Source organism: Spirosoma sp. KUDC1026 (genome assembly GCF_013375035.1).
Classification (GTDB): Bacteria; Bacteroidota; Bacteroidia; order Cytophagales; family Spirosomataceae; genus Spirosoma.
In genome coordinates this window covers 1,820,759-1,878,429 of record NZ_CP056032.1, presented here as the reverse complement: position 1 = coordinate 1,878,429, position 57,671 = coordinate 1,820,759, and the positions used below count along the sequence as shown (strand labels likewise).

Annotated in this window: 49 protein-coding genes and 1 pseudogene (2 of these 50 running past the window's edge); 24 read left to right on the top strand and 26 right to left on the bottom strand. The window is 51.5% G+C overall.

All coding sequences use genetic code 11. The features are described 5' to 3' along the window. Positions 1 to 436, top strand: a pseudogene (locus tag HU175_RS08010) (helix-turn-helix domain-containing protein); it begins 482 nt to the left of the window's first position. Positions 437 to 853: 417 nt separating this feature from the next. On the opposite strand, the gene HU175_RS08005 reads toward HU175_RS08010, so the two are convergent. Further along, complete coding sequence (locus HU175_RS08005) at positions 854 to 1,279, bottom strand: YybH family protein (RefSeq protein ID WP_176566094.1); 426 nt, start codon at positions 1,277 to 1,279, stop codon at positions 854 to 856. Between the two features lie 445 nt (positions 1,280 to 1,724). On the opposite strand from HU175_RS08005, the gene HU175_RS08000 reads away from it, so the two are divergent. From HU175_RS08000 to HU175_RS07980, 6 genes are all read left to right on the top strand, one after another. Then, a complete protein-coding gene (locus HU175_RS08000) occupies positions 1,725 to 2,543 on the top strand; it encodes a GIY-YIG nuclease family protein (protein ID WP_176566093.1) in 819 nt (272 codons plus the stop codon). Between the two features lie 123 nt (positions 2,544 to 2,666). Next, positions 2,667 to 2,801: a hypothetical protein gene (locus HU175_RS24950; RefSeq protein WP_255433121.1), complete on the top strand. Its 135-nt coding sequence runs from the start codon at positions 2,667 to 2,669 to the stop codon at positions 2,799 to 2,801. Positions 2,802 to 2,953: 152 nt separating this feature from the next. Continuing rightward, positions 2,954 to 4,066 carry an acyltransferase family protein gene (locus tag HU175_RS07995; RefSeq protein ID WP_176566092.1) on the top strand — a complete coding sequence of 371 codons (1,113 nt, stop codon included), beginning with the start codon at positions 2,954 to 2,956 and terminating at the stop codon, positions 4,064 to 4,066. 160 nt (positions 4,067 to 4,226) lie between these two features. Then, the gene (locus HU175_RS07990; protein ID WP_176566091.1) at positions 4,227 to 5,024 is read left to right on the top strand and encodes an SDR family oxidoreductase; all 798 of its coding nucleotides are present in this window, start codon (positions 4,227 to 4,229) and stop codon (positions 5,022 to 5,024) included. Position 5,025: 1 nt separating this feature from the next. Further along, positions 5,026 to 5,379 carry a hypothetical protein gene (locus HU175_RS07985; protein WP_176566090.1) on the top strand — a complete coding sequence of 118 codons (354 nt, stop codon included), beginning with the start codon at positions 5,026 to 5,028 and terminating at the stop codon, positions 5,377 to 5,379. An 8-nt stretch (positions 5,380 to 5,387) separates the two neighbouring features. Then, positions 5,388 to 6,302 carry a helix-turn-helix domain-containing protein gene (locus tag HU175_RS07980; RefSeq protein WP_176566089.1) on the top strand — a complete coding sequence of 305 codons (915 nt, stop codon included), beginning with the start codon at positions 5,388 to 5,390 and terminating at the stop codon, positions 6,300 to 6,302. Positions 6,303 to 6,320: 18 nt separating this feature from the next. On the opposite strand, the gene HU175_RS07975 is transcribed toward HU175_RS07980, so the two are convergent. Continuing rightward, positions 6,321 to 7,517, bottom strand: a complete 1,197-nt coding sequence (locus HU175_RS07975) for an FAD-dependent monooxygenase (RefSeq protein WP_176566088.1) — start codon at positions 7,515 to 7,517, stop codon at positions 6,321 to 6,323. Between the two features lie 127 nt (positions 7,518 to 7,644). Further along, on the bottom strand, positions 7,645 to 8,631 hold the full coding sequence (locus tag HU175_RS07970) for an FAD:protein FMN transferase (RefSeq protein WP_176566087.1): 987 nt from the start codon (positions 8,629 to 8,631) through the stop codon (positions 7,645 to 7,647). 436 nt (positions 8,632 to 9,067) lie between these two features. Between HU175_RS07970 and HU175_RS07965 the strand changes: the two genes are divergently transcribed. Continuing rightward, positions 9,068 to 9,277 carry a hypothetical protein gene (locus HU175_RS07965; RefSeq protein WP_176566086.1) on the top strand — a complete coding sequence of 70 codons (210 nt, stop codon included), beginning with the start codon at positions 9,068 to 9,070 and terminating at the stop codon, positions 9,275 to 9,277. A gap of 5 nt (positions 9,278 to 9,282) precedes the next feature. Here HU175_RS07965 and HU175_RS07960 read toward each other — a convergent pair whose 3' ends face one another. The 3 genes from HU175_RS07960 to HU175_RS07950 all read right to left on the bottom strand — a co-directional run bounded on the left by HU175_RS07960 (position 9,283) and on the right by HU175_RS07950 (position 11,982). Further along, positions 9,283 to 10,119: a sugar phosphate isomerase/epimerase family protein gene (locus tag HU175_RS07960; RefSeq protein WP_176566085.1), complete on the bottom strand. Its 837-nt coding sequence runs from the start codon at positions 10,117 to 10,119 to the stop codon at positions 9,283 to 9,285. A gap of 156 nt (positions 10,120 to 10,275) precedes the next feature. Then, the gene (locus tag HU175_RS07955; protein ID WP_176566084.1) at positions 10,276 to 11,196 is read right to left on the bottom strand and encodes a DUF1338 domain-containing protein; all 921 of its coding nucleotides are present in this window, start codon (positions 11,194 to 11,196) and stop codon (positions 10,276 to 10,278) included. Positions 11,197 to 11,217: 21 nt separating this feature from the next. Continuing rightward, positions 11,218 to 11,982, bottom strand: coding sequence for an acyl-[acyl-carrier-protein] thioesterase (locus HU175_RS07950; RefSeq protein WP_176566083.1), 765 nt, complete (start codon positions 11,980 to 11,982; stop codon positions 11,218 to 11,220). A 60-nt stretch (positions 11,983 to 12,042) separates the two neighbouring features. Here HU175_RS07950 and HU175_RS07945 point away from each other — a divergent pair, with 60 nt between their 5' ends. Both HU175_RS07945 and HU175_RS07940 read left to right on the top strand, forming a co-directional pair. Continuing rightward, entirely contained in the window at positions 12,043 to 13,383 is a 1,341-nt protein-coding gene (locus HU175_RS07945; RefSeq protein ID WP_176566082.1) for a D-arabinono-1,4-lactone oxidase, read from the top strand. Positions 13,384 to 13,449: 66 nt separating this feature from the next. After that, a complete protein-coding gene (locus HU175_RS07940) occupies positions 13,450 to 14,499 on the top strand; it encodes a methyltransferase (protein ID WP_176566081.1) in 1,050 nt (349 codons plus the stop codon). Between the two features lie 97 nt (positions 14,500 to 14,596). On the opposite strand, the gene HU175_RS07935 is transcribed toward HU175_RS07940, so the two are convergent. Beyond that, a complete protein-coding gene (locus HU175_RS07935; protein ID WP_176566080.1) occupies positions 14,597 to 15,505 on the bottom strand; it encodes an SDR family oxidoreductase in 909 nt (302 codons plus the stop codon). A 107-nt stretch (positions 15,506 to 15,612) separates the two neighbouring features. Between HU175_RS07935 and HU175_RS07930 the strand changes: the two genes are divergently transcribed. Continuing rightward, positions 15,613 to 16,449 (top strand): helix-turn-helix domain-containing protein, encoded by an 837-nt coding sequence (locus HU175_RS07930; protein WP_176566079.1) that lies wholly within the window; start codon positions 15,613 to 15,615, stop codon positions 16,447 to 16,449. Positions 16,450 to 16,848: 399 nt separating this feature from the next. Here HU175_RS07930 and HU175_RS07925 read toward each other — a convergent pair whose 3' ends face one another. Beyond that, positions 16,849 to 18,648 carry a thiamine pyrophosphate-dependent enzyme gene (locus HU175_RS07925; protein ID WP_176566078.1) on the bottom strand — a complete coding sequence of 600 codons (1,800 nt, stop codon included), beginning with the start codon at positions 18,646 to 18,648 and terminating at the stop codon, positions 16,849 to 16,851. 329 nt (positions 18,649 to 18,977) lie between these two features. Here HU175_RS07925 and HU175_RS07920 point away from each other — a divergent pair, with 329 nt between their 5' ends. Next, positions 18,978 to 20,165, top strand: a complete 1,188-nt coding sequence (locus HU175_RS07920) for a cation:proton antiporter (RefSeq protein ID WP_176566077.1) — start codon at positions 18,978 to 18,980, stop codon at positions 20,163 to 20,165. Between the two features lie 20 nt (positions 20,166 to 20,185). On the opposite strand, the gene HU175_RS07915 is transcribed toward HU175_RS07920, so the two are convergent. The 4 genes from HU175_RS07915 to rsfS all read right to left on the bottom strand — a co-directional run bounded on the left by HU175_RS07915 (position 20,186) and on the right by rsfS (position 25,693). Further along, positions 20,186 to 21,397 (bottom strand): DUF1501 domain-containing protein, encoded by a 1,212-nt coding sequence (locus tag HU175_RS07915; RefSeq protein ID WP_176566076.1) that lies wholly within the window; start codon positions 21,395 to 21,397, stop codon positions 20,186 to 20,188. A 23-nt stretch (positions 21,398 to 21,420) separates the two neighbouring features. Further along, positions 21,421 to 22,860 carry a DUF1800 family protein gene (locus HU175_RS07910; RefSeq protein ID WP_176566075.1) on the bottom strand — a complete coding sequence of 480 codons (1,440 nt, stop codon included), beginning with the start codon at positions 22,858 to 22,860 and terminating at the stop codon, positions 21,421 to 21,423. 286 nt (positions 22,861 to 23,146) lie between these two features. Beyond that, positions 23,147 to 25,174 (bottom strand): ATP-dependent zinc metalloprotease FtsH, encoded by a 2,028-nt coding sequence (gene ftsH / locus HU175_RS07905; protein WP_176566074.1) that lies wholly within the window; start codon positions 25,172 to 25,174, stop codon positions 23,147 to 23,149. 123 nt (positions 25,175 to 25,297) lie between these two features. Continuing rightward, positions 25,298 to 25,693, bottom strand: a complete 396-nt coding sequence (gene rsfS, locus HU175_RS07900; protein WP_176566073.1) for a ribosome silencing factor — start codon at positions 25,691 to 25,693, stop codon at positions 25,298 to 25,300. 110 nt (positions 25,694 to 25,803) lie between these two features. Here rsfS and HU175_RS07895 point away from each other — a divergent pair, with 110 nt between their 5' ends. Then, positions 25,804 to 26,583 (top strand): biotin--[acetyl-CoA-carboxylase] ligase, encoded by a 780-nt coding sequence (locus HU175_RS07895; protein ID WP_176566072.1) that lies wholly within the window; start codon positions 25,804 to 25,806, stop codon positions 26,581 to 26,583. 47 nt (positions 26,584 to 26,630) lie between these two features. Here HU175_RS07895 and pafA read toward each other — a convergent pair whose 3' ends face one another. The 3 genes from pafA to HU175_RS07880 form a co-directional block, all read right to left on the bottom strand. Continuing rightward, a complete protein-coding gene (pafA, locus tag HU175_RS07890) occupies positions 26,631 to 28,301 on the bottom strand; it encodes an alkaline phosphatase PafA (protein WP_176566071.1) in 1,671 nt (556 codons plus the stop codon). A 114-nt stretch (positions 28,302 to 28,415) separates the two neighbouring features. Then, a complete protein-coding gene (locus HU175_RS07885) occupies positions 28,416 to 28,805 on the bottom strand; it encodes a hypothetical protein (RefSeq protein WP_176569160.1) in 390 nt (129 codons plus the stop codon). A gap of 156 nt (positions 28,806 to 28,961) precedes the next feature. Continuing rightward, a complete protein-coding gene (locus HU175_RS07880) occupies positions 28,962 to 29,936 on the bottom strand; it encodes a polyprenyl synthetase family protein (RefSeq protein ID WP_176566070.1) in 975 nt (324 codons plus the stop codon). Between the two features lie 223 nt (positions 29,937 to 30,159). Between HU175_RS07880 and HU175_RS07875 the strand changes: the two genes are divergently transcribed. Then, complete coding sequence (locus HU175_RS07875; RefSeq protein WP_176566069.1) at positions 30,160 to 31,158, top strand: patatin-like phospholipase family protein; 999 nt, start codon at positions 30,160 to 30,162, stop codon at positions 31,156 to 31,158. A 7-nt stretch (positions 31,159 to 31,165) separates the two neighbouring features. Here HU175_RS07875 and HU175_RS07870 read toward each other — a convergent pair whose 3' ends face one another. Both HU175_RS07870 and HU175_RS07865 read right to left on the bottom strand, forming a co-directional pair. Beyond that, positions 31,166 to 32,023 (bottom strand): glycerophosphodiester phosphodiesterase family protein, encoded by an 858-nt coding sequence (locus HU175_RS07870; protein ID WP_176566068.1) that lies wholly within the window; start codon positions 32,021 to 32,023, stop codon positions 31,166 to 31,168. Positions 32,024 to 32,089: 66 nt separating this feature from the next. Then, positions 32,090 to 35,482 (bottom strand): carboxypeptidase regulatory-like domain-containing protein, encoded by a 3,393-nt coding sequence (locus HU175_RS07865; protein WP_176566067.1) that lies wholly within the window; start codon positions 35,480 to 35,482, stop codon positions 32,090 to 32,092. A gap of 432 nt (positions 35,483 to 35,914) precedes the next feature. Between HU175_RS07865 and HU175_RS07860 the strand changes: the two genes are divergently transcribed. The 5 genes from HU175_RS07860 (at position 35,915) to HU175_RS07840 (ending at position 39,899) form a co-directional block, all read left to right on the top strand. Continuing rightward, complete coding sequence (locus HU175_RS07860; protein WP_176566066.1) at positions 35,915 to 36,682, top strand: alpha/beta fold hydrolase; 768 nt, start codon at positions 35,915 to 35,917, stop codon at positions 36,680 to 36,682. After that, positions 36,682 to 37,383 (top strand): SAM-dependent methyltransferase, encoded by a 702-nt coding sequence (locus HU175_RS07855; protein WP_176566065.1) that lies wholly within the window; start codon positions 36,682 to 36,684, stop codon positions 37,381 to 37,383. Before HU175_RS07860 ends, HU175_RS07855 begins: the two co-directional genes overlap by 1 nt. A gap of 27 nt (positions 37,384 to 37,410) precedes the next feature. Then, a complete protein-coding gene (locus HU175_RS07850) occupies positions 37,411 to 38,052 on the top strand; it encodes an MBL fold metallo-hydrolase (RefSeq protein WP_176566064.1) in 642 nt (213 codons plus the stop codon). Between the two features lie 6 nt (positions 38,053 to 38,058). After that, positions 38,059 to 38,763 carry a CDP-diacylglycerol--serine O-phosphatidyltransferase gene (gene pssA / locus HU175_RS07845; protein ID WP_176566063.1) on the top strand — a complete coding sequence of 235 codons (705 nt, stop codon included), beginning with the start codon at positions 38,059 to 38,061 and terminating at the stop codon, positions 38,761 to 38,763. A 137-nt stretch (positions 38,764 to 38,900) separates the two neighbouring features. Beyond that, the gene (locus HU175_RS07840; RefSeq protein WP_176566062.1) at positions 38,901 to 39,899 is read left to right on the top strand and encodes a 3-oxoacyl-ACP synthase III family protein; all 999 of its coding nucleotides are present in this window, start codon (positions 38,901 to 38,903) and stop codon (positions 39,897 to 39,899) included. Positions 39,900 to 40,019: 120 nt separating this feature from the next. Here HU175_RS07840 and HU175_RS07835 read toward each other — a convergent pair whose 3' ends face one another. Next, positions 40,020 to 40,391: a CoA-binding protein gene (locus HU175_RS07835; RefSeq protein WP_176566061.1), complete on the bottom strand. Its 372-nt coding sequence runs from the start codon at positions 40,389 to 40,391 to the stop codon at positions 40,020 to 40,022. A 307-nt stretch (positions 40,392 to 40,698) separates the two neighbouring features. Between HU175_RS07835 and HU175_RS07830 the strand changes: the two genes are divergently transcribed. Beyond that, on the top strand, positions 40,699 to 41,292 hold the full coding sequence (locus HU175_RS07830) for an NUMOD4 domain-containing protein (RefSeq protein WP_176566060.1): 594 nt from the start codon (positions 40,699 to 40,701) through the stop codon (positions 41,290 to 41,292). Between the two features lie 8 nt (positions 41,293 to 41,300). Here the strand turns inward: HU175_RS07830 and HU175_RS07825 are convergent, their stop codons facing one another. Together HU175_RS07825 and HU175_RS07820 are read right to left on the bottom strand one after the other, a co-directional pair. Then, positions 41,301 to 45,182, bottom strand: coding sequence for a sensor histidine kinase (locus HU175_RS07825; RefSeq protein ID WP_176566059.1), 3,882 nt, complete (start codon positions 45,180 to 45,182; stop codon positions 41,301 to 41,303). An 82-nt stretch (positions 45,183 to 45,264) separates the two neighbouring features. After that, positions 45,265 to 45,576, bottom strand: a complete 312-nt coding sequence (locus HU175_RS07820; protein WP_176566058.1) for a HesB/IscA family protein — start codon at positions 45,574 to 45,576, stop codon at positions 45,265 to 45,267. Positions 45,577 to 45,710: 134 nt separating this feature from the next. Here HU175_RS07820 and HU175_RS07815 point away from each other — a divergent pair, with 134 nt between their 5' ends. After that, positions 45,711 to 46,235 carry a hypothetical protein gene (locus HU175_RS07815; RefSeq protein WP_176566057.1) on the top strand — a complete coding sequence of 175 codons (525 nt, stop codon included), beginning with the start codon at positions 45,711 to 45,713 and terminating at the stop codon, positions 46,233 to 46,235. 54 nt (positions 46,236 to 46,289) lie between these two features. Here the strand turns inward: HU175_RS07815 and HU175_RS07810 are convergent, their stop codons facing one another. Both HU175_RS07810 and HU175_RS07805 read right to left on the bottom strand, forming a co-directional pair. After that, positions 46,290 to 46,631 carry a transmembrane 220 family protein gene (locus HU175_RS07810; RefSeq protein WP_176566056.1) on the bottom strand — a complete coding sequence of 114 codons (342 nt, stop codon included), beginning with the start codon at positions 46,629 to 46,631 and terminating at the stop codon, positions 46,290 to 46,292. A gap of 29 nt (positions 46,632 to 46,660) precedes the next feature. Then, positions 46,661 to 47,380, bottom strand: coding sequence for a tetratricopeptide repeat protein (locus tag HU175_RS07805; protein WP_176566055.1), 720 nt, complete (start codon positions 47,378 to 47,380; stop codon positions 46,661 to 46,663). 257 nt (positions 47,381 to 47,637) lie between these two features. Here HU175_RS07805 and galK point away from each other — a divergent pair, with 257 nt between their 5' ends. The 3 genes from galK to HU175_RS07790 all read left to right on the top strand — a co-directional run bounded on the left by galK (position 47,638) and on the right by HU175_RS07790 (position 50,257). Further along, on the top strand, positions 47,638 to 48,807 hold the full coding sequence (gene galK / locus HU175_RS07800; RefSeq protein WP_176566054.1) for a galactokinase: 1,170 nt from the start codon (positions 47,638 to 47,640) through the stop codon (positions 48,805 to 48,807). Positions 48,808 to 48,843: 36 nt separating this feature from the next. Beyond that, positions 48,844 to 49,512, top strand: a complete 669-nt coding sequence (gene fsa, locus HU175_RS07795) for a fructose-6-phosphate aldolase (RefSeq protein WP_176566053.1) — start codon at positions 48,844 to 48,846, stop codon at positions 49,510 to 49,512. Positions 49,513 to 49,576: 64 nt separating this feature from the next. After that, positions 49,577 to 50,257 (top strand): cell division ATP-binding protein FtsE, encoded by a 681-nt coding sequence (locus HU175_RS07790; RefSeq protein ID WP_176566052.1) that lies wholly within the window; start codon positions 49,577 to 49,579, stop codon positions 50,255 to 50,257. Between the two features lie 100 nt (positions 50,258 to 50,357). Here HU175_RS07790 and HU175_RS07785 read toward each other — a convergent pair whose 3' ends face one another. The 4 genes from HU175_RS07785 to HU175_RS07770 form a co-directional block, all read right to left on the bottom strand. Further along, positions 50,358 to 51,605 (bottom strand): LuxR C-terminal-related transcriptional regulator, encoded by a 1,248-nt coding sequence (locus tag HU175_RS07785; protein WP_228724360.1) that lies wholly within the window; start codon positions 51,603 to 51,605, stop codon positions 50,358 to 50,360. Between the two features lie 368 nt (positions 51,606 to 51,973). Then, the gene (locus tag HU175_RS07780) at positions 51,974 to 53,548 is read right to left on the bottom strand and encodes a PglZ domain-containing protein (protein WP_176566051.1); all 1,575 of its coding nucleotides are present in this window, start codon (positions 53,546 to 53,548) and stop codon (positions 51,974 to 51,976) included. A 151-nt stretch (positions 53,549 to 53,699) separates the two neighbouring features. After that, on the bottom strand, positions 53,700 to 54,467 hold the full coding sequence (gene kdsB, locus HU175_RS07775; RefSeq protein ID WP_176566050.1) for a 3-deoxy-manno-octulosonate cytidylyltransferase: 768 nt from the start codon (positions 54,465 to 54,467) through the stop codon (positions 53,700 to 53,702). 699 nt (positions 54,468 to 55,166) lie between these two features. Further along, on the bottom strand, positions 55,167 to 57,671 hold the 3' portion of the coding sequence (locus HU175_RS07770) for a cellulose binding domain-containing protein (protein ID WP_176566049.1). 384 nt of this gene lie beyond the right edge of the window; only the last 2,505 of its 2,889 coding nucleotides appear in the window; its start codon lies off the right edge, out of view; its stop codon occupies positions 55,167 to 55,169.

Sequence of the window (57,671 nt, the reverse complement as noted above, 5' to 3'; positions counted from 1 at the left end):
GCTGAGCCGCGATATTATTGTGGCTCAGCTGGAGGTGCTGCTCAAATACGCTGAGCGATTTTATAAACGGCAATTCATCACTCGCACGGTCACAAATCACAGACTGTTGGATCGGCTGGAGACTCTGCTTACAGACTATTTTGCCAGTCGTTCACTCGTCGAAGCGGGGCCACCAAGCGTTCAGTACGTCGCCGACACCCTCAACGTATCGCCTAATTACCTGAGCGGCCTTCTGAAAACGCTGACCGGTCAGAGTACGCAGCAGCATATTCAGAACAGGCTGATTGAGAAGGCCAAAGAACAGCTGTCGACTACCGATCTGTCAGTCAACGAAATTGCCTATGCACTGGGTTTTGAACACCCGCAATCGTTCAGCAAACTGTTTAAAAGCAAGACGAACTACTCGCCACTGGAGTTTCGCCAGTCGTTCAACTAAGTACAGATTGTCCGAATCCTGACCGGTAATACCCTTGATGATGGTACGTCAGTCGTACTGACGCAGTTCCTGGGCAGGACCTTTGAGCGTACTTAACGGGGTATTTTTTAGTTCATGCGGCAAAACAACCATGTACTGATACGACCCGATCCTATCGTCGGTTCCGTGGATAATTAATACCGGCTATCCGATCTCGCCCAGGCGGTTATACTACGTTTTGCCACCCTGCATCCGCGCGTGATTGAACCTGCTAACGTAGTGATTAGCCCGTCGGAACTCGCTTCTGAACAGTTGCTCAGCCCGCTGAACGCCGTGCGTTTTCTGAATCATGCTGGGTGCCTGAGTTGACGCAGCAACATCACAAAAGCTGACTAATAGTCTTTTCTAAACTGGCGTTAGCGTTTGTCGAGCGTTACGTTATCTATCCAGCAGAATCAGCGCTTTTCCAGTCTCGGGGTCAAAGGGCACCGAACTGTGTTCGTGTGTGATCAGCCACGCGTTGTCCTGCTTACGAAAGCAGATGGTAGCCCGCCAGCGCATATCAATCTCGTCGCCACTGGCGAGCTGTCCTTTTACATGATTGAACGAATGACAGAACGCCAGCTCGTCTGTAACCGAGATTTCCAGGTTGTCTACGGTATAGGAAAACGGTCCGGGAAACTGCGACAGCCAGCTTTCCAGCCGCTGCCGACTTTCGTTCAGACCTACCTTCTGAAGCGTATTAACGACATCAAACGAAACTACATCAGTGGCATAATTTGCCATTGCCCCGTCAATGTCTTTTTGTTGAACCGCCCGTTCCTGCTGCCGGACTACCTGCTCAATCTGTTGCTTGCTTTCCATGAGCTACTAATTTGTGACAACGAATAAGACTATGGTTTCAGATCGGTAGCAGCTTTCTGACTGCCATCCATGTACATAAGTACCGACTGATGCGGGTGGGCAATTCCAGGTGCCATCAAACTTTCGTAACATTAACGTCTCGCGGTAACATACGTCGGTTCTCGCTCCATCCGTGCGTTTGCCGATCAGGTGGTCGAAACTGTGTCAGAAGGCTACATCGCTATCGGCTGTCGCTCTGAAAGACAACCGGATAAAAGTCAGGATGTTCAGGAGAAGCGCAGTAACTGGCTAGTTGCTCTAGGAGTTTTGCCCACGCGATGACAACAGTTATCTTGCTACATCGATACGGTTTTCTTTTCTCTAGAGCATATTCGGAAATTGTAACAAGCCCTTAGTACTAAAAATTTTCCATTGAAATAAATTGAAACCCGTCAATAGTAACCGTATGGCAGATCTCAAGACCGACTACTACGTTTATGTTTACATAGACCCGAGGAACTTTGAGGAGTTTTACTTTGGCAAGGGAACAGGAAGTCGTAAAAAAGCTCACTTAACCGACAACAGCGACACTGAAAAATCAAAGAGAATAAAAGCTATTAAAACCGCTGGACTGGAACCTATTATAAAAGTAATTGCTAAAGATCTGACAGAGCATGAAGCTTTCTTGATTGAGAAAACTTTGATTTGGAAACTTGGCAGAACGCTTACAAATATTTCATCGGGGCATTTTGCCGAAAAATTCCGCCCGCACAACACTTATCATGTAGACTTATCAAGTTTTGACTTTAAAAACGGGCTTTACTACGTAAACGTAGGTGAAGGCAAACATCGTTGTTGGGACGACTGCAGACAGTTTGGTTTTCTTTCAGCAGGGCAAAATAGAAAATTTAGCGATTCAATTAGAACACTTGAACCAGGCGATATAGTTGTCGCGTTTCTGAAATCTTGCGGTTATGTTGGCATCGGACGGGTAATAGAGAAAGCTGTTAGAGTAAACGACTTTCAGTTGAACGGCAAATCATTGAAGCATTATCCTATAAAAATTAAAAATATTTTTGATAACTGTGATGATGACAAATCAGAATATCCAGTAAAGATTGATTGGATAAAATCTGTTGACAGTGCGGACGCAAAATGGAAGGCAAAAAGCGGCTTATTTACCTCGCAGCTTATTAAAGCTTCATTGCAGGCACAGCCAAAAACAATAGATTTTTTAGAGAAAGAGTTTGACGTTGTCTTTAGAGATTTATTATTGGCTGATTAACGATAGACTAATTTTCAACATCGGATTTTTATTAGCAAGGTCAACAGAGTGATTGAATACTGAATATCGTACCGGAGTCAAACTCAATTAACAAAGACTTACGAATCAAAAAAGCATAAGTCTATGCTAACAGACATAATTCCTAAATTACCAATGCGGGACAAAAAGCTGACAACAGTATTCTACGTAGACAAGTTAGGTTTCACTATACTTTCGGATTACGAAGATTACCTGCTGATAAAGAAAGACAGCAATTAACTAAATTCATTTCTTTAGATTCGATGAATTTGCCCCAAACGAAAATGCTGGCCAAGTCTACATCCGAACCGACAACATAGCTAGTTGGTACCACAGGAGTAGGTGCGGAGAAACTTCAAAAACAGCATGATCTGAATCCAGTAGATTGACGAATGAACAATAACAATCTCGGTACAAAGCCGCATTACCAGGTACTAGATGGGCTTCGGGGCGTAGCAGCCATCATCGTAGTCTTCTTTCACCTTGCCGAGCCGCTGGCCAGTAGCCACCTCGACAATGTTGTCAATCATGGGTACCTGGCGGTTGATTTTTTCTTTCTCCTGTCCGGCTTTGTCATTGGGTATGCCTATGACGACAGATGGGACAAACTAACCATCAGTGGCTTTCTCCGGCGCCGGTTCGAGCGGCTGCAACCACTCGTTGTGCTGGGCATGACGCTCGGCGCCATCACCTTTTACTTTACCGACTCAACTATCTGGCCGCTCATCCACACCATCCCCGTATGGAAGCTGATTATTGTCTGGCTGATAGGTTGTACGATTTTACCCGTCCCGCTGTCGATGGACATCCGCGGCTGGCAGGAAATGCATCCGCTCAATAGCGTTGGCTGGTCTTTATTTTTCGAGTATATCGCCAATGTGCTCTACGCGCTGGGTCTACGAAAACTATCGAATAAAGCCCTGGCTATTTTTGTCGCATTGGCTGGTGCCGTGCTTTTGCATTTTGCGGTTACAAATCCGAACGGAGACATTACCGGTGGCTGGACATTTAATGTCGAACAGATGCGTATTGGCCTGATCCGGACAATTTTCCCCTTCTTTGCCGGTCTTCTTTTATCACGGGTAGCACGGCCTGTCTACATCAAAAATTCGTTCCTGTGGTGCAGCCTGTTGGTAGCGGCTGTATTGCTGATGCCACGACTAGGTGGTGCCGAACATCTCTGGATGAATGGGCTGTACGAAGCATTTTGCATCATCATTGTCTTTCCGCTCATTGTCTATATCGGTGCCAGTGGTGTGGTGCGCAGTCAAACGGAAGAAAAAATCTGTCGATTCCTCGGTGATCTTTCCTACCCCCTGTACATGACGCACTACGTGCTTGTCTATTTCTACGTGGCCTGGGTCAGCAATCACAAGGGCATTACGTTAGGGCAGGCTCTACCCTATGCCTTGCTCACATTTTCAGGCGCTATCGTGCTGGCTTACGCCAGTTTAAAATGGTACGACGAACCGGTACGAGCCTGGTTGCGGCAAAAGCTGAAGTAGCGGCCAGGAATTCTAATTCTTTACATATCGTCCTGTTCGTTAGCGGCTAGAAACATCTCTCAGCCCCGCCCACCCTCCCTTTCTACTACAACATTCCGACTTTTGACTACGTCCGCTGTTGGCCTGCTGCGGAGCTTTGTCGTACCAAAAAACGGAAACGATGAAACTAGAGAATAACACCATCCTGATCACCGGCGGAACGAGTGGTTTCGGTCTTGAGTTTGCCACAAGACTCATTGCGCTAGGCAATACCGTGATTATTACGGGCAGAAACGCCCGGAAGCTGGAAGAAACCAAACAGAAACTGCCAGCTGTGCATACCGTCCAGAGCGACGTCAGCAAAACGGAAGACATCGTCGGGTTATACAACCAGGTTACCCGGGATTTTCCTGGTCTGAATGTCCTCATCAACAATGCCGGGGAGATGCGGAAAATCAGCCTGCACGAGCCCCATGAACTCGATGATATTACCCGCGAAATTGATATTAACCTGGTGGGTCCTATTCGCATGGTACAGCAGTTTCTGCCCCATCTGAAAAAGCAGAAATCGTCGGTGATTATGAACGTTACGTCTGGTATTGCGTTGGGAGCTTTGCCAATTTCGCCCATTTACAGCGCCAGCAAATCGGGGTTACGATCCTACACGCAGGCGTTGCGGGTGCAGCTGAAAAATACCGATATTAACGTGATCGAATTGGTAGCTCCCGGTTCTTCCACGCCACTGAATGACAAGTTCATGAACGAAGACGGTTTCAGCACGAGTATGTTGATGGCCCCGGAAAAGATTGTTGACGCGGCCATTAAAGGAATGGAACAGGATACGGACGAAATCTATCCGGGGCTTGCCAAAGCTATGCGTATCCTGAGTCGGGTTGCGCCCAAGTTTGCCCTTGCGCAGGCTGCGAAAATGGGAGCATCAACCATGTACGGAACAGATCATCCAAATAGCAACTACTAAAATGATAAAGAACCTCATTTCACTAGCCCTGCTGTTGGTTTCGGTTTTTCTGTCCTTCAAACACGGGTGGGATTCACTGAACGTCAAAGCCAATCCCGGATCAGCCAACATGATGTCGGCACTGGGCATCAGTCCTACGTATGCGCCGGTTCTAGGTGCCCTTTCCATCCTTACCGGGCTGCTGCTGATGTTTCCAAAGACCTTCTTTCTTGGCAATCTGCTCAACGCCATCACCATCGTCACCATCATGGCGCTGGCCCTGAATGCCGGCAACCCAAGAATTGCATTGCTGGAAATTCCGTTTCTGCTTATGCCTCTGCTTCTGATCTGGCTGAGCTATCCGTTTAAATCTTAATTTCGGTCATGGCAAACACCAAACCCATCAGAATACAGTCTATCACGGAGGGGCATCGGCTGACAGGATTACCCAAACCTCAGCATCCACTCATCAGCATTATAGACTGTGCGGACCTGCACCGTAACAGCCACGCCGGCACCCCGGCCGCCATCTGTGATTTTTATACCGTAACGTTGAAAAGAGGCTGCGAAAAGCTGAGTTACGGTCAGCAAAAATATGATTTTGATGAGGGCGTAATGGCGTTCGTAGCGCCTAATCAGGTATTGCGGGGTCCGTCGGACGGCCCCCCGATTACGCTTGAGGGATGGATGCTGTTTATTCACCCCGATTTTTTGTGGAACACACTACTTGCCCAGAAGATCAGGCAGTACGAATACTTTGGCTATTCTACCCACGAAGCCCTGTTTCTATCCGACAAAGAAGAAACCACGATCAACAACATCATTGATAACATCAAGCAGGAGTACCAGGCCAACATCGACAAATTCAGTCAGGACGTAATTATTGCCCAATTGGAGCTATTGTTCACCTACGCCCAGCGTTTTTACGAACGGCAGTTCATTACCCGGAAAATCACCAACAGTAAAGTGCTGGACCGTTTAGACGCGCTGTTGTCAGATTATTTTACCCACGAGGATTTACTGAACAAAGGACTTCCGACGGTTCAGTACGTTGCCGATACGCTCAACATCTCAACCAAATATTTGAGTAGTCTGCTCAAGCAACTCACCGGGCAAACCACGCAGCAGCTCATTCACGAAAAACTCATCGAGAGAGCAAAGGAAAAACTCTCCACAACCGAGTTGTCCGTGAGCGAAATTGCGTACGAGCTAGGTTTTGAGCATCCACAGTCGTTCAGTAAACTTTTCAAGGCGAAGACCAACCAGAGTCCGCTGGCCTTCAGGGCTTCATTTAACTGATACTGGTAGGTTTCCAAGTTACCTGTAGTCGGGTAAGTCGATTCCCTCCTCTTCCTGCTCATCATCATCGGAACTGAACAGACCGATCACCTTCTGAACCGGTTTACTGGCAACAATTTCGGCTACCGTGTTTAGTACGGATACGCCAAATTTCGTTTCGGGATAAACGAATCTGGGTGTACCTGGTGGTAGTTTCTGTACCTGCTCGACGTAGGGGCGCAACCGCTTTTCGTAAGCGGCAAACGCATCTTCGTGTCGTTCATGCCGCGCGAGTTCACCCGCCAGAATATACGACCCCACGATGGCCAGCGTAGTACCTTTGCCGCTGATCGGCGTGGGGCAGTAGGCCGCGTCCCCAGCCATCGCCACCCGCCCATTCGACCAGCGGGGCGCTTTGATCTGTCCTACCTTATCCAGGTATAGATCGTCCGATGCGTCGAGAGCCTTACTGATCCGATCGGCTTCCCAGCCTGCACCGGCCAGTTTGGTTTTCAGTACGTCCTTCTGCTCCTGAGTCGTGCGTTTTTCGTAAGTTTCTTTATCGTCTTCCAGGAAAGCCACCGACGCCCGGATGGTGCCTTTGTTGTCGGGACGAAGCATGAGTACCCGACGGTCGACGGCTGTATACCAGCGCCACCAGTCGTTGTCGTTCTCCTGCCGGGGAATGGTCATGTAGGAGACGTACAGACCCAGCGACTTAAATTCGGGTTCGTCGCCAAACATAAGTTTTCGGGTACGCGACCGCACACCGTCAGCCGCAATCACCAGTTGATACGTCTCGGTTTTACCGCTTTCAAAGGTCACCTGTACGTCGTCGGGACGCTGCTCCAGAGCTGTTATGAAGTCGCCGAAGCGGTAGTCGACAGATTCTTTCGAGCAGTTATACAGGATATTAACCAGATCGCCCCGCAGGATCTCCAGTTCGCGGGTACCGCTGACCGAGCCGTCTTTGGGAAACGCCCCGGATACCTCGCCGTCCTGCCCGATTATCTGCAGGCCAACTTCGGTCGTATTAGCTTCCCGGATGGCGTTTTCGATACCCATTTTTCGAACCACCTTCCGGGCCGGGCCATTAACATCGATGTTTTGCCCACCCAATCGTAGCGATGGGGCCCGTTCGACGACCGTAACGTCGAAGCCGTATTTAGCCAGCCAGTAGGCCAGTGTCGGACCGGCAATGCTGGCCCCGGATATAAGTACTTTTCTTGCTGCCATTACCAGTGAATTGGTCCAGTTCGATGGACTGTTTACTAGCAGTACCGCTGGTATAGGTATTTTGTTTGTTTACTGATAGTACCGGGTTTCGGCCCGTTCAGAAATTCATCCATTCTGGTCCTTTCGACTACAGCTGGCGTTGTTCTACCCCTAAGCCCGGCGAGGAAACGATTTGCCCGGTGTCAGTGATGAGGATATACTGATAGGCAGGATATTGCCGAATGAGTTTAAGCCCAGCGGTTTCACCCAGCACCATAATCGACGTACTGAAGCCATTAGCCGTTTCGGCACTGGGGCCAAACACCGTTACGCTGCTGATACCCGTAGCCGGGTAACCGGTTTTGGGATTGATGATGTGGGCGTACCGTTTACCGTTGAACACCACAAACTTTTCGTAGCTCCCCGACGTAACGACGGCGGGTTTTCGGAGAGGTACAATAGCAAAAATCGTGTCTCTGTGCAGTGGGTTGGTAATTCCAATAGACCAGTCACGCCCGTCGGGTTGTTTACCCCAGGTACTCATATCGCCCGAGCCATTGACAATCCCGGCTTTGATGCCTTTCGCCAGCATCATATCCCGGCAGCGGTCGGCGGCATAGCCCTCTCCCAGCGCCCCAAAGCCAATTTTCATGCCCTTCTTTTTGAGAAAGATCGTCGACTTCTCACGATCCAGCACAATGTTCTGATACCCTACATTCCTCACTGAATTTTTAATCGCGTCGGGGCTCGGCATCTCGGTCATTGAGCCATCGAATTTCCAGATGCGGTTCATGGCAGCAAAGCTGATATCGAACGCGCCATTGGTAATCTTCGAGAAACGTAGCGCCCGCTCGGTCAGGGCAAATACTTCGGGATCGACCGGCACTGGTGCGATACCGGCGTTCTGATTAACTTTGGAAATCTGCGTGTACGAGCGCCAATCGGAAATTAGATTCTCAATACGGGTTACTTCAGCAATGACTGCATCAATGTGCTGCTCGGCCGACAGCGAATCCTGGGCGACGATAGTAATATCCCACCGGCTCCCCATCAGCTTCACTGTTCGTTTTCGCAATACCTGCGCCTGAGCACTCCACCCTGATACAAGCAACAGGAAAAAAAGCACTTTTTTCATCCCGCAAAACTCGGCAGGATTAGTTGAAATTACGAGCGATACAGTTTCGCAAGAAGGGGACGATCCATCCAGTTCGGATCAGGACGACCTGTTCCGTTGCGGCATATAGCATTGGCAAAAGACCATTGACGCGATAAAATAGTCAATGTCCCAGCCTGGCTTGTTGTCATAGCTGAACGCTACCTCGTCAGCCATGAAACAGATCCTTCCTTTCGTTGTTATTGTCGTTGTTTTCGCAGCCTGTTCCAAAAACAATGACCCAACCCCATCAGGACCAGCATCTGTTGTTGCTGGCAATTACAATCTCAGTGCCTTTCTGTTTTTGGAAGGGGCGGATACGTTGTACCTTCCACAACTACCAGTAACCAGTTAGAACGTTACGGTATCCGGCACGCTGGGATTTACGCAGGTCAGTAACTCGACTAATTTTGTCAATATGCTGGTAACGCTGAAAGCGACGGGCTCTGCCGATGTTCCATTCCCGCTCGACAGCGTCGAAGTACGGCAAAACGGCAGTTCGTATGGACTTTACCTGGGTACCTTATCGTTAGGCGTAGCGGATGGAACTACAGTCAAGTTTGACGTATCGCAGACTGATTCACAAACGGGCGAACGTTTTCGACTTGCCTTTAACGCCCAGCGCTAAACCCGTCATTTCACCTGCTCCAGAAACTCCAGACTAACAGGCACCTGCTCCATCGACCGCGACGATTCGTCCTCGATAAAATAGTGCTTTACGGACGTTTTCCGGGCCTGTTTCAGAATGGCAGCAATGCCTACGTCGCCCTGCCCCAGTGGTACGTTTGATTCCACGTCAGCGCGGCCAGTTTTGGTATCGGGTGTGCCGGATTTGCGATCTTTCAGGTGCATCAGCGTAAAGCGCCGGGGGTATTTTTTCAGCAATGCCACCGGGTCTAAACCAGTCGATTTCACCCAGTATACGTCCATCTCAAAGTTGACGTATTTGGGATTCAGGTTCGCTACTAGGTAATCGAAGAACGTACCGTTCTCATAGGGCTGAAATTCATAACCGTGGGTATGGTAACAGAGTTTGATGTCGTTGTCGTCCAGGAGCCGGCCAGCGGTGTTGAATACATCGACCGCGTCGTTAGCGTTGTAGATCGTGAATGTATCGCCGGGGTGCGGAATCCAGGCGCAGGTAACGTATTTCACACCCAGCGCTTTGGCCTGCTCAATAATACCCGGTACATTGTTTTCCAGTTCCTCAAAACTGGCCCCGGTGCTGATGGCTTTGATGCCATTCTGATCCAGTAGTTTCCGAAAATCAGCGGGGCTCAGACCGTATGTACCAGCCACCTCCACTTCGCGGAAGCCCATTGCCTTAACTTTTGCCATAGTACCCGGAACGTCCTTCTCGAACTGCGTCCGGAAACTATAGAGTTGTAACCCCACAGGGGCGGGTCTCTGCGCCCGGGCGTTGATAAGCAAGCAAAGCAGACAGACGAATAAGGCAACTGGGGTTTTCATGCCTGAATCTAATCAACCGTTATCGATTCGTCAAAAGCATCTTGCATTGACAGAATTACAGCCGGGCCGCGCCACGGTGGCCACCGGGCGGATTTAAAGGATTCTGACTATAAATCCATTTTAATCCTGTCAATAAAAAAACTTGTATGAATTAATCTACCGATTGGTCTGCGTAGTGAACGTGCTCTCGAAAATCTTGTCGGCATTGCCCGCTTCAAACCCTTCGCGCCGTTGCCCACGCCCGATCTGATTCGCCGGTAAATCCCGGAACTGGGGTAATACGCGTCGTTCGGCAAACTCGACGTAGGAACCCGCAATGCGGAACACATCCCCCCCCGCAAACTCGGCGTCGATCATCTGCGCTACCGTCGATGCCTGGCGCAGATCGCCATCCGGACTGACCTTAATAACGCCCCCGGCCGAGTTCAGCCGGAGCCCGTGCTTTTCCAGAAAGGCCACAAATTCCTCGATGGTGTTGTAGCCTAGCTTCAGGTTGTGGACGCTAATTGTGAAGTGATTCAGGTAGTAGCGGTTGTAGATAACCCAGGCGGCATACTCGCTTTCGGCCAGCAGCGCCTGGTAATCGGTCAGCGTGGGCGTCGTCCAGAGGGGCTGGTGCAGGAACGCGTCGACTGCATTACCGTCGTTCAGGTCCAGCACATCGACCGGGTCACTGGTTACGGTATCGGTGTAGCGGTGAATGATTTCCTGAGCTTCGTCGGACAGTTCATGCACGCGGAGTTCACTAACAAAAATGCGGGGGTAGTGCGGCTCCGGTGGCGCATACCAGTAGGCCGTTAGTTTCTTGCCGGTGAAGTTGTATTCGTCGCGTTTTACGTAACCGTAGTGGCTGAATATCTTTTCGAACGACGCAATACCCAGATTAGGAACGCCCATCGTCCGGAAGGCAATATGGTCATTTTCGATCTCTATCGGAGACGCAATAATTTTTTCGTCAATCATGGCGTCGACGATACGCTGCACATCGGGCACGCGTTCGCTATATCGGCGCATCAGCCCACCCAGCACCGTATCCAGCGGGGTTGTTTTGGACGTATCGTTATTGAAAGCTATCATACCTGTTGACAGTCTGTTTAGTTAACTCACCCGCCACCGGCTTCGTGCCAGCAGAACCTCTTTAGCCGCTTCGCCCGGCTGCTGGGCCTCCAGCTCGATCCGGTGGACAATACAATCGGTGGTTTCCAGCGCCCATTGAATCCGTAACTGGTCTTTCCAGTGGGTTTCGGCGCGGTATACTACGTCAATTTCCGCCAATTCGCGGGTCAGCAGCGTTTTTCGATCAACGGCCTCCAGCAGCCACTGCACGTACGCTACGTTGTTAACGTGCTGATTCTGGTCAATACTCGTCCAGCCAACTTCCACGAGCCGCTCCGAGACCGCTTCCCACTCATTCAGCTGAAAGTCCGGTTTCAGCGGCAGCCTCGACAACGCTTCCACCTCGGGCGGTACCATCATAGCCCGGATAAAAGCGGGCAGCGGCACCATCGCCCGTCGCGCAATCGAAAACACCAGCCATGTACTGGCGGCATCGGCCAGCAACGTACCATCTTCGGCCAGCACCCGAAAATCACGGTAAATGAAGTATTTTTCAACAAATGTTGGATACGTAACCACGCGAATTGTCTGCCCGTAGCGTGGGTAGTGGTGCATCCGTACCCGGAATCGCATCAGCATCCAGCCAAAACCCTGTTCGGCCAGGTCAGAAATACCAATGCCATAGGTAATAGCATTTCGGTTCGCCGACTCCTGCATCAGGTTCATCAATGCCCCCATGCTCATCCGGCCGGTTGCATCACATTCATAACCGCGCAGGGTGTATTCATCCATCTGAATAAAAGCCATGTCGTAAAGGTAAGGTTGCTGTTGGTTTTCTGAGTAGCTTCGTAGCCAACCCTTAACACGATGGAAAAACGAACGTTCATTAAATTATCCTCTGCTATGCTGGCAACGCCTTTTCTTTCTCCGCTGGAAGGCTGGCTTCCCGACGAAAAAATCCAGAACTGGGCCGGTAACCTGATTTATAGCACCAGCAGACTGGACCAGGCCAAATCACTCGATCAGGCGAAGGCCATTATCCGGAAATACCCGAAGCTGAAAGTACTGGGGACGCGCCACTGCTTCAACACCATTGCCGACAGCACGCAGCAATTTATGGGTTTACCACCCAATGAGCAGGCGATTCAACTAGATACCGACGCAAAGACCATAACGGTCGACGGTGGGCTGAAATACGGGCAGTTGGCGCCTTATCTGGACAGCAAGGGTTTTGCCCTGCACAACCTGGCATCGCTGCCGCACATTTCCGTAGCCGGTGCCTGCGCGACAGCCACGCACGGGTCGGGGATCAAGCAGGGAAACTTGTCTACGGCGGTTTCGGCGATGAAAATCGTGACGGCGAAGGGCGAGACCCGAACGCTATCGCGTAAGAACGACGGCGACACATTTCGGGGGGCCGTCGTGCATCTGGGTGCGCTCGGTGTCGTAACCCGCGTCACCCTCGACGTTCAGCCGACGTTTCAGATGCGGCAGTACGTGTACGAAAACCTGCCAACAGCGCAGCTGAAAGACAATTTCGAAACGATTATGGGCAGTGGCTACAGCGTTAGTCTGTTTACCGACTGGCTGAAAAACCGCATCAACGAGGTGTGGGTCAAGAGTAAAGTAGACGACAGCAAATCAACGCCGGAAGCCGATTTCTACGGCGCCACCCCTGCCCAGAAAAACCTCCACCCCATTGTCGAAATCTCCGCCGAAAACTGCACCGCACAGATGGGCGTACCGGGCCCCTGGTACGAGCGGATGCCGCATTTCAAAATGGGCTTTACGCCCAGCAGCGGTAAGGAGTTACAGTCGGAGTACTTCGTCCCCCGCAAAAACGCGGTCGATGCCATTCTGGCCGTCGAACGCCTGCGCGAACAGATCAATCCGCACCTGCTGATCTCGGAGATACGTACCATCGACCAGGATGATTTCTGGATGAGCCCCTGCTACAAACAACCCAGCGTTGCCATCCACTTTACCTGGAAACAGGACTGGCCAGCGGTGAAAACGCTTTTGCCGATGATTGAGAAGGAGCTATCGCCCTACAACGCCCGGCCGCACTGGGGGAAACTGTTTACGATGGCGCCGTCGGTACTGCAATCACGTTACGAAAAGCTGGACGATTTCCGGAAGCTCGTGAACGAGTACGACCCAACCGGCAAATTCCAGAACGAGTTTCTGACGCATAACCTCTTCAGTTGACTTGAACTCTGGCAATACCAGAGTTCACTCCATTACTTACTACGCCCCTCCGGGGAGATTTTCTGCATGTTTAGTACTACTCAACTTGACCTCGCTCCTATTACCCGCCACCTGCGGGCCATGTACGGCTCCCGACTCTTGGTAGCCGCCGTTTGTCATGTAGGTGTTTTTGATACGTTAGCCAATGGTCCTCTCTCGCTGGATGAGCTACGCCAGCAGTTCGACCTGGCCGAACGCCCGGCGATGGTTCTGTTTCCGGCACTCTGCGCTATGGAGCTACTTGATTACGACGAATCGAACCGGCTGCGAATTACAGACCTTGGGCGTTACATTACGCAGCGCAGCGCGATAAACCTTGTTGGCTACGTGGGTCTGGAAAAAGATGACGCGGGTGTTCTGGAGATGGTTAGCCGGCTTCAGAACGATGGCCCGCTGGACGCGGCCGATGGCATTACGTACGTGAAAGAAGGGAATGGCCCGTCGCCCATGGACGACCCGGACCTGGCTCGTACCCTCACGTTGGGTCTGGCGGGTCGCGCGCGCCATCTGTCGCCTATCGTGGCCGCCACTATGAGCCAGCGCGACGGGCATTTGCTGGACGTAGCCGGCGGTACGGGTTATTATACCTACGAGTGGCTGCTGGCCAATCCAGATTCGACCGCCACGATACTTGACCGCCCGGCGGTGCTGGCGGTTGCGGCCGAACTACTCGATGAATTCTGCCAGAGTGGCAGACCCGGTGCCGATAGCGTAAAAGAGCGCGTAACGTTCCTGCCCGGCGATATGCTGACGGATGAACTACCGCAGACCGACATCCTTCTGGCGGCCAGTCTCCTGCACGACTGGCCGACGCCAACCTGCCAGGTCTTAGTCAACCGGTTTGCTACCGCTATCCGGCCCGGCGGAGAACTGTGGGTGCACGATACGTTCCTGAACGATACGCTGGACGGTCCGCTGGCGGCAACGGATTACTCGGCCGCGCTTTTCTGGGGCACCAAAGGCCGCCTGTACAGCCGCGCCGAACACCGGGCCTGGTTCACCCAGGCCGGTCTGACACCAACGGCCGATAATCTCCCAACCCAGATGGATTACAGCCTGATCTGGGCGCGGAAGTAAATACAGTTTTTTGTCATGCAGACGTCAGGAAGCATTTTGACGTATTCTAACGTCTGCATGACGAAACCTTCTCGTTACGTGGCTAATCTCAGTATTACTAAAAAGCAGGCGCGTAATCACGGGCAAAGTCTATGAAGGTACGGGCTGGTTTTCCCGTTACGTCCTGTACGTCGGTCGTCACGGCTGAGGCTTCGTTCCGGCTGTAGTGGGCGTAGTCTTCCAGTAATGCTTCAGCCTGCCATTCCGGGAAATCGGCAACGATGAGCGCATCGTGCATAGCCTCAGGCGGAACGTCGACAAACGTAATGTGTCGGCTCAACGCAGTCGATAGCTGTTCGGCCATTTCTGCGTGGGTTAATGCTTCGGGGCCGGTCAGCGTGTAGGTTTTGTTATCGTGCCCTTTTTCAGTCAGCGCGGCTACGGCCACGGCGGCAATATCCCGAATGTCGATGGCGCTGATTTTAGCATCGCCAATGGCCGCAAAGAACTTACCCTGCTCCACAATCGGCTGACGGAAGCCCAGCAGCCCCTGCATGAACAGGTTCGGCCGCAGAAACGTGTAGGTTATACCCGACTCACAAATGGTCTGCTCGACCACAGCATGGTAGCGCAGAAAACGCACCGGTGAATCAGCTGCTGCGGCAAACTGTGACAACTTGACGATATGCGGCACCCCGGCCCGCTTTGCCTCGGTCACGAAAGCCAGTTGCTGCGCTTCGGCCTGCTCCGACGAGTTGGTCAGCAGAAAGGCTCGTTCAATACCCGCGAGGGCCTGAGCCAGGGAAGCAGGATCGTTGAAATCACCTTCGACAAGTTCAGTACCCGGTAACGCGGCCAGTTGGTCGGCTTTCTGACGTGACCGTACCATCGCCCGAAACGGAATTCCCCGTTCGGATAATAACTTCGTAATTGCCTGGCCGATAGTTCCAGTGGCCCCTGTAATGAGCAGGGTTGGCGCGTTTGCTTTAGTAACCGTCTGCGCGGCCGAATTTGCCTGAGTTTCCATGTGTGTATCTAATTATCGATTCGTCAGTTGACCCAAACCGTAGTGATCTGCGTTTTGATAAGACAAAGGTCTGTAGGCAGACTCCGCCAAACTTGTAAGAAAACGAAATGGTAGCGCCGACACATAGCCAATTGATTGACGCCGACGACCGGCTGGCAACCGTTTTCCGTCATTTTTACTGCGTTCAGCAAGCACCGGATGCGCCCGCTATTCAGCAGAAGCTACTGCCCCATTACGAAATGATGCTGGCGTTTAATTTTGGGCCGCCCATTTCGTTTACCGTGGGCAATCAGGAGAAACGTATTGAGCAAGTGACTATTCTCGGACCTTTGCAAAAAATGCTTACCTACACGCTGCCGCCCGGAACAGATCTGATCGTGATCAACTTTGCGCTCAATGGTTTCTACCGGCTTCTAGGGCTTCCCATCGATCAGTTGTCGACAACAACGCCAGATTCGGTGATCGATGCGTCTCGTTTTGAGGAGTTATGGACACAGCTGGTAGAGACACCACCCCTTTCTGATCGACTGGAAATACTGACCAAATATTTTTTGGACTGCATAACGCCACTCAATGATGAAACCATTACGTTGCTTAACAGCATTCCTTATTTTCAAAATTCAGCCATTGAACCGGTAAAAACGCTGGCGCAGGAACAGGGCATTTCGCCAAGAAGTCTGCAACTGCGCCTACGAACTCAATTTGGTTACTCGGCCAAAGAGATGACCCGTTTTTTGCGTTTCAAACAGGTACTTATGTATTTGCAGAATACCACAAACCCCGCCGACGTTGACTGGCTGGAACTGGTGTCCCGTTTTGGCTACTATGACCACAGCCACCTCAGTAAAGATTTTACGTACTACCTGAACGTTACGCCCCGGCAATTTCTCCAGCAACTGGCGCACGGTAATGTGTGCAGCAGTAAGCCCGGTAGGTTCTATTAGTGCCTTGGTTAGTTCGGTTGTACACTGCTTCCCCTCACGGCAGCGGCCGCCCGTCCCCAGAACGGGCTAATCTTGTAGAGGTTTCACAAGGTGGCGAATTAAGCTTAGTTTGTAGCTACTTACCACCCCCCGGCCCCCTCCGCAACGGCGGCTCGGCTAGAAAAATAGGGAGGGGGAGAAAAGATCACTTCTGCTTGTCCTCCTCCTGTCTTAGGAGGGGGCCGGGGGGTGGTAAGAGCAAATGCCGACAAGATTAACAGAACAGGAGAGGGGCCGCTGCCGTGAGGGAAGACAACGAGGAGAGAACCTAACCAGCTAATAACACTACTAGCCATAAAACGACGCAGGAGCCGAAAGACCACTTTCGACTCCTGTGCATTTAGTGAGATCCTCTCATCCTTATCCCAGCCCCGGAATAACGTCCAGCAAACTACGCCCTTTGGTCGCGACAGCTTCGTTGAACTGGTTGACTACCAAATTTTTGATAATTTCACTCCGGTCGCGCTCACCCCGGGCCAGGGCTTTAGCGAACTCAAGCGCCTGCTCGGTTGTGATTTTGCCCGGCATGGGCGGCTCGTTCTGATCGACAATGGCGTCGACAATGACGGGGCCGTCGTGGGCCAGCGCCTGCCGGATTACACTATCGGCGTTTTTGGGATCGTCAATGGTGAAACCAACAGCCCCGCAGGCCCGCGCGTAGGCAGCAAAGTCGATCGATTGCAGGTCAACGTTGAACTCGGGGTTACCTTCCATTACGATCTGCTCCCACTTGATCTGACCGTAGGAGTTGTTGTGGAAGATGAAAACTTTGATGGGCAGTTTGTATTTCACCGCTGTCGCCAGCTCGCCCATCAGCATCGTAAAGCCGCCGTCACCCACCAGCGCCACAACCTGCCGACCCGGGTAGGCAACGGAAGCAGCAATGGCATAGGGGAATCCGGACGCCATGGTAGCCAGCAGCCCCGAGGTCGAAAACTTCATCTCGTCCCGAAGCTGAATATGCCGGGCCGCCCAGGTCGTGTTATTACCGCAGTCGCACGTAATGATGGCATTGTTCTGCAGCAGCGGACTGAGTATGTGCGGAATAACCTGCGGTTTCATCGGGATAGTGTCCTGTGTGGCCCGCTCGGTCATTAGTTGACGCCAGTGGGCCATTCGCTCCTGCGCTTTTTCCAGAAAACTCCGGTCTTTTTTGGGCTGAATCAGGGGTAATAATCCCTGTAAAACCGCTTTACAGTCGCCCAGCAAGCCTACTTCAACGGGCGTTCGGATACCAATGTGCGCTGCATCAATGTCGATCTGCACCGTGCGGGCCTGCCCAGGTTTGGGAAAATACTCGAAGTACGGGAAGTGCGTTCCCAACAGAATCAGCGTATCACATTCCTGCATAGCATCCTGCGAGGGAGCCGTTCCTAACAGGCCAATCCCCCCCGTGGTATGTGGGTCTTCGTCGGGAACAACGCCTTTGCCAAGCAGGGCTTTCAGGATCGGGCCGCCTACGGCATCGGACAGCGCAATAACTTCATCCCGCGCATCCAGGCAGCCCCGCCCCGCCAGAATCGTTACTTTTTTACCGGCGTTGATTACCTCAGCCGCCTGCTGCAACTGCGCCAGCGACGGTGCTACGTCATAGCTCACGCGGGTCGCGCTGCTGTGATCAGCAATGTTAGACGCCGTCCGTTTATCGTCACTGACCTCCCAGTCCTGATAATCTTTCGGGAACGAGATATGTGTTACCGTCCGCTGCCCCAGTGCCGTACGGATGGCCTGATCGACAACATTCTCAACGTGATCCGGTCCCATTACCCGTTCGTTGTAAGCGGCCAGATCGGTAAAAACTTTCACCAGATCAACGTCCTGCTGGTAGAACGTACCGCTGAGATCGTGGGTCGTGTGGCCGGTAATGGCCAGCACCGGCTGATTATCGTATTTGGCATCGTAAAGGCCGTTCATCAGGTGAATGCCCCCACACCCCGACGTCGCCAAGCAAACACCCAGCTTACCGGTAAATTTGGCGTAGCCACAGGCCATGAACGCAGCGGCCTCTTCATGACGCACCTGAATTACCTTTATTTTATCCTGATGCGTACGTAATGATTCGTAAATACCATTGATGCCATCGCCGGGGAGACTGAAAATCGTATCGACGCCCCAATCTAAAAGTCGTTCGACCAGTAGGTCGGCTCCAGTTTTTGCCATAACGAATGAGTTAGAAACAAATGAAACAAGCAATAAACCATCAGCGGGTTCTCTGCCTGACAGTTTATTTTATTTAACCGTCACTACATCATTCTGGTTGTTAGAAGCGCTAAAGATTAATCGAGTTTAAACAGGTAAGATCTACCCAGATCCATCGTTAACCTTCCTGTATCGATGGGAGTTAATCGGTATAGAATATAGCGCTGGTTGCCTCCTTTCTGGCATCTTCGCTGTATTTTCGGGAGGTTGGCGGCTCAGGTACAGGCTTGTTTACTCACTAAAAAAAAGCGCTGAACGACGCACAAATCCCTGATTTTACCACCGTACGTATGAGAAATACTGAACTGATTATCGTACTCTGTTTTGTCGTTTTACTTTCGTACCTGTTCGATTTACTCAGCCGTCGGTACCGAATTCCGTCCGTTATTCTGCTGCTGGCGTCGGGAATTGGCCTGCGTCAGGTTACGGATCTTATTGACGTAAAAATACCCTACGTCGACCGGTTGTTACCCGTTTTAGGTACTATTGGGCTTATCCTCATTGTGCTCGAAGGAGCTCTGGAGCTGGAAATATCATCAGATCGCTTCCATTTGATCAAGCGCGCTTTTCTGACAGCCCTGGTTTCCATTGTGGTGACGACACTGGCAATTGGTTTGTTTTTCTCGCTGTGGCTGGATCAGTCTTTTGCCCGAAGCCTGCTGACCGCCATTCCCTTTGCCGTGATCAGCAGCGCCGTTGCCATTCCCAGCGTCCGGAACTTTTCGGCCATCAGCCGGGAGTTTGTCACCTACGAGTCGTCCATGTCCGACATCATGGGGATTATGGCTTTCAACTTTGCCGTCTACAACGTACCGGGCGGCTGGTGGTCGGTGTTTGATTTTGTGGAGGATACGATTCTAATCTGCGTTCTGTCGGTCGTGAGCTGCATTTTTCTGCTATACCTGATCAGCGTGATCAATCACCCGGTTAAGTACTTCCCGATTATTACCTGCCTGATCCTGTTTTACAACATCGGCAAACTCTATCATCTGTCATCGCTGCTCCTGGTACTGGTATTTGGCCTCTTCATGAACAACACGGAGTTATTTATTCGAGGACCATTGCGACGCTGGTTTAACAATGACCTGTTCGAAAGCGAGCTGGAGCAGATCAAGAATCTGACCGGCGAAACGACGTTCGTTGTCCGGACCTTTTTCTTTCTGCTCTTTGGTTACGCCACCGACCTCAATCTGCTGCTGGAACCGCAAGCCCTACTGGGTAGTTCGGTACTGGTTGCGTTGATTTTCCTGATTCGGTTCCTGCTGTTCAAAGGGATGGTCGCCAAACAGCTCATGGCCGTTATTCCGATTGCGCCCCGTGGGTTAATTACGGTACTGTTGTTTCTAAGTATTCCTAACAGCCTGTGGCTGCCCGGCTTTCCCTCTGGCACGCTGATGCTGACGGTAATTCTAACTGCGCTGGTGATGACCTGGGGATTGCTCAGCTACCGCGAAGAAGGCGAATTGATCCATCATTAACGCTTCGTTTCATCTGCCGCTTAAACAAAATTGAGCGTATCGAACTTCTGGCCCAGGATCGCTACGTCGTCGGCTTTGAGCCAGTTACGTAACAGCGACGCGTAGATTGTCCGGAAATCGACGGTGTATTTCAAATCCCCTTCGTCCAGATCGATCAGGTTCGGCGCTTCGTTGAATACGCTACCAGGCCGCAGGTTTCCTCCAACCAGGAAAATATTGTTGGCAGTTCCGTGGTCGGTGCCATTACTGGCGTTCTGTTTTACCCGGCGGCCAAACTCCGAAAACGTCATCAGCAATACGTCTTTCTCGCGGTCTGCGGCTTTCATGTCGCCCATAAACGCTTTCACGGCGTCGGCATACTGGCGTAACAGCCGCTCCTGTTGACCCGGCTGGTTAATGTGCGTATCGAATCCGGATATAGAGATGTAATACACGCTGGTGGCCACACCGGACTGGATCAGCTCCGATACGGTCTTCAGGCGATTGCCCAGCTCCGTTGCCGGATAGGTTCCCTGCGTGCGGTTAACCTTACCCGCTTTGTTGTACACATAGGCCGCCGACGAGTTTGTTTCGGCCAGGGTTTTATACAGGTAGTGCAGATTATCCGATTCGGCTGCGTGGTCAGCGTCCAGCTTTGCCAGTCCGTGTACGAACGAGTTCTGGGTCTGATTATAGAGCTTTTTCGGGTCCAGCATAGCCAGGCCATTGACCTGGTCGCCTTTCATCGCTAGGCTGAGCGTATCGTCGACCTCAATGGCCTGATGGGGCAGACACCCCGAGCCGGAACAACTGGCATCCAGGTAGCGTCCCAGCCAGCCCGTCGACAGGTACTGGTCCGATCGACTGGCCGTTTGCCAGATGTCCATCGAGCGAAAATGCGACCGATCCGGATTTGGGTAACCTACGTTGTTAACCACCGTTACCAGCCCGTCGTCATACAGCTTTTTCAGCGATTCCAGGGCCGGGTTGAAACCAATCTCATCATTTAATTTCAGTACTTTTTCGCCAGGAATAGCCAGTGTTGGGCGCTCCCTATAGTAAACGTCGTTTCGGAATGGCACGACCGTATTGAGCCCGTCGTTACCACCTGAAAGTTGCACGATGACCAGCGTTTTTCCGGTAGCCACGGGCGTGGCAAGCTGGTTAATCTCGAATGCTTTCAAAAAGTTAGGAATGAGCATCGTTCCCGCTACGGTCAGGCCCGACTGCTGTAAAAAATCTCTCCGTTTCATACCGAATCAGATTTTAGGGACGATCAGCACAGCTGGTATTCAGGCAGGGCCATGAGCGCAATCGTCAGATTTTTGATTTGTTCAGAACGGGTTTCGCCCGGTTTTAATCGCTGCAGTACCAGTTGGCGCTGGGCTTTCCCAAGTGGTTGCTGCAGGAGATACTGCGCTAACGTATCGGGTAATTCAGCGTCAGGTACGTCAGCAAACGGTTTATCGAACGTAGTCCAGTCGGCCGTTACGTTGGCGAACCCATTCCCTTTTCGGTCCAGCACCTGCGTGTTTACGTCCCCATCCTCCTTCGGTCGAACGGTCACTGCATCAGCTTTGAGAATAACGTCGGGCAGCTTCATCCGGAACAACAGGCTCGAACTGTCGATCCAGTTACGGCCACTGGGCCAGCCTGCTACGTTAGGCGGGTAAAAAAGCACCTGTCCCAGCGTTTTCTGCACGAACACGAGCGGCTGTTTCTGCGGAAACGTAATGGTCAGCGCATGCTGCATGCCCACTAATAGTTCGACCGGCGATTTGACACGATTACCCACATAACGACTGTCATAAAACCAGTCGGCCGTCAGGATAGTCTGTATTAGATCGGCAATGTCGTACCCGCTGGCGTAAAACTGCTCCGTCAAGGCAGTAAGTCGTTTCGTCGTTACTGAATCCGTAGCAGGCTGGTCGTCGACCAGAAAACGATACAATTTTGTCGCGATAAAGTGGGCGGTCTCTTTCCGGGTCAGTAAAAGCTGGATGACATCCTCTCCCGTAAAATTTCCGGTCTTGCCGAAAATAGTTTTCTTCCCGTCGTCATGCTGCCGCGGGCGGAACAAAAATTCGGTTTCGGCGTTGAAGCCCCAGCCCGTAAAGGCGCGGGCGGCTTCTTTGATGTCATGCTCCGTATAATTACCCCGCCCAAGCGTGAATAACTCCATCACCTCACGGGCAAAGTTCTCATTTGGGGCATTTTTTCGGTTCTGCTGGTTATTCAGGAACTGGAGCATCGCAGGTTCTTTCGATACCGCCATTAACAAATCCCCAAACTTGCCGAGCGTGTGCTGCCGAATGGTATTCACGTATTGCTGTACGGCGGCAGGATTGCGGACGCGGCAGGCGAAATGATTGTGCCAGAAGAAAGCCAGCTTTTCGCGTACTACCCCTTCGCCCAAAGCCATCCGTTCCAGCCATTGCACATTCAGATCCCGAATCTGCTCGTTCTGCCGCCGAATTTGCTGTTTCAGCTCGTTACGGTCCAGCATACCATCCTTCACCAAACCGCGCAGTTCTTTCCGACGGTCAGGCTGCTCTGCGCCGGTTAGCGGCACAAAATCAGCACTATCTTTTACCAGTTTCTTCACCAACTGCCTGATCGACGCCTTATTCGTTTTCTGAATCACGGCTGGCGTAGCGCCAAAACCCGCCCGCCAGTACAGGTGCTGAACTTGTTGCTGTTGACTACGTTTATCCATGATCGATCAGACCGTTTTGAGTAGCTAAGCCTGTTACACTCAAGACCCGTCTTTGCCAGCGGTTTGCCCACTCGCATGCAAAGACGCGGTTAATTGGTTCATTAGGTGCCAAGTATGTCCAAACCCTGCGCCACTCATGCTATTTTATAAGAATTATTTTTTTGAAGCGCCTGTCTTTGAGTCAGTAACGTATCAACAGCTTACTCCATTGTCGGTTATTTATAAATGCAGAAAGGGCTTTCTCCGCTGGAGAAAGCCCTTTCTGCATTTATAATCTGTTCGCAACTTACATCGGCAACGTTTCGGGTTCGATTTCAGAAGGCTTGGCTTCTTTGCCAATTTCTTCTTTGATCTCTTCGGCACCTTTGTTTTTGTAAGCCTGGTACACCGTTTCGCGTTCAAAAGGTCGTTTTCCGATCAACCGAACCAGATCGTTCTGGTACAGAATCTCTTTGGCGAGCAATTCTTTCGCGATGATCTCCAGCGCATCTTTCTTCTCGGTCAGCAGATCCTTGGTCCGGTTATAGGCTAACTCGACGATCTTACGAACTTCTTCGTCGATGTGTTTAGCGGTTTCTTCCGAATAAGGCTTGTTGAACGCGTAGTCCGACTGTTTTGAATCGTAGAACGATACGTTACCAATCTTGTCGTTCATGCCGTACATGGTCACCATGCTGTAAGCCAGCTTGGTGATCCGTTCCAGATCGCTAAGCGCCCCCGTCGAGACTTTACCAAAGACCAGGTCTTCGGCCGCCCGGCCACCCAGTGCCATACACATTTCGTCCATCAGCTGCTCGGTGCGGTACAGGTACTGCTCGCGGGGCAGATACTGGGCGTAGCCCAGGGCGGCAACCCCACGGGGTACGATCGTTACTTTAACGAGCGGATCAGCATGCTCCAGGAACCAGCCCGATACCGCGTGACCGGCTTCGTGGTAAGCAACGATCTCTTTCTCTTCCGGCGAGATCAGCTTGTTTTTCTTCTCCAGACCACCGATCACCCGGTCCATCGCATCCTGAAAGTCTTCCATATCGACAGCTTCCTTATCACTGCGAGCGGCAATCAGGGCTGCTTCGTTGCAAACGTTGGCAATCTCGGCACCAGCAAATCCAGGTGTTTGAGCTGCGAGTTCACGAGGATCAACGTCGTTCGACAATTTGATTGGTTTCAGGTGTACCTTGAAAATGGCTTCCCGACCAACGATGTCTGGTTTGTCGATGCTGATCTGACGGTCAAAACGACCGGGCCGCTGTAGCGCCGAATCCAGTACGTCAGGGCGGTTCGTTGCCGCCAGGATAATGATTCCTGAATCGGTAGCAAAACCGTCCATTTCAACCAGCAGCGAGTTCAGCGTATTTTCGCGTTCGTCGTTAGCACCGGGCATAGAACCCCGGCCCCGTGAGCGACCAACGGCGTCGATCTCATCGATAAAGATGATACAGGGCGCTTTTTCTTTTGCCTGTTTGAAGAGGTCACGAACACGGGCCGCTCCTACCCCTACGAACATCTCGACGAAGTCGGAACCCGATAGAGAGAAAAACGGCACACCCGCTTCACCCGCCACGGCTTTTGCCAGCAGGGTTTTACCCGTACCTGGAGGGCCAATCAACAGAGCACCTTTTGGAATTTTAGCGCCCAGCTTCGTGAATTTGCCCGGATTTTTCAGGTAATCAACAATTTCCTTGATCTCTTCTTTGGCTTCATCCAGACCCGCTACGTCGCTGAACGTAATCTTTACCTTATTATCGGCATCAAACAGAGCGGCTTTGGATTTACCAATGTTGAAGATCTGGCCGCCCGGTCCGCCGGCGCCCGACATACGGCCCAGCAGAAAGTACATGGCCAGGATCATAACGATCAGAAAGCCCCAGGTACTGATAATGCTACCAAAGTCACTTCGCTGCTCGAAGCGGTACTCTACTTTTTCGTTGTCAGGGAAATTCTGCTGCAGGGCGTCAAGGTCCTTCTTGAAGGTCTCGCCCGAAGCTACCTGAAACTGGTAATGAGGACCACGGCTGCTACCGAAATACGATTTATCAGAAAACAAATTCTTGTATTTCGGACTCTGGGCAGCCTGCTGCGTTAGCGTCACCTCAGCAATTTTGTCATTCACAACAATGACCTCCGACACCTCATGGTCTTTCACCATACGCTCGAACCGCTTCTGAGAAGTCTCCCGGACAGCCGAGCTCCGGTTAAAGAACGTAATGCCGAGGATCGCAGCAATCAATACCGCCACAATCCATCCCTGAAAGTTGGGCTTGCGCGGTCCCCCACGGGGTACTAACGGATTCTTACTATTGTTTTCTGCCATTTCCTCAGGTTGTACAAAACAGATTTCAAGGGTAACACGGTTTTACAAACGAATGTTTCTACAGTAAAACCGTTAGGATAAGTGGTTAAAACAACCCACAGACGGTGGGAAATTTGTTTGCTATCAGGAAACTGCCGACAACGAATCTTCGGTAATTAACTGAATTTCGGCGTCGCCCCACAACTGTTCCAGATCATAGAACGAACGACGGTCTTTTTTGAATACATGCGCAACAACATCTACGTAATCCAGCAAGATCCATTCCCGGTTCATTTTTCCTTCTTTATGCCACGGGTCCTGCTTGCTGGCTTTGTAAACTTCTTCTTCGATAGATGTCGAAATGGCATCAATCTGCGTATCAGAATTACCTGAACAAAGAACAAAGTAATCACAGATGGCATTTCTAACCTTCCGTAGATCCATTACGACGATGTCCTGGCCTTTTTTTTCCTGCATACCGCGAACGATAAAGTCACGGATCTGCTCGGGGGTAAATTCACTGGTTTTGTTGATTCTCATGCTTTCCGATTAACATTGCACGGTTTGTTAACGAGCGGGTACTCTGCCGGGTTGTCAGGAACAACTACAGCACCATACATTAACAACTTACTACTAAATTACATAATCTTTTGTACAAAATCTATCCCAAAACGCTTTTCGTCGGCCAAAAAGTACAATATCTGCCAAGCTGTCAGTCAACTAACGACGAAGCGTCAGCAATGATTGTCCAGGGAGCAGCGGGCGATACACTGCCCGATGAAGGTACCCTTGTCATTACCGACTACCAGACGGCTGGTCGGGGCCAGCGTGGTACCATATGGGAAGCACAGCCGGGTCAGAATCTAATGGCTTCGCTGCTGTTACGCCCCTCTTTCCTGATAGCCTCCGAACAGTTCTGGCTGAATATGGCCGTTTCTCTGGGTATCTATGACACGCTGTCGCCCCTGCTGGATAGTGCGCTGCGTATTAAGTGGCCTAACGATCTGTATGTTGGTAACAAAAAACTGGGGGGAATTCTTATTGAAAACAGTATTCAGGGGTACCGTATTGCCTGGTCGATCATTGGTATGGGTCTGAATATCAATCAAACCGAGTTTCCGCTTACTACGGCTACCTCTCTTCAGCAGGAATCTCCCCTACCCGATAGTTATCACCTGCCGGGTCTGCTGCGTTCGCTGTGCGAATCACTGGAACGACGTTATCTGCAATTACAGCATGGTCAGCGCGATACGCTGAAAGCAGCTTACCTGAACACGCTGTTCCGCTACCAGGAACAGCATACGTTCAGCCGCGCGGGCGAATTATTCGACGGGACAATCACGGGTATCGATGAGGCAGGCCGACTGGCCATAACCGAAGGGGCTGCGGTTCGTTACTACGCCTTCAAAGAAGTTCAGTTTGTTCTGTAACGACACCTCCCACCAATGGCCGCCATTGGTGGGAGGTGTCGTTACACTTACTTGGCAATCGCTTCCGGGACGGGGTTCCCTACGCAGCCATTGGGTTCCAGAATGCCCAGTAGGGCCGTGACCGTTGGCGCAATATCATGGATATGCGTCCGGCGGAGGAGCTGCCCGGGTTGAATCCCCCAGCCATACATCAGGAATGGGACGTGGGTATCGTACGAATACGTAGTACCGTGGGTCGTTCCCCGGGTACGACCTTCGAACCAGCCTGCTTCCAGCATGACGTAAAAGTCGCCACTCCGATTCGGATGATAAACGTTGCGGAACATATTTGCCTGAATCTCGGGCATGGCTTCTGAACCCAAATCGTGCAGATTCACAACGTTAACGATGCCCCGCTGTTTCATCAGCACGCTTTGCAGTAATTCATAAACCTGCTGGATCGGGATCTTCTTCTGCGCCAGCAATGAGTGATTCAGGTACACCTGCTGATTGAAGTAGGATAGCATCCACTTTCCGGGGCCATACGTCCGTTCAAGGGCGTTTTTAACCGAGTCGCCGATTTCGCCGTATCCCTTTACCCCCGACGGAATCCGGTATTCTTTCAGAAAACCTGGTACGTCGGCGGCACCGTGGTCGGCCGACAGGAAGGCCAGCCATTGGCCTTTGCCCACGCTGGCGTCCAGCTCAGCAAACAATTCAGCCAGTTGTTTATCCAGACGCAGGTAGTTGTCTTCCGTTTCGATGGAGTGGGTCCCGAACGCATGGCCGATATAATCCGGGGATGAGAAACTGACGCAGAGCATATCCGTTACGTCGTGCTGTCCTAATTTCTCGCCCTTCAGGGCGGCTACAGCAAAGTCTTTCGTGATCTGATCACCGAAGGGACTGGTGCGAAGCAGCTCGTACTTAGGCGTACCGGTCTGCACAACGAACTCGTGCGGAAAAACCGGCTTGGCTTCGCCGGGCAGCGTTGCTTCATACGGTTCATCATCAACCGTACTTTCAACATACTGATTGGCGGGAAGGCTCATCTCCCACTTCTTGGTAATAAACTGCTCCGGTAGTTTACGGCCATTGAACTCCTGCACCCACTGCGGCAGGTCTTTCCGGTAATAGGTACTGGTAATAAAATTCCCGTCTTTCGAGTCGAACCAGTAGGCACCGTCGGCGGCATGGCCGGCGGGCATGATTGCTCCCCGATCTTTCAGGGCAATCCCAACCACTTTCGACCGACCGTCGGTGGCAAGTTTGAGCTGATCGCCAATGGTCGTCACCAGCAAATTCCGGGGCGACATCAGACCGGCGGTACCCGTATTACCCACCGTTTTCACCGTGGTATCTTCCGCGCAGTACATCAACCGACCCAGTTTACGGTCGTAGAAATCATTGCCGACAATACCGTTCAGGGCCGGGGCCGAGCCGGTATACACAGCCGCGTGGCCAGGACCTGTATACGTTGCTGCGTAATGGTAGTGGTTATTACGGGCGTTAAAGCCCTGGTCCAGCATCCGGCGGAAGCCGTTAGGGCCGAATTTATCGTAGTAGCGGTGTAAGTAATCGTACCGCATCTGGTCGACCACGATTCCGACAACCAGCTTCGGATGTTTAGCGCCTTTCGTTGCCGTAGCGAGCTGTTTAGGAGTAGACCGGGTCGATTTAGGGGATTGAGCCAGGGCGCTTGTTGCCAGAAGCAGCAGGCAAAGAACGGACAGACGCATGTAGGAAACAGGAGCTTAGTTAGAAAATCACTGTGCAAAGGTAGTGACCCTTCCCTGAAGTTCATCATTCTGCATCGTCCGCCCGTTTGCGGTCCTGTTCAGTCTCTGCGATGCTTACTTCGTTTCGGTACTTTTCAGCGCCCAGTAGATCAGCACGGGCTGAAAAAGCAGCCGCACAAACCGCTTCCTGTCCGAATCAAGGCCAAAGGCACTCCGTTTGTGAACGTACTGCGAAATGTTGCCGGGGAAAACAGCCGCAAAGAACGAAGCCGCTACTTTTCCGACCGTCTCCTGGTGTTTTTCGTTGGTTAACACCAGGCTGCTGCCTAGCGCAATCTCCGCCAGTCCCGAATAAATCACCGTATCGTCGACTTTCAGAGGCACCCAATCGGGCACCTGCGCCCGGAAATCTTTGCGGGCAAAGGTCAGGTGGCTGACACCAGCAAATATCAGATTAGCTCCTAACAGAAACCGCGCGATTGTTTTTACTTTTTTTTCGTTCATCATCATAACGTTGTTTATGCCTACCTCTGAGCATTTTGTCTCAGACTGCATAACCGAATTACGACAATCAGGGTTTAGCTCCCGGTTGGAGTAGCCAACTGATACGTGCTCGAATGACGAATGTTACGAAGCGCAGGTCTGCTCCGGCGGCATGGTTTACTTGCTCCGTTCGATGGTGTACTGAACGAGTTGGTGCAGTGACTGTCGGTAACGCGAGTCGGGAAAAGAGTTAAGCAGCGTCTGGGCTTCAGCCACGTAGCGATTCATGGCTTCGGTGGCGTACTGGATGCCGCCCGAATTCTTGACGAACGTAATAACCTCGTCCACTTTTCGGGGATTGTCGCTTTCGTTTTTGATCAGATTAATGATTCGGCGCTTTTCAAAAAAACCAGTCTGGTTCAGCGCATAGATCAGAGGCAACGTCATCTTTTTCTCCTTGATGTCGATACCCAGTGGTTTACCCACTTCGGCGGTGCCATAATCGAACAGATCGTCTTTGATCTGAAAAGCGATGCCTACTTTCTCGCCGAACAACCGGGCTTTCTCTACTGTCTCAGGATCGCGTCCGACCGAACGGGCTCCCACAGCACAGCAGGCCGCAATAAGCGAGGCTGTTTTCTGGCGAATGATCTCGTAGTAAACTTCTTCGTTAATATCCAGCCGACGCGCTTTCTCGATCTGCAGCAGTTCACCCTCGCTGATTTCCCGAACGGCAGTTGATACAATCTGCAGCAGATCAAAATCGCCATTGTCGACTGAAAGCAGTAACCCGCGCGAGAGCAGATAATCACCGACTAGGACGGCTACTTTATTTTTCCAGAGCGCGTTAATCGAGAAAAATCCACGCCGGTAGTTGGAGTCATCTACTACGTCGTCGTGAACCAGTGTAGCCGTGTGTAGCAGTTCGATGAGCGAAGCCCCCCGATAGGTCGATTCGTCGATGGGACCGCAGACGCCCGCCATCAGAAAAACGAACATGGGCCGCAGCTGTTTCCCCTTCCGTTTCACGATGTAGTTCATGATCTGGTCGAGGAGCATCACTTCGCTTTTCATCATGCCCCGAAACTTCTGCTCGAATTGACTCATTTCAGCAGCAATCGGTGCCTGTATATCAGCGATGGTAAGGGCCATTTTGGGGAAGCAGCAGCTGTAAGTAAACAATCGGATGCCTGCAGGTTTGCTGATGCAGGCCGGGTTCCGGGTTAATACGGCTAATTTTTCAGCAAGTATAGTAAGTAAAGCGCAGACGCCGAAAAAGCCGTCCGCAAAAGCCGGTTTGACGTGGCGTCAGTCTACTTTGTTTCTCTACCAAAAATCAGCATCTTACGCACCGTTCCTCTATCTAGTTTGTCTTATGATCAGCAATCCGACGCCCCCGCTTCCTGACGCTTCGGCGGTTCCTCCCCCTGCCAAACCGCCCATTAAGGCGCTCGTCCTGGGTGGTGGCTCGTTGAAAGGGGCATTTCAGGCCGGGGCCGTCATGGCGCTTTTCGAGTCCGGCTTTGTGCCGGAGCAGGTGTACGGTATTTCGGTAGGCAGCCTGAACGCTACGTTCATTGCCAACGAAGCTGCCCGGCAACAGGTCGACCAGGGCCGGGTCGACTGGGAAAAAGTCGGCAAGAGTTTGATCGAATTCTGGATTCGGAACATTACCCAGCCCAGCGATGTGGCTATCATCCGCTCTCGTTTCCGGCTGGGCTATAACACGCTCATCAGCCGGTTCGATGGTCTGCTGGATAATACGCCCCTTCGCAAGCTCATTCAAAGCTGTGTCGACCTGGATTTACTAAAGGCGGGACCGCTGGCCATTAAAGTCGGGGCGGTTGACATCGTTGGGGGCGACATGCGTTATGCCGATGCCTTCGACCCCAACTTTATGGAATACATATATGCCAGTAGCTCTCTCCCATTTCTGATGCCCGCGGTGCAGATTGGGGGCGATCATCGAAAGGCTTTTCTGGACGGTGGCTTACGCGAAGTAGCCCCGTTGCGGGTTGCCATTGAAGACGGAGCCACGGAGATTGCGTGTATAGCCTGTCACGCGAAAAAGATCTACAACGAGTCGTTCAATTACCGCAATCTCCTTAACCTGATGGACCGCGTGAAAGATATTACGGTAAACCAGTTGGTCAATAATGACATTGCCTGGGCCGAGCGCTTCGCCGAACGCGAGCAGCTCCACGGACGACAGTTGACGTTACGTATCATCCGCCCAACCGAACCGCTCTCGCTGAACCTGATGAAATTCACTTCTGACGACATCGGCCGTCTGATCGTGGCGGGGTATCAGGCCGGGACAGAACTGCTCAGACTAGCCACCAGTCCGAAAAAGAATGACGTACCGCTTTCCTAGCCCAGGCTCATTTAAAAAGCGAATTCACGGCTGCGGGTCGGTCTGTCGTCAGGATATCAGCGCCCGTTTTAACATAGCTTCGATACTCGTCAGCAACGCTCGTCATGGGCTGTTCATCCAGATTTTTGGGTCCGTAGGTACCTACCGTGCAAACAATGCCTTTGTCGTGAAACTGCCGGTAAAAATCAGCCTCCTGCCGTGAGGCCAGTGCAATTAGGTGGTGCAGTTTTATTGATTGGGCTACTGTTTCAATCTGCTCAGGGCGTTCGAATCCCAACGCGACCCACAGATCAGGGTACGTTTCCCGGAGTTGTCTGGCGTCGGCGACCGAGTAGCAGATGATAAAGACGCTGTTCAACGCGCCCGACCGGTCGATTAGTTTCATCATTTTTGTCAGGTCCGTACCGGGCTTGGCGTCAATCGCCATCACGACTTTGCCAGCGCCCCACTTCAGCACATCGTCAAACATTGGCATTCGTTGGTTAGTTGGCTTACCCTCTAAATCACGTAGCTGTAGTTGCTTCAATTCAGCCCAGGTCATACTTTTCAGTGAGCCCTGCCCTGTTGTCGTACGGGCAATGTCATCATCGTGCAACAGCACCAGTACGCTATCAGCCGTCATTCGAACGTCCATTTCAATGATCGCTTCCGGAACCTGCTGGTACATGTGCCGAAAGGTTTCCAGGCTGTTTTCAGTTTCGTCACTGGCTGGCCCACCCCGGTGCGCTAGCAACAGGGGTTTAGCCCGCGCTGGCTGATAGCCCAGCGTTTGTTCAAGGGCGGTAGCAGTTGCGTAGCGTTTAGACTGGGCCGTACTAGCCAGCGTAGCTGTCAGCAAGAGGGTAAGTAGAAAGAGGTGTTTCATAATTTATAACGCAAAAGCCCCAACCAATCTGGTCGAGGCTTTTCGTATTTCCAAAGTCAGGCTGACTTAGTTGAAGATGTAACGGAGACCAAGCTGGCCCTGCCAAACAGCGTTGACGTTAATGTTAGGCGTGAAAGAATCACGTAACAGAATCGTTCTGCTCTGGCCGTTCTCCGTAACCTGCTGCGTAGCCAACCGGTAAGTTGGAACGCCTGCAGAGTTAAGTCCAGCAAAAGCAAGTGGACTAAACGTAGTTGCCTGATTACCAACCCCCCACGAACTGTTTAGCAAGTTCCCTACGTTCAGGATATCAGCCCGGAGCTGGATTGTGTTCCGTTTGCCTTTCGAACCAACAGATACGTAAAATTCCTGAATGAACGTAAAGTCAAGACGGGTCAACCAAGGATACTGAGCACCGTTCCGTTCAACATATTGACCGCGACGGTTCTTCAGGTAGCTGTTACCTTCAACGAAAGCATCAAAAGCAGCTTGTTGTTGCTCTGGCGAGTAAGTTACTGACGACGCAGGTGTTGTGGTCGTACCAGTTGTTGTAACAACTAGTGGCACAAACGTTAGATCTGATGCTCTGTTCGGTACGTAAATCAGGTCATTCGTTGTTTGACCGTCACCGTTCAGATCCTGGTTGAACGTGTACGAAATTTTAGCACCGCTGTTCGAGACTAAGCCAAGCGAGAACGTTGACGATCCACCCACTTTACCACCGTAGTTTAGGCGATAGTTCGCTAAACCTACAATCCGATGGCGCAGATCGTTATCAGAGTATGCCAATGGCAGGTAATTCTGTCCGATCGTTGTTGGTACGTTAGCTTGTACGGTACTACCTACAAAAGCGACATCTCTTGCTTGTCCGTACGTGTACGATACAAATCCACCAAAGCCACGAGACGCTGTTTTTTCCAGTTTAGCCGTCGCGATGTACGAATCACCTTGTTTCGTATTTTTCAAGACAAAGACGTTACCAATTGTTGGGTTATAATAACGAGCCGTGTTAACAGCATTTGTAGCAACCCCGGAAGCAGGAAAACGAGGACGGGTATCAGGACCTGTAAATGCCCGATCTGGCCCCCTAAGGTTGGCGTCTATATACCGTAGTGCGTTTATTGTCTTGTTATATACGAATTCTACAGTACCAACTAATCCCCATGGCAGTTTATGGTCAACAGCGATGTTTGTTTTCCAGATCTGAGGGTATTTCAAATTCTGGTCTGAGGCATTAACTGCATAACCTGTTAAGCTAGAAGGATCAGTAGCCGCAGGCAGAATGCCAGCAGGCAATTTGCTTGGATCTGTAACAAAAGGTACACGAGAGTTAGTAAGGTTAAATACAGCTGTATTTACACCATTGTTACCCAATTGGTTCGATATAAGTACTTCGGGAATACGAGATACGAATAGACCTGATCCACCACGAATCTGGGTAGTCTTGTCTCCTCTAACATCCCAGTTAAAGCCAACGCGTGGAGAGAATAGTAGTCTAGCTTTGGGGAAAGTACCGGTTGTTACTTTATAATCCTGTCCGTTCTCATCCTTAAACGTTAATGCAGCAACACGTGGGTTGTTGAACGCTTCAGCGTTTGAATTGTCATAGGCAAAAACGTCCCCACGAAGACCTAAAGTCAGTTTGAAATTCGGCGACGCTTGAAATTCATCCTGGATGTAAGCACTGTAAAGATCACGATCCAGACGTTGCAGCGGTTCGCCACCACCTGGAATCAGTGAGTAACGTAGATTGTAGCGAGCGACCGTAACGGGCGAAGTCGTACTAGTTGGATTAGTAATCGACGCTAAAGCGGCAGCCTTGAAGTCAGCGATCGAGTTATACACATATACCCCATTCGAAGACGGGAAGAACACGTTGTTCGATGTGAAGTGCTCATAAACTAATCCAGCAGTCAACGTGTGCTTTCCAGCAAAATAGCTAAAGTTATCCGTGATGTTGAATGTTGAATAGTTCAGCTTGTTATTAGGTGTGAAGGGGTCGAAACCAATAGAAGTGTAGGTGCTACCATTTTGCAGAATGTCAATCGTTGGGAACAGATCAGTTTTATATGTCCGGTCTTCAATCTGCTTATTATAGGTAACGATCAGGTCATTAGAAAACTTACTCCCGAAGTTCGATGTCAGCTCAGCCGCAATTGACCGGGTGTTATCTGCAATCAGATAACCCGTATTTTCAGGCGAAATAGCTTCTACCCGGTTTGTACGGTTACCGTTACCGGCCGTGTTACTACTATTACTGTCGCTAATCCGCTGACCCGACTGTGAGTCGTGATGCGAATAACGAACGGATAACTTATGACGGTCATTAATGTTGTAATCCAGGCGAAGCAGTCCTTTCGTACTCGTTACATCGTTATTGAAGTTGTCATACTGTCCTAGACTGCGGCCGAAGTTCGTCTGCATGAACTGATCGAGGTCAGCAATATCAGTGTATAATACCCGTGAGATGTTGCCTTGAGCTCCATCTTGGCGATTGAGTGACCACGTCAAAGCTGGCGTACTGCTGGTAAAATGTTCAGCGTTTGCGAAGAAAAACAGTTTATTCTTAATAATTGGTCCACCTAGCCGGAAGCCATACGTGCTTTCACTGATATTTGGGGCTGGCGAGATAGTAATGCCTGCCGCTTTTTTCCCAACCAGGCTGTTACCACGAGTTAACCCGTATACAGAGCCCGAAAATTCGTTCGTTCCGGAGCGTGTAACAGCGTTGATACCAGCACCCGTAAAGCCCGACTGGCGAACGTCGAACGGCGCTACGTTTACCTGAATCTGGTCTAAGGCGTCCAGCGAAACAGCGGTTGTACCCGTACGACCACCAGCCTGCGCTGAACTACCCAGCCCAAAACCATTATTAAATACCGAACCGTCAATGGTAACGTTGTTGAAACGCGAATCCTGACCAGCAAACGACTGACCATTACCATATGGGTTATATTTCGTGATATCATTAATAGTCCGGCCAATTGTTGGCGTTGTATTAATCGTTTCACGACCGTACGACGTAGCAGCGCCATTACGCTCCGAGCTGAAAATATCCGAGCGGCTTCCTGATACAACAACTTCGTTCAGGTTTGTGCCTTCTTCGCTCAGATTGAAATTTACATCAGCGGTTGTACCCAGGCTGGCGAAGACATTTTCAGTTACTTTTTCTTTGAAACCGACAAACGTTGCCGTAATTCTGTAAGGACCACCAACCCGAACGTTCGGCATCGTGTACCGGCCGGCGGAGTTAGTCGTCGTACCATACCGGCTACCTGAAGGCAGGTGAACCGCTACGACCGTAGCCCCGGGAAGTGCAGCCCCTTTGTCGTCCTGCACGAAACCGTTGATGGCTGATGAAGTCACCTGTGCCATTGCCTGGTTAGCACCAAGCGTTAGCAACAGCATACTGCCGAACAACATGAAAGCCGCCCGAAATTGCAGTAGTTTTGTAGACATAGAAGTGATTGATTTGGTTATAGTTGTGAGAAGAGCATGTGGCCTGAAAGCCTGTCTATTCGGGTGCAAATATGCTACAATTTTTTGGGCGCCACAAAGTCAGCTTTCTTAAAAAAGTGCTACAAATTTGTTATTCTTCGCACGTATTCATGGAATAAATCAACTCTCAACAGGATACATACCATTTTCCAATATTATCTATTTGTTAACTGAGCAGTTTCTTTCATAAAAATTTAGAATCGTGGTCTAACACGCCTGTTCATTCATGCTTGATAAACACTTATTTGTATCTCTTTTCTCTTTTTTCGACTAGTTGTTTCTTTCTAAAAGACAATTTCGACTATTAGAATACACTAGCTCGTTAGAGACTGCTACATGCGAAAAAGCAAACAGAACGAATTAGCTCCGGTTTAATCCTCGTAGGTTTGCGCTATGAAACTCTTTTTTCGACAAGCTGGAGAATCTGGCCCCGCCATCGTTATTCTGCACGGGGTTTTTGGTTATTCTGATAACTGGCTAACGATCAGCAAGACCATCGCTGCCAAAGGCTATCGGGTTTTTGCCCTTGATCAACGGAACCACGGCCAGTCGCCCCGCGCCGATGAACAGGACTATCAAAGCATGGCCAATGACCTGCACGAATTTCTGGAAGATCAGCAACTGACCGATGCTATCCTGGTAGGCCATTCGATGGGTGGCAAAACGGTGATGCAATACGCGATGATGTATCCGGGTACGTTCTGGAAACTGGTCATAGTCGATATTGCTCCCAAGTTTTACCCCATTCACCATGCCGAAATCATACGCGGGCTGAATGCTATTGACCTGCTCAAACTGACCAGCCGGAACGAAGCCGATACGATTCTGAGCAGCTACGAGCCAATTTTGTCGGTGCGGCAGTTTTTACTCAAAAACCTGTACCGAAATGAACAGGGACAATTCGACTGGCGGCTGAATCTGCCGGTTATTGAGCGCGAGCTGCACGGCATTGGCGACGAACTAACCAATCCACGTATCGTTACGGATCCTACGCTCTTTATTCGGGGTAGCGAGTCACCCTATATTGTGAACGAAGACATTCGGGCCATCAGGCAGATTTTCACCAACGCTACGTTCAAGACCATCGAAGGAGCCGGGCACTGGGTGCAGGCGGAAAAACCGGCCGAGTTTGTTGATACGTTGCTTTCCTTTATTAGCTGATGCCGACACTGTATCTGATTCCAACCCTGCTGGCCGACGAGACCGCTCAGCAGGTATTACCACCGGCAATTCAGGAGGTTATCCACAAGACGGATGCGTACTTTGTGGAAAACGTCCGATCGGCCCGGCGTTTCATCAGCGGCCTGAAAACCGGCCGGGTCATTGATGAGACGACGTTCTTTGATCTGGATAAAGACACCCCGCCCGCCGACACCCGTCGGCAAATCCAGGAACTTACCGAGCGAAAACGGAACGCGGGCGTTCTCTCGGAAGCGGGTTGTCCCGGTGTAGCCGATCCGGGGGCGGTAGTAGTTGGCATGGCCCACTCGCTGGGCTGGCGGGTCGAACCGCTGGTTGGTCCCTCGTCGATTTTGCTGGCGCTGATGGCGTCGGGCATGAGCGGTCAGTCGTTTATTTTTCACGGCTATCTGCCCATTGAGCGACAGGACCGGGCGCGCGCCATCCGGTTTCTGGAAAAAGAAGCCCAGCAGCGGCAGCAGACGCAGATTTTCATGGAAACACCCTACCGAAACGATGCCCTGTTTGCCGACGTCCTGGCAAACTGCCAGCCCAATACGAGACTGTGCGTAGCCTGCAACCTGACCGCTCCCGACGCCTTTGTCCGGACATTGACCGTGCGCGAATGGAAGGCCAAGGTTCCTGATCTGCGCAAAAAACCGACGGTATTTTTACTTTTGTAATCTACCAGCTTCTGTGCTGGCTACCTTATGATCCAGGCTTTTGAGTTTTCTGCTTTTCATGAAAACACCTACGTCCTCGCCGACGATAGTACCCGTGAAGCAGTCATCATTGATCCCGGCTGTTACGAACAGGCCGAGAAAGAAGCGCTCGGGACGTTTATCGCCGAAAAGCACCTGACCGTAAAATACCTGCTGCTCACCCACGCCCACCTCGACCATGTGTTCGGCTGTGCTTATGTAAAGCGCAAGTTTGGCGTAGAAACGTACCTCCACGAACTGGACATGCCGATTTTTAATGATGTGGAAAGTCGGTGTATGCTCTACGGCCTCCGGGGCTATGAGCCATCGACGGTAGACCACTACCTGAAGGAAGGCGATACATTCACGGTCGGTAGTCTAACGCTCGATGTGGTTTTCGTGCCCGGTCATGCACCCGGCCACGTCGCGTTTGTGAATCATGCCGGTCGCTACGTCGTTGGAGGTGATGTGCTGTTCAGAAATAGTATCGGTCGTACGGATTTGCCCTATGGCAACCATGCAGATCTGGTCAACAGCATCAAAACGCAGCTCTACACCCTCCCCGACGATTACGTCGTGTATCCAGGTCATGGCACGCCGACAACAATTGGTACCGAAAAGCAAACAAATCCGTTTGTGCGCGCCTTCTGATAACGCATGAAACTTCTAAAACACTTACCTAACGCCATTACCTGCGGCAACCTGCTGTGCGGCTGCATCGGTCTGGTCATGGCTTTCCGCGGTCATCTGGACACGGCGGCCTGGCTGATCGGGCTGGCGGCCGTTTTCGATTTTTTCGACGGCTTTGTCGCCCGTCTGGTGCATGCGTCGGGTCCCTTCGGCAAGGAACTTGACTCGCTGGCCGACGTCGTTACGTTCGGGGTATTGCCGGCCACTATCGTTTTCCAGCTCGCCTGGTTTCAGGGGCTGGGCAACTTTTCGTACGTCGCCTTCCTGATTGCGGTCTTGTCGGCGTTGCGACTGGCTAATTTCAACATCGATACGCGCCAGTCGGATTCATTCATCGGCGTACCTGTACCAGCCAACGCTATGCTGATCGGGGCATTCCCACTAATGGGGCGCTACCAGCCGCAGTTTGACAGCCTTTGGCAGAACGACACCGCTATCGGGATGATGATCGCTTTTTCGTTTATGCTTGTTTCGGAAGTGCCGCTTTTTGCGCTTAAATTCAAGTCATTCCGTTGGGCAGATAACCAGACGAAATACCTGTTCCTGATAGCTTCTGTCCTGCTCCTGCTGTTTTTACAGTTTGCGGCCATTCCGCTTATAATCTTCCTGTATATTCTGGTATCAATTTTTTCAAAGAGCGAAACCGGGCCGCCGGGCGGAGCGAAAGAATGAAGGAGCGATTTCCGGATGGCTTCACTCTTTCACTCCGCCCGGCGGCCCGGTTTCATTCTTTGATAGGGTAGCGCCGACTGGAATTGTTCCGCTCCAGATATCGCTCTTTCGCCCTTTCATTCTTTCGCTCTTTAATCATGACTATTCCGACTTATTCGAAAATTACGGGTTTAGGTTTCTATGTACCCGAGAACGTGGTTACGAACAATGACCTGACTCAATACATGGAAACATCCGATGCCTGGATTCAGGAACGAACGGGCATCAAACAGCGTCGGTATTTCACCCATGGGAAAGATACAAACGCAAGTCTGGCCACCGCGGCCTCGCGTATGGCGCTGGACCGCGCGGGCGTAACGGCCAGTAGTGTCGACCTAATTGTATACGCTACCTTGTCGCCGGATTACTACTTCCCCGGTTCGGCCTTTCTGCTACAGCGTGAGCTAGGTCTGGAAGGCGTTCCGGTTATTGACATCCGGGAGCAGTGTTCGGGCTTTGTATACGCCCTGTCCATTGCCGATCAGTTCATTAAAACGGGCATGGCGAAAACAGCGCTGGTGGTTGGGTCCGAAATCCAGTCGGGTCTGATGGATAAGTCGACCCGTGGCCGTAACGTAGCGGTTATTTTTGGGGATGGTGCAGGCGCGGCTGTCGTACAGGCCACTACGGATCCAGAACATCGGATTCTATCGACTCATCTGCATGCCGATGGTCGTTTTGCCGAAGAACTCTACTTGAAAGAACCTACCAGCATCCGTACGCATAAGGATAACTTCGATCCGGAAGGCAGCAACGTCGTCATGAATGGGAACACGGTGTTCAAGCATGCTGTCGTCCGGTTTATGGAGGTGATCAACGAAAGCCTGACCGCTAATGGCTACACAGCCGACGACATTAGTTTACTGGTTCCTCACCAGGCCAATGTCCGGATTTCGGACTACGTTCGTCAGCAACTCAAACTGCCCGAGGACCGGGTTTACAATAACATTCAACGATACGGCAACACAACCGCAGCCTCTATACCCATTGCCTTATCCGAAGCCTTTGAAGAAGGGCGCGTTAAGTCCGGCGATCTCATCTGCCTGGCCGCCTTCGGCAGCGGCTTCACCTGGGCGTCGGCGTTGATTAAGTGGTAGTGACAAAGAGCGAAACCGGGCCGCCGGGCGGAGCGAATGAGTGAAATCGGACCGCCGAAGCGGAGCGAAGCCATCCGGAACATCGCTCATTCGCTCCGCCCGGCGGCCCGGTTTCGCTCTTTAATAATTCCCAATCGACAGCATCACCAGGGTGCAGGCGTCGATTGGCTCGATGCCTTCCTTACGCAGATCGGCTTCGAACGCCGGGTTTTCGGCGCCGGGATTAAAAATTACCCGGCGGGGTTTCAGGCTTTTGATGTATTCGTACAGGGGCTCCTGATTTCGGGCGCCTACATACATCGTTATCGTATCAATATCCGTCAGTTCGGGTTGTCCCGTTTGAATGGGCTGTCCTCCGACAGTTCCTGCCCGAAGTCCCACCATTTCGATTGGATGCCCATAGCGCAGTAAACTGTGAGCGGCCCGGTTGGCGTACCGCGTTGGGTTTTCAGTAGCGCCAATAATCAACGTCTTTTTCGGCGACTCATTCATAACGTACTGTGTTTAATGTTCTCTCTTTCGGCTGATTGCCCCTTGCTTTAAACCAACTATTCGTGGCTGCTGTTTATGCACGCTTTTCAGTATGCTGACAGTCAGAACACTTACAAGCTTCTAGCTCTGTTACCGGCTGCTGATATAGCTGCTTTTGCCGGGCCTGATAAATGAGACTCGGCCTAGACGCTGTTTATTTTCGGGGTTGTTCATAACTTTACTACCTATACGTTTGTTTAACTAACATTAAACAAACAAGTACAGCTTTGCCACCACAGCTCAGCATCAAAAACCGAGAATCAGCCAGATGATCAATAAAAGAAACCTAAGCTTTTGGGATGAGAAGTGGGAACCTATTGTATTCGATGGTCTGGAAAGTTCTCCTCGGTATAGTGTATCAAACTACGGACGGTTACGCAGTTTTCAGAGCGTATCGACCAACTCAGTTTCGGATCAGGATACCGGTAAAATCATCAAGGGTTCGGTCATTCAGGGCTACCGCTCCCTGAACATCCGGACGGCGGGCAAAACCATTAACCGCTACGTTCATAAACTCGTTGCTGAAAGCTTTCTTCACCGCGATTCTGATCAGCAAACGTTCGTTATCCACCTCGATCACGACAAGCAGAATAACCACTACCAGAACCTGAAGTGGGTGACGAAAGACACGATGGTCGAACATAATCGCCAGAATCCCAACGTAATAAATCGGCCCGTCGTTCGTAATAGCAGCAATTATAAACTGACCGAGAGCAAGGTAAAAATGATCAAAAAACTGTTGCTGAACGACAAAAACCGTTTGAAGATGATTGCCAAACAGTTTGGCATTACGCACACGCAGCTCAATCGCATTCGATCTGGCGAGAATTGGCGCCACGTAACGATTCATGAGCAGAATTAGCCAGCGCCCTACATCCCCTGATTGACAACTTTGGTGGGCCGGCTCGAGCCGGCCGGTTTGGGCAATAGATCGTTCTGGTCAGTGCCAGTTCCTCCCCCGTTGTTCACTAATGGGAGCGAGATAAAAAAGCAGGTCCCTGCGTTTTCAGTCGTTTCAAACCATATACTCCCCCCGGCATGCTCGATACCCCGTTTAGCAATGGCCAGGCCCAGCCCTGAGCCATCCCGCTTTGTACTGAAATTTGGCAGAAAGACCTTACTCTGGATTGACTCGGGAATACCGGCGCCATTGTCCTGCACTTCAATGTGCACTTCGTCTTCTTTTGTATAAAGCCGTAGATCGAGTTCAGCCTTCCGGTCTGACGGTACGGACTGCATGCCGTTAATCATCAGATTGGTTAGAATTCGTCCAATCAGCTGGCGGTCGCCAACGGCCATAATTGGCCCCGGAACAATGTCACGCCGAAGAATAACGCGGTGTTTGTCATCGTACAGATCGGCGGAGCGGTTTAGCATCGACGTCACCTCAAACACTTCGTTTTTGGGCATTGGCATTTTGGCAAAATCGGAGAACGACGTAGCGATATCGCTCAGGTTGTCAATCTGGTCGAGCAATGAATCAAACGTTCGATGAATGACGCGGTGAGCCGCCGTATCGGTAGCGCCACTAGCCTTGGGAAAAGTTCGCTGCAAATGCTGCAGTGTCAGCTTCATGGGCGTCAACGGATTTTTAATTTCGTGCGCAACCTGCTTGGCCATTTCCCGCCAGGCCGACTGCTTCTCGTTCTGGGCCAGAGCCTGTTTGCTTTCTTCGAGATTAACCAGCATTCGGTTGTACTCCCGGATCAACAGACCGATCTCATCATCGGAGTGCCAGAGTAACGGATCATTCTGACGCTCCAGATTTGTTTTCTTGATCTTCTGCGTAAGCATTTCGAGGGGCTTGATCAGCGCGTGCGAAGCGAAGTACGACAGGATCATAAAGAAAATGAACAACGTACTGAAGACACTCAGCGCCGACGAAATCACCTCAATAATCTGCCGGTCATACTCGGGCCGGGCGTAGAAGTACGGAATACTCAGTATACCCAGTAACTTCCCGTCGTACGATTTAATGCTGGCGTATGCCGTTTTAAACTGCTTTGTTCCCAGCGATTCATCAACCAGCCGCTGGTTCTCCTTTTCTTCAATAATGTGAATGTACGCTTCCGGATTGATACGTTTGGACAGGTATCCACTCTCGTAAATCAGGGGCTGGGTCGATGTGTAAAGCTGACCCTGCGCGTTGAACAGATTGATATCAATATTGGCGTCGTTGGCAATTTTAGCCAGCTCCTCCTCCATCGATGCTTTACTCCGTTTTTCGGCAATCAGATGTTCGTCCAGATATGTCAGGAAGTTGGACGCAATATTTCGGGTACTGTTGATGTACGCATTTTCCTGGTTTGTGATATAGTTTGAACTGATTACGCTCATGATAATCACAATAACCAGCATCAGCGGCAGGAAAAAAGCACCATTCAGCAGAATCTGAATCCGGGTCGAATAATTAATACTGAATCGGGATAAGCCATAGTTGATCGCGTAGCCAATGATAACAATGATCACGCTCAACAAAAGCACCAGATACAGAAATGAGAAGTTTGAGAAGATATTCCGGAAGGGATACTCTGTTGCCGACACCACAACGACGCGACCATCCTGTCCCCGCTGCGCTACGTGCATATACCCCCCCAGCGTCAGACCACGATTAAACAGGGCCACGCTATCAAGAACAGCATTGGATAGTCGTTTCTCGTAGTTGAAATCGCCCGCGTTGTATTTTAGTTCGTACTTCGCATGTCCTGGTTTTCGTTGTTCTGACTGCTGATAAACCGCGTAGCTGTAGCCCTGAGCATCTGTACTCTGCGGAAACTGCGCATCAACCAACAGCGCTGGATAGACATTTTTGGGCCACCCGTTACGTAGGCGGAGATCCAGCACGACATAGCCCAGCGGAGCAGTTGGTGCTGCTGCCTGACCAGCCAAACCAGGCCTCTGCATGGCAACGAAACAGACATACTGCTTGATAAACTGATTGCCTGCCTCGTTCACGAAATACACGTCCGGATACTGGGTCTGGTAACGTTTCTGCTGATAACTTTCTTTCAGTCGGCTCAGCGGTATGGCATTCATACTGATATCGAGCGGACGCATATCGGCCCGATACGAAAATATTTCAATGTCGTACTTATCGAAGTATTTGTCCAGATGATGACTTTTGATCCGTTGCTGAATTCGCTCCCGCACCAGCCGCAACGTATCGACCTGAAGCGCCTGTGCAATCTGAGGATCGTGAGCAATGGACGCCTGTGCCTTATTCATCAGAAACTCACCAAACTCATCGTTTTCGGCCAGTAACTGGGCGCCAAACTCTCGTTCGTGGGCCAGCTGCTTTCTGATTTCCTGGCTGTAAACGACATAAGCCGTCGTTACCGCGCAGAAGAAAGCCCCCAAAAACAAGTAAATCGACGTTTTGTATTCAAACCGGTAGAGTGTTCGCGGAAAACGAGCCAGATAAATCAGTAGAAAATAGATTCCATTAACGATCAGGACGGGGTTCAACGCCTGATTATTCAGGAGATATAGCCCCACCGTAGCACCGGTGCCCAACAAAATCAGCAACGCACCACGTAGCCGGTGCTGGGCGCGATTGTACCGCAGAAAAAGACTGCTCAGTAATTGTATAGCCAGAAAATAACCGAATGAAATGGCAACAAATACAAAGAGGCAGACAATTTTCAGGAGCGAGAAGTGGATGTTAAGGGTAATGTCCAGCGTAAACTGCGACTTCTCGTAGATATTATTTAGCTCGTGATAGCAATAGTCAAATACAAAATAGCTGGCAATAACACAGCCTACCGACATAGCCAGCTGTAGAGCAAAAGGCAGTTGGAGCAATAGGTTATAAGTAGTAGATCGGTAGTAGTATTTCACCCAGTAAAATACCAGAACCACTACCCCCATTACGTTCAGCAGCAGATCGCCCAGCGAGGGCACCAGGACAGAAGATGCGTAATATTTAGGATTGAACAGATCAGACTCCACAAATAGAAATGGAACGCCGTAGTAGAGCATCAGCCCCCGCAGCACCAGCAGGTACGTAGCCAGGCAGATAAAACTCCATTCATACTGTCGGCTCTCGCGCATCCAGCCCAGCAGCTGCAACAGGTATAATCCTAAAAAAACAACCCCCAGCGTGGCCAGAATGATGGTATTGACCGGCGTCGACTGATTCCGGTAGGGAACCATTTTCGGGGGAATAACCGAAAACAGGAAAGCCGACGAGTTATCATAAATGGACTGAAAAGCACTCGCCCGCCGGTTGTTGACAGCCTCCGGATCCAGCACGAACAAGTTGGGATTATAGCCCGACTGCAGGTACGTATTGGAGCTGCGGTAGTAGCGATAAATATTCACCAGCGAAAAAACGTCGATGGTATCGTTCTGCCGCCGGATTCGCTCGTGACTGACCACGTAGCGGCCCTGTTCGAAATCGATCAGGCGGGGATTCTTGACGTCTTTAATCTGCGAAAAATTCGGAATGAAGCGGTGATCAGACCAGAACAGGAGTTTCTGATTCCGGAAGACGTAGTAGGGATACTGAGTGCCTTCGGATAGGCTTAGATCAGAAAACGACGGGTTTGGTTTCCGGCGAACCAGATCTGCCACCCGATGAAGCTCGTTGGTACTGATACTCATTTCTTCTTTTACCCGCTGCTGTACGGCGCTCAGATACTGCTCATCATTGGCCGCTGGCGCATTCTGTTCCAGTAAAAGATAGCAGGCAACCGACAATCCAATGGCCAGCAGCGCCAGCAACAGGAAAATATGATTCTCAATACGCTTCACAATATGGGAGAGAGGGTTATGGGCGTGTGCTTCCTAAAATCGTGCCAGCTTTTTTGTGATCCTGTTGCGAAGGGTCTTTCGGTCAACGGGAAACCTCGGGCAATTCCGGAGCCTTTTTGTCGATCGTAAAACCGCCGGTTTCGTAGCCGATCTCTGCGCCAAATACGTAGAGTAAATGTTTGCGATCAATAATGACACGCACGCCTTCTACGTTATACACTTCGTCGGTCGAACCAGGCAGATCGAAACCCAGCAGCCACGATGAACCGCAACCACCTCCTCGAATGCCAACCCGAAGTCCATACTCGTCGGGAATTTTATTGGCCTGTAACGTGTCCAGGATCTGTAACCGGGCTTCGGGACGAACGTGTACGGGATTGTCAAGTACCAGCATTTTCTGTTCTCGGTTGATGCATATCGGGTCGGCTCAGAAATCTTGTTTTGTCTGATTATCTGAGCGGCCGTCTGTTTACAAAACCTACTTTCTTCAAAGTTACCCTTTTTCAGTTAATCTCTTTCTATTGCCGCATGGAGCTGCTCAGTGATTTTTTGAAATTAATCGTACCGGCGGGGCTGGTATTATACGGCATGTACCTGACCGTTAAACTGCTGTTAGAGCGCGAAGCCGACCGGTATCGTAATGACGTAAAAACTAAATACACCGAAACGGTTGTCCCTATTCGGTTACAAGCTTACGAGCGAATGGTGCTTTTCCTGGAACGGATCAGCCCTAACAATCTACTGCTTCGCTTGGGTAGTAGTTCCACCACGGTACTTGAGTTGCAGCAGCGTCTGTTACAGGAGATTCGGGAGGAATACAATCACAACCTGTCGCAGCAGGTGTACATGAGCCAGGAAGTCTGGAATCAGATTCAGGGTGCCATGAATGATGTTATGACGCTCATCAACCAGGCCTCCGGCGATGTTCGCCCTGACGCACCTGCTATTGATCTGTCGAAACGAATTTTTGAACGGATCATCCAGAAAGACAAACAGCCCACAACGAATGCGCTGAAGGCTGTTAAAGAAGAGATTCAGGCGATGTTTATGTAAAGTATGGACAGGATTACTGCCCGGCCGCCGGGCAGTAATCCTGTCCATAAATCTTTATGACTTTCGGGCCAGGAACGCCAGCCATAGCATAACAGCCGCGCAGATAGCTAGCCCACCGGCTTCGCGGGCCAGTTCGATATTGACACTCCGCATACCCATTTCGCCAAACAGAAACCCTTCAAAGGCGGGGGGCCACTGGTAATAAGCCGCAACGAGATAGACAACGCTCATGGCGGCAAAGAACCACCAACGCCCTACGTTGGCGTAGGCCATAAAACAGGCCATAGCCCCAATGCCATAGATCGGAATCCAGATTTCAGGGTCCGGGTCGTTATACTGAAAGGCTGCGAACAGAACAAACAGCAGCCCAAACGCGATAGAAACAGTCTTGCGCATAACAGGGTAAAAGAAGTGATCCGATAAGCTTACTGACAATATTGTGCAACGGCGTTTGTCGCGTCGCTATACCCCAGCGATTGAGCCTGCTTCAGACTCAGACAGCCGGTTTCGGCCTCGCCCTGCAGCAGTTGAGCCAGACCCAGGGCGTAAAATGCCTTCCCGAATTTTGGGTCAAACTGCACCGCTTTCGTAAAATCGGCCGTTGCCGCTACCAGTCGTTTCTGGTCGAACAGCAGCGAACCCCGGTTGTAATACGCCAGTGAGTTTTTAGGGTCTAGCGTAATAGCCTGCTCAAAATCATTGAGGGCGGGCTGAAGCTGTCCCTGCGACGCAAACAGCTGTCCCCGGTTCAGGTAAATCTCCGAACTGATCTGCTTGCTCGTGTCGGGCGCCAGCCGGATGGCATCGGCGTAGTCTTTCAGAGCCCCCTTTGGGTCATTCTGCGCCATTTTCAGCAACCCCCGGTTGTAATAGGGCCGGTAAAAGTCAGGGGCCAGTTTAACCGCCTTGTCGTAGTCTAGACCGGCGTTGCTGTATTCTTTTAGTTCGAAATAGGCGACACCCCGGCTGTTGAAGGCTTCAGCATTTTCGTCATCCGACTCGATAGCCCGGTTCAGCGTCTCAATCGCTTCCCGAAATTTGCCTTCTTTTAACTGACTTCGTCCTTGTTCCAGATACGTATCTGACGACGTACAGGCGCTGATTATGAATAAAATACTAAAAATACTACCCCACAAACGTATCATAACAAATCAATTTGTGCGCAAAGGTACGGGTGAAAACTTGTGTAATGGGTAATGATTTCATAACTTTGCATCGGCAAATCGGTGCTACCAGCTCCTGCTGAATCCCCCAGGTCTTGACCGAAGCAAGGGTAGGTGGTTGTAGCGGTGAGACATTGGTTTGCCATTTTTTATTTCCGGTCAGTTCATCGTTGATCGGTAGTGTTCGGCGGTTTGTTTCTTTTAGCTGCGATGGACCGCTAATTGCCCCGAACTATTTTATGAGTCTTGCTGAACAACTAGCCGTTTCGTTCCGAAACGAGTTTCAGGCCGAACCCCTTCTGATCTGCTCTCCCGGCCGCGTTAATCTTATTGGTGAACATACCGATTACAACGAAGGCTTTGTGCTCCCGGCCGCTATTGATAAAGCGATTTACATGGCGGTTGGACCGCGTGAGGACAACGAACTGCACTTTATCGCCTTCGACATCAAGAAGCGCTTCACTGGATCGCTCAATAACCTCACTCCCAATCATTCCTGGGCCGATTATCTACTTGGCGTTGTGACCCAGCTTCGGCTGACGGGTCATTCGTTACGTGGTTTCAACTGCGTTTTTGGGGGCACCATTCCGATGGGTGCAGGACTGTCGTCCTCGGCCGCGCTCGAAAACGCGGTGGGCTTTGCACTCAATGAACTCTTTTCGCTGGGTCTGGAACGCCTGGAACTGGTAAAGCTTTCCCAGCGGGCCGAAAATGACTTCGTCGGTGCCAAAGTCGGCATCATGGATATGTTTGCCAGCATGATGGGCAAAGCCGGGCACGTAATTAAACTCGACTGCCGCTCACTGGACTATACCTACCCGCCCCTCCGCATGGACGGAATTCGCATTGTCCTCTGCGATTCACGCGTGAAACACTCGCTCGTTACGTCGGAGTACAACACCCGCCGGGCCGAATGTGAAGCCGGCGTTCGCTTTTTGCAGACACTCTACCCGGACGTAAACAGCCTGCGTGACGTAACGATGGAGATGCTGGACAAACACCTGCGTGATACACAGCCGCTCATTTACCGGCGCTGTGCTTACGTGGTGCAGGAAAACCAGCGCCTGCTCGATGGCGTAGCGGCTCTGGAAGCGGGCGATGTGGCAGCTTTCGGTCAGTATATGTACGGCTCGCACGAAGGACTGAGTCAGTGGTATGAAGTTAGTTGCCCGGAACTTGACCTCCTTGTGGGTATTGCCCGCGAACAACCCGGCGTGCTGGGATCGCGGATGATGGGAGGTGGTTTTGGCGGCTGTACGATCAACCTCGTACGCGAAGACGAACTCGACAGCTTCAGCCAGACGATTACGCAGCAGTACAAAGCCAAAACCGGGAAAGATACCTACCTTCACATTTGTAACATTCAGGACGGTACGCACATCATGCAGACGAGCGTTTCGGCAGCCTGATTGAGTTGAACCTCTTTACTATTCACGAACAAGACCATGAAATTTTTTATCGACACCGCCAATCTGGCCGACATCCGCGAAGCGCAGGAAATGGGCATTCTCGACGGCGTTACCACCAATCCATCACTGATGGCCAAGGAAGGTATCACCGGCAAAGACAACATCATGCGCCACTACAAGCAGATCTGCGACATTGTTGAGAGCGATGTCAGCGCTGAAGTTATCTCCGTGAAGTACGAAGAGATGATTCGGGAAGGCGAGGAACTGGCGGAACTGGACGAGAACATCGTTGTGAAAGTACCGATGACGGGCGACGGCGTGAAAGCCATCAAATACTTCTCCGAAAAAGGTATCCGCACGAACTGTACGCTGATTTTCTCGGCGGGACAGGCCTTGCTGGCGGCTAAGGCCGGGGCTTCGTACGTATCACCATTCGTGGGTCGGCTGGACGATATTTCGACAGATGGTATGGCCCTGATCGAGCAGATTATTACCATTTACAACAACTACGGGTATGATACAGAGGTCTTGGCGGCTTCGGTACGTCACCCAATGCACATCATTCAGTGCGCCGAACTGGGGGCCGACGTCATGACCGCTCCGCTGAGCGTAATCAAATCGCTGCTGAACCATCCCCTGACCGACAGCGGCCTGGCGAAGTTCCTGGCTGACCACGAGAAAGCGGCTTTACCCGTAAAGAAATAAATCTGGTCCGCGTACTCCAGATTCGGTCTGGAGTGCGGTACGGACATTGTTAACTGCATATTCCATGTTTTCCAACGAACCCGTTCTTTCGCTCGATCACGCTGACATCTATCAGGGCCAGAAACTGGTGCTGGGCGACGTATCGTTTCAGATCAACAAGGGCGATTTCGTGTATCTCATTGGCCGTACGGGCAGCGGAAAGTCATCGCTGCTGAAAACGTTATACGCCGATTTGTGGCTCCAGAACGGGAAGGGAAGCGTGGCTGGTTTCCAGCTCCACTCACTCAAACCCCGCGACGTACCGCAACTGCGCCGACGTATCGGGATTGTGTTTCAGGATTTTCAGTTGTTTTTTGACCGCTCGGTCGAGGACAACCTACGTTTTGTCCTCAAAGCGACGGGCTGGAAAGACAAAGCAGCCGCCAACAACCGTATTGCGGAGGTGCTAATGCAGGTGGGACTGGGTACAGCACAGAAAAAAATGCCGCACCAGCTATCGGGAGGAGAACAGCAGCGGGTTGTTGTGGCGCGCGCCATGCTTAACGAACCCCAAATCCTGATTGCCGACGAACCAACGGGAAACCTGGACCCGGCCGTTTCGGATCAGATCATGAAGGTGTTTCAGGCTATCAATAATGCCGGTACCGCCGTGCTGATGGCGACTCACAACTACGAACTTTTGCACAAATACCCCGCTCGTGTCCTCCGCTGCCAGGAAGGACAGGTGGTGGAGTTGAAGGGATAATTTTTTAAAGGAGAAGAGGGAGAAAAGGACTGTTTCGAAGATACCTCCTTCGTTTTCCTTTCCTCCTTCTTCCCTCTCCTCCCCTTCCTCCTTTTTTTTTCTACTTCTTCACGCTGACCAAAAACTCCCTGCGGTCTTTGATTTCCAGGAGTATGTAAATGTTTTTGATGTGGTATTTCACAGTGTTCTCCGAAATGAACATTGTATCGGCGATTGCTTTGTTAGACATACCCGCTGCCATATGTGAAAGTACCTCCCGCTGTCGTTCGGAGAGTTTATTCAGCCTATCATTTTCCGTAGTCATTTTGCTGGCAATCAAGCTTTCATTCATTACCAAGTAACTTTCCAACTCATGCTTCATTCCAGCAAACTCAGCTTTTAGCCGCTGTTGTTTACGATGGTACTGCAGCAGCCAGATCAGCAGGCCTCCAGCGAGTACAAGTAAACCGATCATCGTAAGAGTAAGGTATCGCTCACTGGTTTCCTTCTGATGCAGTTCCTGGCTTTTATTTTCCAGTAGAATCGCTTCTTTCTGATCGTGCAGGGCAGCAACTTTTTCACTACTGGCATAAACCCCAGTCAAACTGTCTACTTTGCTCTGCGTTCTGACAATGGCGTCCAGGTTTCTCCTCTTTTTGTAAATGGCCAGCAATTCGTTATAGACGTACAGATTATACTTGATGATGTGACAGGAATCGGCCTGAGCAACTGACTGATGGAGGGCATCATTCATCAGATCAAGACGATTCATAGCATCGTACAACTGCATTTTCTTGACGAAGACCATGGGTAAATCGCAGGGAGAAACCGCACGCAGCAGGTGTATCGCCTGATCGTATACGGCTTCAGCGCGCTCATACTGTTTCCCCAGGAATAGCAGATACCCCCGCTGCATGATCAGCTTTGACCTGTTCTCCTGAGTAATGTATTTGAAGCCCGTTTTTTCGAGCTTACGCATGAGCACCCCTGCGCCTTTATAGTCATGCGTGTCGAACAGGATGAATGCTTTTTCCGAATCAATAGCCGCTATGTATTGGGTTTTCTTTGTCGTCTGATTGGCGAACGTGCAGGCTAGATCCAGAAACTTCAGGGCCGACACATAATCAAATACGCGTTTGTAGGTATATGAGAGCTGAACAGCCGCCTGGTATTTATCGTCGGCACTGTATGACTCACCTTCAAGAACCGGCAACAACAATGCCTGCGACTCATTGTATTTGAATGCATTATTTAGCCGATATACCTTCTCTCCCAACTGCTGAAATGAGCCGGACTGGCCCAGAACACTCTGTGTCAGGCAAACAAATAAACCAATCAGTATAGTATATAATGCGTAAAGCTTAGCCATAGAATGCTGGACTAATCAATTCTGAATCAGCGTGAAAAGTACAAATTTTTGTTAACTTATACACAGATTTATCTACTCAAGGTTGCGCAATCACGGCAATGAGTTACGTTTGTTTTTATCGGGAAATCAGACTGATCATTTTCTAAATCTAGAAACTGATCAATTTTTGAGCCGAACGCCAGCAATCGAACATCCATGACACTGAGCTCTGGCAAAGCCGAGAATCGAACGCCGAAAACTCGAATTGTCACAGAGATAAATACGCCCTTCTTACCTGTTTTTCATTTACTCATTAACCAAATAAAATCGGCCCGTCAGGTAGCATGTGCTACCTAACGGGCCGATTTTACCTTAGCCAAACTCTCTGCTTATCGCTTGGCGGTTAAGTACGCAAATGGAATGATCATTTCTTCCAGCGAAATACCGCCGTGCTGAAATGTATTCCGGTAATGATTCACGTAGTAATTGTAATTGTTGGGATACGCGAAGAAATAATCCTCCAGCGTGAAGACATAGGCCGTCGATACGTGCGGTTTGGGCAGAAATAACCGCTCTGGTTTGCGCCCGACAAAGAGGTGATTGTCGTCGAAACCCAGGTTTTTCCCTTGTTTATAGCGCAGGTTCGTATTCGTTTCGCGGTAACCAACAATCTTGGCGGGTTTTTGCACGCGTATCATTCCGTGGTCAGTCGTGATGATCAGACGTCCCCCTTTGGCGGCAATCTTCTGCACCAGTTCCAGCAATGGTGAGTGCAGGAACCACGAGCGCGTAATGGACCGATAGGCTGATTCATCGGGGGCCAGCTCCTTGATCATGGCCATGTCAGTGCGGGCGTGCGACAGCATGTCCACGAAGTTGTACACGATGACATTCAGATGATTCTGCAACAGGTTATTGAAGTTGTCGACCAGCGATTTCCCCTGATTGACGTTCAGGATTTTGTGGTACGACATCTTGATATTCAGACGGCTCTGTTCAAGCTGCCGGCGCAAGAACTCATCTTCGTGGTTGTTTAGCCCTTCATCCTCGCTGTCGTCATTTACCCACAGGTCCGGATGCTTGCGCTCCATTTCACTGGGCATCATACCCGAAAAAATGGCGTTTCGGGCAAAGCCCGTTGTTGTTGGCAGGATCGAGTAATAGGACGATTCCTCTTCAACGGTAAAGTAGTCGCTCAGCAGTGGTTCGATGGCTTTCCATTGGTCGTAACGCAGGTTATCAATCAGCACGAAAAACAGCGGATTCATGTTTGGGCCCGTTCCCTGATCGAGTAACGGAAACACTTTTTTCCGCATGAGCTGGTGGGACATCACCGGACTGTCCGCCTTTGGGTCATTCAGCCATTCCTCATAGTCGTCCATCACGAATTTGCAGAACGTAGCGTTAGCTTCGCTTTTCTGCATATTCATCACCTCCAGCATACTCTTATCCTGCGACTCGTCCAGCTCTAACTCCCAGTAGATAAGCTTTTTGTACACATCTGCCCAGGCTTCGAAATCCATGCGGTCGTTGTACTGCATCGAAATATTCCGAAAATCCTGCTGGTAGCCAATGTTGGTACGTTCGGTAACGAGCCGTTTGTTGTCCAAAATCTTCTTCACCGACAGCAGAATCTGATTCGGGTTAAGAGGTTTGATTAGGTAATCGGCGATTTTGGAACCAATCGCTTCCTCCATAATATGCTCCTCCTCACTCTTGGTGATCATCACCACGGGCAGGTTTGGGCGCATCTGTTTAATCTGCGACAGCGTTTCCAGCCCCGTCATACCTGGCATCATTTCGTCCAGAAAAACAACGTCGTAGTTGGTCTGTTCCACCTGGTCCAGCGCGTCGGCGCCACTATTAACCGGTGTTACGTCATAACCTTTATTTTTCAGAAAGAGGATATGCGGTTTGAGGAGATCAATTTCATCATCAGCCCAGAGTATCGAATAATTTTGCATGAGATCAGGGTGCAGTTTTTGGTTTCGCTTTCTCCACAACCAGCCCACTAGCCAGTTAGAAAGCATCGTTTCTTTAACCTTAAACGCCCGCTTGTGTTCAAGGGGTTCGAGTTTAAGCTTTTTTAACAACCACGCTCAGCAGTCTGCCAACCTATTTACCCATGAATTTACTGACCCGCTGCAAATCCTCCGGCGTGTCAATACCGTGGCTGTCGATAGCCGTTATCACCGTCTTGATTCGGTAGCCATTCTCAAGCCAGCGCAGTTGCTCCAGGCTTTCGGCCTGTTCCAGCGCTGACGGTGCCAGTTGTGTGATCTGCCCCAGAATATCCCTCCGGTAGGCGTATAAACCAATGTGTTTGTAATACGTGAGCGTGGCTCCGCCAGTTGGCAGCAGCCAGGTTTCTGGTTCCCGTCCCCGCTGGTAGGGGATAGCATGCCGGCTAAAATACAAAGCTTCCTGGCGCGTATTCAGCACCACTTTCGGCGCGTTGGAATTCAGGAGCGTATCAACATCGTCGATTACTTTGACGAGCGTAGCCAGCTCCGTTGCACCGTCAAGCACCGAGGTCAGCAGGTCGATCTGTTCGGGCTGGATAAAGGGCTCGTCGCCCTGAATATTCACGACGTAATCGGGCGCATACCCTTCCGATGCGGCCAGTTTCTGCACCACTTCCTGACAGCGATCCGTGCCGCTCTGGTGGTGTACGGAGGTCATCACGACCTCACCCCCGAAGTTTTTTACATGATCGAAAATACGCGCATCGTCGGTGGCCACCACAATCCGACTAAGCGATGTCGCCTGCCGGGCCTGGTCCACCACCCGCTGAATCATACTTTTTCCGCCGATATCGGCCAACGCCTTGGCAGGAAAACGGGTCGATGCGTAGCGGGCGGGAATAATACCAAGAATAGTCAATGGAGTAGGGATGTCTGATTTTAGGTCACAAAATAATCAGAATCCAGGTTAGAAACCTGTTTTATCAACAACTAGCAGCTTGAACGTACTCAAATGAATGCTTAATTCTAGCTTCCGTTCTTTGCGGCATAAATTGATCTATTTTCTTCGCTGATGTATCGATCTCTCGCATCAATCGCCAGAAGAAGCGTCTTTTACCGAACATACTGTTATCCTCCTGTTGGTCCTCATTTGTGGTGCCAGCGAGTAGAAGAAGATGGCCCTCCTCCGCTCTCAGAAGGAAGGGTTTCTGCGAACCTTTTTGAGGTTACCAAGTGGCATTCCTTCTTGTAGTTCGCTCAGCCACGTCTTGCGATTATTTGTTAAAACGCCTTCGCCAGTTGTCTCTACTACTGCTCTAAACAGGGCAGCAACCAACTCAAACCCCCAACGACCCAGTTCAGTATTTGTGGCAAAGTGCTACATCAGCTGCCCAATAGCGTTAGAAGGTGTCCTTCGGGATTGAGGATAAAGAGAGTCTTGACGAGCCGGAGGGGATGACATATTCCTGCGCTTACTTCTTACTCTTTTAAAGTGCTTTTAACCCGGCTCAATACCTGAACAAGATCAATTATTACCCAGCCACGGTCAGATAATAAGAACGCAGCTCTCTGTGGGGAAAGCTGCGTTCTTATCAATGCTCAGGAATCAGGGCGTGTTCTACTCCCCCTTAATCACTTTGACCGTCTTACTCTGAGTCGGCGTACTCACCTGCAACAGGAAAACACCAGCGGCCTCGCCATTTGCTGATAGCTGATGATACTCCACTGCTGCAGCGCTTGGCACCTGCTGCCGACTAACAATCCGTCCCTGAGGTGTTAACAATTGAAGGTGTAAGGGCTGACCTTCCGCCCCCGTCACCTCGAAGGACACAGCATCGTTATGGATCGGGTTGCCCAGCACCTTCACAGCCAGTTGGCTCGTCAGCTCAGCCGCCTGCCGGCCTCCCGAGGCTGGTTCGGTTCCCCAGACCAGGGTGCCGTTGTAGTAAGCCGTGATGCGGGGATTGGCCACCAACTGGTCGCGCACCATAGCGTAGGAGTAGTCGTCCAGCTCGTTCTGAGCAGAGTAGTCCGCCTTAGCAAAGTAGCTCTGAATGTTACCCGAGTTGGCCCCCGCGGCCAGACTCCCCGCGTCGGGGCTGAAGCTGTACTCCACGTACCCACTGGCCCCGGACCGGGCCGGATCGATGGCCACGTAGCGCAGCCGCACGTTGCGCTCACCCACCTGGGCAAAGAAGATCGACAGGTTGCTCAGGGGGGCCGTGCCCTCCACGGTCAGGTAGTAGCGCAGGGTGATGGCCGACAGGGGCAGCGGGGCGCTGCCTTCGTTGACCAGTTGCAGCAGGGGCTGCACGGCGTTGTTGTCAGCGTAGTTGTCCACGTCCCGGTGCAGCACCCGCAGTACCGCGGTTCCCACCGAGGGGGACGAGACCGTGATGCTGAAGCTCGTAGTGGCGCTCAAATTGCCCGCATCCCTGGCTGTGATGGTCACCCCCACCACCCCCGACGCGCTGGGTGTGCCCGAGATCACCCGCGTCGCCGGGTCGAAACGAAGCCCGTTAGCCGGCTCCAGGCTGGCATTGTAAACCAAGCGGGCCGGCTCCTCGTCGGTGAAGGCGTTGACCGTATAGGAGAACGGTACGCCAACCGTGACCACCTGGTTGGGGTTGGCCACCGCCACCGGCGGTTGATTGGTCGGCGCACCGACGACCGTCAGGGTCACGCTGGCCGGACTGCTCACGCAGCTGCCTACGCGACAGGTGGCCTGGTAGACAAACACGCCCGGGCTGGCCGTCGAGACATCCAGGACGCCGGTGCCGCTGAGCCCGTTGCCGCTCCAGCTCAGCGTGCCGCTGCAGTTGGGGGCGCTGAAGCGAACCGGGGCGCTGTTCTGAACCACGGTGACGCTGGTTAGCCCGTCGGCGACGGCCCCATTGCCCCGGGTGGCGAAGTCAGGGGTGGGCAGGGTCGTCGACGCCGTGACGCGCACGCTGGCCACATCCACACAGCCATTGGCCGAGGTCGCCGTCACCGAGTAGAGCCCGGCGCTGCTCACCGAGACCTGGTTGGCACTCACCGGAGTGGTACCGCTGCTGAAGACGTAGCTTTGTCCGCCACTCGCCGTCAGAATCAAGCTCGGCTGACCACAACTCAGCGTGCCGTTGTTACTGGCCGACAGGCCAATGGTGGGACAGCCAGCCTCACCACTCGGCTCGGTTCCCCAGACCAGGGTGCCGTTGTAGTAAGCCGTGATGCGGGGATTGGCCACCAACTGGTCGCGCACCATAGCGTAGGAGTAGTCGTCCAGCTCGTTCTGAGCAGAGTAGTCCGCCTTGGCAAAGTAGCTCTGAATGTTACCCGAGTTGGCCCCCGCGGCCAGACTCCCCGCGTCGGGGCTGAAGCTGTACTCCACGTACCCACTGGCCCCGGACCGGGCCGGGTTCAGCGGCACGTAGCGCAGCCGCACGTTGCGCTCACCCACCTGGGCAAAGAAGATCGACAGGTTGCTCAGGGGGGCCGTGCCCTCCACGGTCAGGTAATAACGCAGGGTGATGGCCGACAGGGGCAGCGGGGCGCTGCCTTCGTTGACCAGTTGCAGCAGGGGCTGCACGGCGTTGTTGTCAGCGTAGTTGTCCACGTCCCGGTGCAGCACCCGCAGCACCGCGGCCGGCGCTGTTGCCGAGACCGTGCCACTGATGGTTACGTTGGCTACCGACTGGTTCGAACTGGTGTTGAGCTGGTGCGCGATCACGCCCGTAACTGGCCCTACGGCTGCACCACTCAATCGAACGTCCACCGGAATCGTGAGGGCCGATAAACTGGCCGGAATCGTCACCGAAGAACTGAATGCGTCCGTCCCCGTACGAATCTCGACCCCGGCGGGTGCGGTCACCAGGCCTCCGGTCTGACTGAGTGCCGTGATGGTATAGGTTTGCACCGCCGAGGGCGTACCGGCGGTGGTGGCGAAACCACTCAACGAGGCTGGCCTGACGCTCAGACTGGGACTAAGCGTGGTGCCGCTCAAGCCTACCGTCGCCGAGGCCGACCCGGCCACGTGGGTAATTGCTCCGGTGAACGTACCTGACTGGGAGGATACCAGCGCCACCGTCACGGAGGTGGGCGCCACGGCGCCGTCGGTTACCGGCAGCGCTTGCGTCGGGCC

What these genes read in the sequence shown, in the direction of transcription:
- HU175_RS08000 (WP_176566093.1), top strand. Translation starts at nt 1,725, where the DNA reads ATGGCAGATCTCAAGACCGACTACTACGTTTATGTTTACATAGACCCG.
- fsa (WP_176566053.1), top strand. Translation starts at nt 48,844, where the DNA reads ATGAAATTTTTTATCGACACCGCCAATCTGGCCGACATCCGCGAAGCG.
- HU175_RS07815 (WP_176566057.1), top strand. Translation starts at nt 45,711, where the DNA reads ATGGAGCTGCTCAGTGATTTTTTGAAATTAATCGTACCGGCGGGGCTG.
- HU175_RS07940 (WP_176566081.1), top strand. Translation starts at nt 13,450, where the DNA reads ATGTTTAGTACTACTCAACTTGACCTCGCTCCTATTACCCGCCACCTG.
- HU175_RS07875 (WP_176566069.1), top strand. Translation starts at nt 30,160, where the DNA reads ATGATCAGCAATCCGACGCCCCCGCTTCCTGACGCTTCGGCGGTTCCT.
- HU175_RS07830 (WP_176566060.1), top strand. Translation starts at nt 40,699, where the DNA reads ATGATCAATAAAAGAAACCTAAGCTTTTGGGATGAGAAGTGGGAACCT.
- HU175_RS07930 (WP_176566079.1), top strand. Translation starts at nt 15,613, where the DNA reads ATGGTAGCGCCGACACATAGCCAATTGATTGACGCCGACGACCGGCTG.
- HU175_RS07945 (WP_176566082.1), top strand. Translation starts at nt 12,043, where the DNA reads ATGGAAAAACGAACGTTCATTAAATTATCCTCTGCTATGCTGGCAACG.
- HU175_RS07885 (WP_176569160.1), bottom strand. Translation starts at nt 28,805, where the DNA reads ATGAACGAAAAAAAAGTAAAAACAATCGCGCGGTTTCTGTTAGGAGCT.
- HU175_RS07850 (WP_176566064.1), top strand. Translation starts at nt 37,411, where the DNA reads ATGATCCAGGCTTTTGAGTTTTCTGCTTTTCATGAAAACACCTACGTC.
- HU175_RS07790 (WP_176566052.1), top strand. Translation starts at nt 49,577, where the DNA reads ATGTTTTCCAACGAACCCGTTCTTTCGCTCGATCACGCTGACATCTAT.
- HU175_RS07810 (WP_176566056.1), bottom strand. Translation starts at nt 46,631, where the DNA reads ATGCGCAAGACTGTTTCTATCGCGTTTGGGCTGCTGTTTGTTCTGTTC.
- HU175_RS24950 (WP_255433121.1), top strand. Translation starts at nt 2,667, where the DNA reads ATGCTAACAGACATAATTCCTAAATTACCAATGCGGGACAAAAAGCTG.
- galK (WP_176566054.1), top strand. Translation starts at nt 47,638, where the DNA reads ATGAGTCTTGCTGAACAACTAGCCGTTTCGTTCCGAAACGAGTTTCAG.
- HU175_RS08005 (WP_176566094.1), bottom strand. Translation starts at nt 1,279, where the DNA reads ATGGAAAGCAAGCAACAGATTGAGCAGGTAGTCCGGCAGCAGGAACGG.
- HU175_RS07805 (WP_176566055.1), bottom strand. Translation starts at nt 47,380, where the DNA reads ATGATACGTTTGTGGGGTAGTATTTTTAGTATTTTATTCATAATCAGC.
- HU175_RS07975 (WP_176566088.1), bottom strand. Translation starts at nt 7,517, where the DNA reads ATGGCAGCAAGAAAAGTACTTATATCCGGGGCCAGCATTGCCGGTCCG.
- HU175_RS07950 (WP_176566083.1), bottom strand. Translation starts at nt 11,982, where the DNA reads ATGGCTTTTATTCAGATGGATGAATACACCCTGCGCGGTTATGAATGT.
- HU175_RS07920 (WP_176566077.1), top strand. Translation starts at nt 18,978, where the DNA reads ATGAGAAATACTGAACTGATTATCGTACTCTGTTTTGTCGTTTTACTT.
- HU175_RS07785 (WP_228724360.1), bottom strand. Translation starts at nt 51,605, where the DNA reads ATGGCTAAGCTTTACGCATTATATACTATACTGATTGGTTTATTTGTT.
- HU175_RS07955 (WP_176566084.1), bottom strand. Translation starts at nt 11,196, where the DNA reads ATGATAGCTTTCAATAACGATACGTCCAAAACAACCCCGCTGGATACG.
- HU175_RS07985 (WP_176566090.1), top strand. Translation starts at nt 5,026, where the DNA reads ATGATAAAGAACCTCATTTCACTAGCCCTGCTGTTGGTTTCGGTTTTT.
- HU175_RS07880 (WP_176566070.1), bottom strand. Translation starts at nt 29,936, where the DNA reads ATGGCCCTTACCATCGCTGATATACAGGCACCGATTGCTGCTGAAATG.
- HU175_RS07965 (WP_176566086.1), top strand. Translation starts at nt 9,068, where the DNA reads ATGCTGGTAACGCTGAAAGCGACGGGCTCTGCCGATGTTCCATTCCCG.
- ftsH (WP_176566074.1), bottom strand. Translation starts at nt 25,174, where the DNA reads ATGGCAGAAAACAATAGTAAGAATCCGTTAGTACCCCGTGGGGGACCG.
- HU175_RS07840 (WP_176566062.1), top strand. Translation starts at nt 38,901, where the DNA reads ATGACTATTCCGACTTATTCGAAAATTACGGGTTTAGGTTTCTATGTA.
- HU175_RS07865 (WP_176566067.1), bottom strand. Translation starts at nt 35,482, where the DNA reads ATGTCTACAAAACTACTGCAATTTCGGGCGGCTTTCATGTTGTTCGGC.
- rsfS (WP_176566073.1), bottom strand. Translation starts at nt 25,693, where the DNA reads ATGAGAATCAACAAAACCAGTGAATTTACCCCCGAGCAGATCCGTGAC.
- HU175_RS07970 (WP_176566087.1), bottom strand. Translation starts at nt 8,631, where the DNA reads ATGAAAAAAGTGCTTTTTTTCCTGTTGCTTGTATCAGGGTGGAGTGCT.
- HU175_RS07925 (WP_176566078.1), bottom strand. Translation starts at nt 18,648, where the DNA reads ATGGCAAAAACTGGAGCCGACCTACTGGTCGAACGACTTTTAGATTGG.
- HU175_RS07780 (WP_176566051.1), bottom strand. Translation starts at nt 53,548, where the DNA reads ATGCAAAATTATTCGATACTCTGGGCTGATGATGAAATTGATCTCCTC.
- HU175_RS07995 (WP_176566092.1), top strand. Translation starts at nt 2,954, where the DNA reads ATGAACAATAACAATCTCGGTACAAAGCCGCATTACCAGGTACTAGAT.
- HU175_RS07960 (WP_176566085.1), bottom strand. Translation starts at nt 10,119, where the DNA reads ATGAAAACCCCAGTTGCCTTATTCGTCTGTCTGCTTTGCTTGCTTATC.
- HU175_RS07860 (WP_176566066.1), top strand. Translation starts at nt 35,915, where the DNA reads ATGAAACTCTTTTTTCGACAAGCTGGAGAATCTGGCCCCGCCATCGTT.
- HU175_RS07990 (WP_176566091.1), top strand. Translation starts at nt 4,227, where the DNA reads ATGAAACTAGAGAATAACACCATCCTGATCACCGGCGGAACGAGTGGT.
- HU175_RS07820 (WP_176566058.1), bottom strand. Translation starts at nt 45,576, where the DNA reads ATGCTGGTACTTGACAATCCCGTACACGTTCGTCCCGAAGCCCGGTTA.
- pafA (WP_176566071.1), bottom strand. Translation starts at nt 28,301, where the DNA reads ATGCGTCTGTCCGTTCTTTGCCTGCTGCTTCTGGCAACAAGCGCCCTG.
- HU175_RS07855 (WP_176566065.1), top strand. Translation starts at nt 36,682, where the DNA reads ATGCCGACACTGTATCTGATTCCAACCCTGCTGGCCGACGAGACCGCT.
- pssA (WP_176566063.1), top strand. Translation starts at nt 38,059, where the DNA reads ATGAAACTTCTAAAACACTTACCTAACGCCATTACCTGCGGCAACCTG.
- HU175_RS07835 (WP_176566061.1), bottom strand. Translation starts at nt 40,391, where the DNA reads ATGAATGAGTCGCCGAAAAAGACGTTGATTATTGGCGCTACTGAAAAC.
- HU175_RS07870 (WP_176566068.1), bottom strand. Translation starts at nt 32,023, where the DNA reads ATGAAACACCTCTTTCTACTTACCCTCTTGCTGACAGCTACGCTGGCT.
- HU175_RS07935 (WP_176566080.1), bottom strand. Translation starts at nt 15,505, where the DNA reads ATGGAAACTCAGGCAAATTCGGCCGCGCAGACGGTTACTAAAGCAAAC.
- HU175_RS07910 (WP_176566075.1), bottom strand. Translation starts at nt 22,860, where the DNA reads ATGGATAAACGTAGTCAACAGCAACAAGTTCAGCACCTGTACTGGCGG.
- HU175_RS07980 (WP_176566089.1), top strand. Translation starts at nt 5,388, where the DNA reads ATGGCAAACACCAAACCCATCAGAATACAGTCTATCACGGAGGGGCAT.
- HU175_RS07915 (WP_176566076.1), bottom strand. Translation starts at nt 21,397, where the DNA reads ATGAAACGGAGAGATTTTTTACAGCAGTCGGGCCTGACCGTAGCGGGA.